We start from the raw sequence: 57,323 nt of genomic DNA, 5'->3' as shown, positions 1-57,323 counted from the left end.
CGGGGAGGTGATGGCCGATCAGGCCGCGAGGCTCGCCACCGGCCAGGGCCTGACCTCCGTGGAGGACGCGGCCCGTGCGGCGGCGTCCGGCGCCCGTGGTTCCGCCACCGCACAGGCCGACGCCGCGTTGCGGGCACGGCTCGACGGCCAGATGAGCGCCCTGGCCGGAACGTCCTTCACCCCGGCGGACAGCGGTCCCCCCGCACAGCCCTCGATCTCCACTCCAGGATCGACGTCGGGCGCGGAGGCGTCCCGACATGTGCTCTCGACGCCGGACGGTGCGGCACCCCGGTCCGTGCCTGCCGTCGGCATGGAAACGTCAGCAGCGGTGTATTCCCATGCCGGAGCACCTGAATCAGGCGGCCGAATTCCCGAGCTGGGCGGGGCGTCATCCGGTGCCTCGCCGGCAGTGGACGCTGTCTCCGCTGCACACGTGGTCGGCCCGGCGGCTGAGGGTGGGCTCGCGGAGACGCGAAGCGCTCCGCTACCCACAGCGGGAGTCGAAGCCGGGGACCGGCCCATACCAGCGGCGTCGCATGCAGAGGCGTCGAGGGCTCCGCTCAACCCGACGCTATCCTCCGTCGTGCTGGATGCGCCTCCGACGGCGGCTCAGGCCCCGTCGGCACCCCCTGGCCCGGCAGGCGAAACGGTACCGAGTGCGGGGCTGGCCGCGCAGAACACCGGCGTCGCGGCGACAGCTCCGTCGGCGACCGGTGGGCCGACACCAAGCACCTCAGCAGTCGCTTCGCCGCTCGCCGGCATCCCGGCGCAAGCGTCTACCGTTGCCACCACCGGTCCGGCGGCACCAGGCGAGACGGCGGCGAGAACCACTGGCCGGCAGTCGGGACCATTCCACGCCCCGGACCTGCCGCCGGGGACGCCCGAAAAGGCTTCACCGATCGATGGAACGCCTGAGGCAGGACCACACCCGAGATCCGCCGGGCAACAATCTCCGCGTCCACGCACACCCGAGTGGTACGCCGCCAGGTGGGCCGCGGACCAGGACGCGTTCGAGCGTCGCCGCTACCGGGGGCACTTCGAGTTCCAACGCGCGACTCATGAACAGAATCGCCGCCGGGACAGCGCCGCGCGCCTACGTCAGGCCGCGGATGGGACCTACGACGAAGCCCGCTGGCTGGTCATCGAGGGCCGTCGCCTGGCACAGGATGGGCATGATGCCACCGCCGAGCGCTACTTCCTCGGGGCCCGCGATCGGGAGCGCTGGTATCACCAGCAGCGGGACCTGGCAGAGGAAATTCTCGCCGGGGTGACCGCCCCGGGCGTCGTTGCTGTCAGCGGCAAGGACTTCCGGCGGATCAACGACGATGTCGGCGACCTGGCGTACGGTGCGGTGGAGACCGCCGACCGCTCGGCGCTGACGGGCGACGACGACCCGCCGCCGATCGACCGGTCGCGAAACTACGGCCAGCCCGGGGGTCTGCGTCCGCCGCTGGCCCTGCACCAGACCGACGTGGAACGGCAGGTGCCACGCGAGGCGGACGGCAGTGTCCGCCGCAACGCCGACCCGCGGGAGGGCGGCTGGTTCGGGTTGGTCAACGACGGTGGGCCGCAGGCCGACCCCACCCGCGGCATCAACTGCATCGACTGCACCCTGTCGCTGTTCGACACCTGGATGCACGGCCGACCCCGGGTGGCTGCTCCCCGCACCTTCGACGCCTACGTGGCGGGCGACGTCACGCGCCCCATCAACGGTGAACGGGACGGCACGGGGCGGGTGGAGGACATTACCGGGGGGCGCTTCCAGCGTCTCTGCCAACCGACGGAGGACGTCCAGGGCGTCGATCGGCAGCGGGCCATCGACACGGGATACCGCAACCTCCACGCCCAACTGCGGCTGGGGGGCCACGGCAGCTTCGCCTTCATCGTCAACAGTTACGAGCAGGGCGGTTCCCACATCTGGGTCGCTCTCAACCAGAACAACACGATCCTCTATCTCGATCCACAGAGCGGGGCCGTGTCGGACACGCCTCTCTACCAGCACCGGGGCACCCCGTACCCGTACAACGTGGTCGACACCGAGGTTCTGGTGCTTGGCTCGGACGGCAGACCGATGCCGCTGGGAGGACTGCGGCGGGGGCGCTTCAGCCAGCGACCGGACCTGCCGCGGTATCCACCCGCCGAGAACGACCAGGGATACGGCGATCTGCACCTCGACCGCACGTACCTGCTCGACGGGCCGGGGTCGGCTCCATCCGACGGGTCGACGTCAGCAGGGCTCCCGCCACAGCCCGACGAGACGGGTTCGACCCCCGAACGAGGCAACGCCCCGCCCGAGACCCTGCGGGCGGAGCGGGAACGCGCGCAGGCGGAGCGGGCGGGCGGCGGCACTCCCGTCAGTGCGATCCTGGCCGCCGAGCCCGACCTGGACCGGGTGTCCGCTGCCGGCGTGACCCCGGCCGAGGTGGCGGCCGGGCTTGATCCGCCGACACTCCGGCGACTCGTACCCCACCTTGACGAGCCGGCTGACGGAGACGTGGCGCGGCTGTTCACGGATCCACGCGTGCAGCGGATGCTGGACGACACGTGGCGGAGCCCGCCCAAGGACGAGCCGATGTTCGCCGAAAGCCTCGTCCGGCAGTTGGCGCAGCAGCCTGACCTGGCGCGGATGATCCTCGCTACGCCCGAGTTGGCCAACTCGCTGACAGCGCGCCCCGTGACGCTGCACCATCTCGCCAGTCAGCAACAGGCGGTCGACGTACTTGGGTTGGTCCTCGACCGCATCGAGGAGCCCGGTCCCGGTGCGGTGGCCTCTGGCCAGGTGCTGCCGCCTCAGGGTTCTCTCAATGACGTGCTGAGAGCGCTCGGTGACACGGTCAATCCCAGAAAGCGGAAGGTTCACCAGCCAGGTTTTGATCCTTCCCGGAAGGAAGACGAGACTTACCGTTTGGAGTACCTCAGTCATCTGTATTTGGAAGCGTCAGTGGCTCAGTTGGAGCTGAACGAACTGGCGGTGCGGATGGCGAACGGGCGCGGCATAGCGAGTTGGCGTGAAGAGCCCAAAGACCATCAGCGCGTGCTCGACAAGATAAGGGAATACGGAAACGATGCTTCCTCCTTGAAGGATCTTGCTGGGGCTAGGATTCAGTTCGGCAGCCTCGACGAGCTGTATCAAAGCCTGTCGCGGATCGGCCAGGACCCGGCCGTCGAGGTTCTCGCAAAGAAGGATCGCTTCCTTAAGCCCCAGTTGAGCGGGTATCGCGATGTGCTGCTAAGTTTGCGGATGTCGAATGGGCACATTGCGGAGCTTCGCTTGCAACTCCTTGCGTTGGATGAGGTGGCAGAGTGGGAACATGCGCTCTATGAAGTGCGCAGGGACCTCGACGCCATGGCGGAGTCGCAAGGCCGCCCTTTGACCACAAGGGAGCTGGCGATCAGGGATGGCCTTGTGCTCGCGGAACAGGAAGCGTTTCGTTCCGGCCTGGAGCGCTATGTGCGAGGAGAGGGGAAGCGGTGATCTTTCGGCCTCCGGGATCTCTTCCGGCATTCTTCAGCTATTACGATACGCCGGTCAAACTTGTGGCTGACGAAGTGGGTCACGTAATTGGGTGGCAGCTCTCAAGAGAGAATGGCGGCTGGAAGCGAGCTGACGATCTTGCCAGAAAGATCCTTTTTGTGGGTGGGGATGAAGTCGAGGAGTTGTCCCGCGACGAGTTCATCGAATACACCGAGCATGATCGAGCACGGTATCTGCATGGCGCTGGACCGATCTTCGCCCTGTATGAGACGGTGGCTGCGATCGTAGAGCAGGCAGACCTTGAACGGCGACCGCTCACGCCGCATGAGTCGGCCTTGGTGATAGGGATTCGCAGGAAGACGTTCGTGATGTTCGAGGAGCAACTCCAGCAAGCAGGTGACCCCGCAGCTGATCCCTCGCTCGGGGCTGAGGAAGGCAACTCCTGAGCTTTGCCGCATGCCACAGAAATCCGTTGCCGGTCCGGTTCGGCGTCGGCACTGGGGGGCAAGGGCCGGCGCCAGGGCGAGAAACTCTCGCTGCGAGAGTTGATCGTGGACGTGATCGAGGAGTGCGCCCGGCACAACGGCCACGCCGACCTGCTCCGTGAGTTGATCGGTGGCCGGGTCGGCCAGTAGGTGGAGATGACTGAGATGTCGGATGCCCGGATGGGTGCGCCGCCGGGCAGCGTGGCGGAGGCGCTGGCCGTACAGGAGCGGTTGCGGCCCCTGGCGGACCTGGTCGGGCCGGGTCCGGCCGAGCCGGCGACGGTGGCCGGCCTGGATGTCGCGTACGCCGAGAGCGGTGACCGGCTGGCGGCGGCCGTGACCGTGCTGGACGCCCGGACCCTCGCGGTGGTCGACTCGGCGGTGAGCGTGGGCCGGCCCGCGTTCGAGTACGTCCCGGGGCTGTTCGCGTTCCGCGAGCTGCCCGCGCTGCTCGACGCGCTCGACCGGCTGACCGTGCGGCCCGAGCTGCTGGTCTGTGACGGGCACGGGCTGGCCCACCCGCGTCGGTTCGGGCTCGCCTGCCACCTGGGCGTGGTGACGGGCCTGCCGGCGATCGGCGTGGGCAAGACGCCGCTGCTGGGGACGTGGACACCGCCGGCCGACCGGCGGGGCGCGTGGGTGCCGTTGCGCGACGGGGACGAGACCGTGGGTCGGGTGCTGCGCACCCGCGACGGGGTGAAACCGGTCTTCGTCAGCGTCGGCCACCGGATGAGCCTCGACAACGCGACCGCCCGGGTGCTGGCGTTGACGCCGCGCTACCGGCTGCCGGAGACCACCCGCACCGCCGACCGGCTCTGCCGCGACGCCCTGGCCGCCGCCGGAGCGGGCTGACGCGAAATCCGTTCGGCACCCGTCCCCACCAGGCACGTTTCGGACCGCGTGCGGCAGGTGCGCCGACCCGGTCGTGAGGGTAATAAGGCACACATCCGGAGCGCTCAATGACCGAGGCCCGTCGGGGTGCGGTAGTAGCCTGACCGGCGGACCCCCGTCGGGGGAGGAACGGCGAGGTGATCATGGCGGTACGTCGGCACGCGGCGCGGCTCGCGACGGTCTGTGCGTTGCTGGGCGGCCTGGTGGCGCTCGGCGCGACGCCGGCGCTCGCCGATGACGACCTGGTACGGGTGCGTTCGGCCGGCAGCTTCACCGCCGGCGGCTCCGCCGGGGGCGTCGCGATCGAGGTGCGCAAACGCAGCGAGGGTTGCGTGCTGCTGCGTACCGCGTTGGGGCTGCGCCTGGCCGGTCTTCGCGCCGACCAGGTCAGCGCGCAGGTCAGCGTGGGCGGGCGCTGGCTCCCGGTGCGGCTCTCCGGCGGCCAGGGCAGCGCCGCCACCTCGGCCACCTCGCCGCTGAACCCGAAGCTCTGCAAGGGCAAGGGCATCACCATGCGCTACCGGGTGACGTTCGCCGAGGCGGCGCCGAGCGGTCGGCTGACCGTGAGCGGTGCGGCCAGCGACGCGCGCGGCCAGGCGTTGGGCCGGGGTGCGGTGGCGTCCCGGGTGGTCGGTGGCCGTGCCACGGCCTCGCCGACGCCGAAGCCCTCGAAGAAGCCGTCGCCCACTCCCAGCGAGGTGCGGGCCGCCGGGCAGGAGCCGACCCTGGCCGCCGTCGCCGGCCGGGGCGCCGGTGCCGCCAACAACGCCGCCGAGGAGAAGTCCTCCGGCGGGTCGATGATCATGTTCTTCGGTGTCGGCATGGTCGCCGTCGGGATCCTGCTCATCGTCCTGTTGTTCCGTCGCTCGCGGGCGGACAAAAAGCCCGCCGACGACCCGGGCCAGTTCCCGCTGCCCCGCAACCCCGGTGGCACCACCTACCGCTCCGGGCAGGGCCCGGCCGTCGCCGGAAGCCAGCCCGGCCAGGTGTACGGCCAGCAGCCCCCCGCCCCCGGCCTGTACGGCGGCGGCACGCCCGCGCCGCGCCCGGCCGGCGGCGTCTACGGCAACCGCCCTGCGCCGGCCCCGGAGGTCCCCCCGGCGGTGCCCGGCGGGTCCACCTTCCCGCCCGTGTCGGCCCCGCCCGGCAGCCCGACGTCGGCGCCGCCGGTGCCGGGGCAGCACGCTCCGCCGCCGTCCGGGCCGCGCGCCCCGGGCGACCCCGGCGACCCGCCGCCGGACGCCGGCGGCGGCGACCACACGGTGTTCATGCCCCGGCTCCCCGGCTGAGCCGGGGCGCACGGCGCCCCTCCGATACGCTCAGGCCGTTGACGACCTGCGGCCCGAGGAGCGAGACCGGTGTCTGATCTGTCCCAGATCGTGAAGGCCTACGACATCCGTGGGACGGTGCCGGACCAGTGGGACGAACCCGCCGCCGAGGCCCTCGGCGCGGCCTTCACACAGGTGTTGAACGGCCTCGGCGAGCCCGGCGAGGCGGTGCTCGTCGCGCACGACATGCGGGCCACCGGTCCGGGCCTGGCCGCCGCCTTCGCCGCCGGGGTGCGCGCCGAGGGGCGCGCGGTCATCGAGTTGGGCCTCGCCTCGACCGACATGCTCTACTACGCCTCCGGCGCGCTGGGGCTGCCCGGCGCGATGTTCACCGCCAGCCACAACCCGGCGCAGTACAACGGCATCAAGATGTGTCGCTCGGGTGCCCGCCCCATCGGGCAGGACAGCGGGCTGGCCGAGATCCGCGAGCGGGCGCAGGCCCTGCTGGACAAGGGTGAGGCCCGCCCCGCCGGCACGCCGGTCGCACCGGCCGAGCGCCGCGACCTGCTGACCGACTACGCGGCGTACCTGCGCCAACTGGTGGACCTCTCCGGCATCCGGCCGCTGAAGGTGGTCGTCGACGCCGGCAACGGCATGGGCGGCTACACCGTCCCCGCCGTGCTCGGCGACGCCGCCCTGCCGGCCCTGCCGCTGGAGATCGTGCCGCTCTACTTCGAGCTGGACGGCACCTTCCCCAACCACGACGCCAACCCGCTGGACCCGGCCAACCTGGTCGACCTCCAGCGTGCGGTGCGCGAGCACGGCGCCGAGATCGGCCTGGCGTTCGACGGCGACGCCGACCGGTGCTTCGTGGTCGACGAGCGCGGCGAGCCGGTCTCGCCGTCGGCCGTCACCGCCCTGGTGGCGGCCCGCGAGCTGGCCAAGCACCCCGGCTCGACGGTGATCCACGGCCTGATCACCTCCAGGGCGGTGCCGGAGATCATCCGTGAGCACGGCGGCGAGCCGGTCGTCGCCAGGGTCGGGCACTCCTTCATCAAGGCGGAGATGGCCCGGACGAACGCGATCTTCGGCGGCGAGCACTCCGCCCACTACTACTTCCGGGACTTCTGGTTCGCCGACACCGGCATGCTCGCCGCGCTGCACACCCTGGCGGCCCTCGGCGAGCAGTCGCTGCCGCTGTCCGTGCTGGCCGGCGAGTACGAGCGGTACGTGTCCTCCGGCGAGATCAACTCGACGGTCGCCGACCAGGCCGCCAAGGTGGCCGAGGTGCGGGCCGCGTACCCGCAGGCCGAGGTCGACGAGATGGACGGGCTCACCCTGCGCTTCCCGGACGGCGCGTGGTTCAATCTGCGCGCCTCCAACACCGAGCCGCTGCTGCGGCTCAACGTCGAGGCCCCGACGAGGGAGCGGATGGCCGCCCTCCGCGACGAGGTGCTCGACCGGGTTCGCCGATAAGATCGCCTGCGCCGGTCGGCACCGTCGATCGGTGAAACCGCATACGTGGAAGGAGCCGCACCGTGGCCCTGGACCCGCAGTTGCTGGAAATCCTCGCCTGCCCGGACACGCATCACGCCCCGCTCGACTACGACGCGCAGGCGCAGACGTTGACCTGCACCGAGTGCGGCCGGATCTTCGAGGTCCGCGACGACGTGCCGGTGCTGCTGCTGGACGAGGCACGCGGCGGTCCCGCGGAGCAGTCATGATCGACGGTGCGGCCGGAGTCAGCGGCCGTCGCGAGGCCGACGAGTCCCTGCTCGACGACCCGGCCGCGCTCGCCGAGCAGGACCCGGGCGGCATGCTGCGGCACACCGCCTCCGCGGGGGCGCAGGTCCGCGAGACGGCCGCCCTGGCCGCCGAGGCCAACCTCCAGGTGCTCGCCGACGAGGGCCGCCCCCGGGCGGTCGTCATCGCCGGCATCGGCACCGCCGGGCGTACGGGCGACGTGCTGGCCACCGTCGCCGGGCCGCGCTGCCCGGTGCCGGTCATCCCGCACCGCAGCGCCGGGGTCCCCGGCTGGGTGGGCGCCGCCGACGTGGTCATCGCCGTCAGCGCCTCCGGTCGCAGCCCCGAGGCGCTGGGCGCCGCCGAGGCCGCGCACCGGCGGGGCGCCCGGCTGGTCGCCGTCGGCGCACCCGACTCGCAGTTGCAGTCCGTGGCCGAGCGGGCCCGGGCGCCGTTCATCCCGGTGCCCCGGCGCGCCCCGGCCCGGGCCAGCCTCTGGGCGCTCACCGTGCCGGTCCTGCTCGCCGCCCGTACGCTCGGCCTCGTGAAGGTCAACGAGGCGGACCTGGCGGAGACCGCGGCCCGGCTGGACGCGGACGCCGACCGCTGCCGCCCGACGGCCGAGTCCTTCGTCAACCCGGCGAAGTCGCTGGCGCTGGGCCTGGCCGGCTCGGTGCCGATCGTCTGGGGCTCGTCGCCGCTGGCCACCGTCGCGGCCCGCCGGTTCGGCGACACCCTGTCCGCCAACGCCCGCTACCCCGTGGTCAGCGGGGCCCTCGGTGAGGCGGGGCGCGGGCGCGTCGGCCTGCTCGACGGTGTCTTCGGCGGTCTGGCCGAGGGGGAGCGGGACATCTTCGCCGACCCCGGCGACGAGGCGCCGACGGGCACCCGGCTGCGGTTGGTGCTGCTGCGCGACGGCGGGCTGAACCAGGAGGACGACGCCGACGAGCCGCTGGACGTCGAGGAGCGTCGCGCGGACGCCGTGCAGACCCTCGCCGAGCGTCGGGGCGTGCGTTGCGACGTGGTGACCGCCGAGGGCGGCTCCGCGCTGGAGCGGCTCGCCTCGCTGGTCGCCGTGCCGGACTTCGCCTCGATCTATCTCGCCCTGGCGCACGGACTGGATCCGATGGCCGTGCCGGCCATCACCGAGATGAAGGAGCTGGCAAACCAGTGAGCGAGAGCAGGGTACGGGTCGACCGGCGCGACGCGCCGGTGCCCGGCGGTGCCGCGCGACGGAACGGAGCGACGGCGTGAGCGCCAACGGTGGTACGAAGGCGATCGTCGCCGCCCTGCTGGCCAACGCCGGCATCGCCGTCACCAAGTTCGTCGCGTTCCTGCTGACCGGCTCGTCGTCGATGCTGGCCGAGTCGATCCACTCGGTCGCCGACTCCGGCAACCAGGGCCTGCTGCTGCTCGGCGGGCGGCGGGCCAGGCGCGCGGCCACCCCGCAGCACCCCTTCGGCTACGGCCGGGAGCGCTACATCTACGCGTTCATCGTGTCCATCGTGCTGTTCAGCATCGGTGGCCTGTTCGCCCTCTACGAGGCGTACCACAAGTGGTCGCACGAGGAGGGCATCACCTCGTGGCACTGGGTGCCGGTCGTCGTGCTGGTGTCGGCGATCATCATGGAGACGTTCTCCTTCCGTACCGCCATCAAGGAGTCCAACCTCGTCCGGGGCAACCAGTCCTGGGTGAAGTTCGTCCGGCGGGCCAAGGCGCCCGAGCTGCCGGTGGTGCTGCTGGAGGACCTGGGCGCGCTGGTCGGTCTGATCTTCGCCCTCTTCGGCGTCGGCATGACGCTGATCACCGGCAACGGCCGGTGGGACGCCGTCGGCACGGCGATGATCGGTGTGCTGCTGGTGGTCATCGCGATCATCCTCGCCATCGAGACCAAGAGCCTGCTGCTGGGTGAGGGAGCCGAGTCGCACGAGGTCGCCGCGATCGAGAAGGCGGTCGCCGACGGCCCCGAGTTCGAGCGGATCATCCACATGAAGACGCTCTACCTCGGTCCCGAGGAGCTGCTGGTGGCCGCGAAGGTCGGCGTGCCGGCCTGCGAGAGCGCCGAGGACCTGGCCCGGGGCATCAACGCCGTCGAGGCCCGGATCCGCGCCGCCGTCCCGACCGCGCGGGTGATCTACCTGGAGCCGGACATCTACAGCGTCGCCGCCGAGCGGGCCGGCGCCGGGAGCGCGGCGCCCGCCGTGTCGGGACCCGAGCCGGGTGAGGCCGCCGGGCGGCCCGGGAGCTGACCGTGGAACTGCTGCACGGACCGATCAGGGACTACGCCTGGGGGTCCCGCTCGGCCATCGCCGAGTTGCAGGGACGGCCGGTGCCCAGCGACGGCCCGGAGGCCGAACTGTGGCTGGGTGCCCACCCGGGCGCCCCGGCCTCGGTGGACCGCGACGGTGACCGGGTCAGCCTGACCGACCTGCTGCTCGCCGAGCCGGACCACTGGCTCGGCGAGCACCTGGTCGGCCGGTTCGGCACCCGGCTGCCGTTCCTGCTCAAGGTGCTCGCGGCGGACGCCCCGCTGAGCCTCCAGGCGCACCCGGACGCCGAGCAGGCCCGCGCCGGGCACGCGGCCGACGCCGCCCGCCCCGACGGGCAGCGCAACTACGTCGACCCGTTCCACAAGCCGGAACTGCTGGTCGCGCTCTCGCCGATGGAGGCGCTCTGCGGGTTCCGGGACCCGGCCGTCTCGGCGGCGGTGCTGGCCGGCTTCGGCGTACCCGCGCTGGAGCCGGTGCTGGCGGCACTGCGGGGCGGGCCGGCGGGGCTGCGCGACGCCGTACGGCTGCTGCTGACCTGGCCCGCCGACAGGCGCGACGCGCTGGTGGCGGCCGTGGCGTCGGCTCCGGCCGCGGGGCCGGGCGCGGAGTTGGCGCGGGACCTGGCCGCCGCCTACCCGGGTGACCCGGGGGTGCTGGTGGCGATGCTGCTCAACCGGGTGCGGCTGGCACCGGGTGAGGCGATCTGGATGCCGGCCGGCAACCTGCACGCCTACCTGCATGGCACCGGCGTGGAGATCATGGCGGCCAGCGACAACGTGCTGCGCGGCGGGCTGACGCCGAAGCGGGTGGACGTCGAGGAACTGCTGCGGGTGCTGCGCTTCGAGGTGCTCCGCGATCCGGTGATGCCGCCGCTGGCGGTGGCGCCGGGCGTGGACACCTGGCCGGTGCCGGTGGAGGATTTCGCGCTGCACCGGGTGACGGTGGGCGCGGCGCTGCCGGCGGTGACGGTCCCGGTGCCCGGCCCCCGGGTGGTGCTGTGCTGCTCCGGTGAGGTCTCGGTCGACGACGGGGCCGGCGCGGTGACGTTGGGGCCGGGGCGGGCCGCCGTCGGGAGCGCCGCCGCCGGGCCGCTGCGCCTGGCCGGCACGGGTGAGGTGTACGTCGCGAGCTGCGGCCTGCGCTGACCGGGCGCAAGTCCGACTTTCCCGGAATAGCTTGACGCCGCGCTGGCTTAGTGTGACTCTATGAGTACGCAGCGTTAACGCGACGACGGTCCGGAAACGCGCGGGGGAACCAAACCGGGGGGATGCACGGGGCGGGCGGCTGCTGGACGGGACTCCGTCCACGACCGACCGCCCCGTGCGCTGTCCGTTGATGTCTTCGTGCCCTCTTCGCCCGGCCGGTCCTCGCAGGGGCGGCCCACGAGCGTAAGGTGAATGGTCGCGCAGCACATCGTCCGACAGGAGATTTCATGACCAGCACCCTCCCGGCGTCCGCCAGCGGCACGCCGTCCGAGGCCCGGCCGAGCACTCTCGCCGAGGGCGACTACAAGGTGGCGGATCTGTCGCTCGCCGAGTTCGGGCGCAAGGAGATCCAGCTCGCCGAGCACGAGATGCCCGGCCTGATGGCGATCCGTCGTGAGTTCGCCGACGCCCAGCCGCTCGCCGGTGCCCGGATCACCGGGTCGCTGCACATGACCATCCAGACCGCCGTCCTGATCGAGACCCTCGTCGCGCTCGGCGCGCAGGTCCGCTGGGCGTCCTGCAACATCTTCTCCACCCAGGACCACGCCGCCGCCGCGATCGTGGTCGGCCCGGCCGGCACCCCCGAGGCCCCGGCCGGCGTCCCGGTCTACGCCTGGAAGGGCGAGAGCCTGGAGGAATACTGGTGGTGCACCGAGAAGGTGCTCAACTGGCCCGACGGACAGGGCCCGAACATGATCCTCGACGACGGCGGTGACGCGACCCTGCTGGTGCACAAGGGTGCCGAGTTCGAGAAGGCCGGTGCGGTGCCGCCGGTCGAGTCCGCCGACTCCGAGGAGTTCGCGGTCATCCTCGGCCTGCTGCACCGCTCGCTCGCCGAGGACGGCCAGCGGTGGACCCGGATCGCCGCCAGCATCAAGGGCGTGACCGAGGAGACCACCACCGGCGTGCACCGGCTCTACGAGATGCACCGCGCCGGCACCCTGCTCTTCCCCGCCATCAACGTCAACGACTCGGTGACGAAGAGCAAGTTCGACAACAAGTACGGCTGCCGCCACTCGCTGATCGACGGCATCAACCGGGCCACCGATGTGCTGATCGGCGGCAAGATGGCGGTCGTGCTCGGCTACGGCGACGTGGGCAAGGGCTGCGCCGAGTCGCTTCGCGGCCAGGGCGCCCGGGTCGTGGTGACCGAGGTCGACCCGATCTGTGCGCTCCAGGCGGCGATGGACGGCTACCAGGTCGCCACCCTGGACGACGTGGTCGAGCAGGCGGACATCTTCATCACCGCCACCGGCTGCTTCGACGTCATCACCAACGAGCACATGGCCCGGATGAAGCACCAGGCCATCGTCGGCAACATCGGCCACTTCGACAACGAGATCGACATGGCCGGCCTGGCGAAGCGTTCCGACGTCGAGCGGGTCAACATCAAGCCGCAGGTCGACCTCTGGAAGTTCGCCGACGGGCACGCCATCATCGTGCTGTCGGAGGGCCGCCTGCTGAACCTGGGCAACGCCACCGGCCACCCGAGCTTCGTGATGTCGAACTCGTTCGCCAACCAGACGATCGCCCAGATCGAGCTGTTCACCAAGACCGAGGAATACCCGACCGGCGTCTACGTGCTGCCCAAGCACCTCGACGAGAAGGTCGCCCGGCTGCACCTGGGTGCCCTCGGCGCCAAGCTGAGCACCCTGACCAAGGAGCAGGCGTCCTACCTCGGCATCCCGGTGGAGGGCCCGTTCAAGCCGGAGCACTACCGGTACTGACGTCGACCGCACCGACCGGGCCGGCCCCTTTTCCGCAAAAGGCCGGCCCGGTCGGCGTTTCCGGCGGCGGACGCGGATCGCCGTGCGGTCAGTCCCGGTGGGAGCGGCGGCGGGCGGGGCGGATCCAGGTCCACACGCACCAGACGAGCCAGGCCACCGAGACCACGGCCGCCAGCGTGCCCAGGCGCAGCGCGTCGAGCAGCAGCACCACGGCGAGGACGGCCAGCCACGGCGCGAAGGCCCTCACGACCGCCACCCGGCCATCGGATCACCGAAGGCGGTAGGGGGAGCGCCACCCACCGGAGTCGGCGGGGCCGCCCCCTGAGTCGGAGAGCCATCCACCGGAGCCGGAGGGGTGCCCAACGAAGCCGGCGGAGTGACCGCAGGAGCCGGCGTATCGTCCGGCGGCGGTGGGGCGACCGCCGGGCGTATCGCCGGACCGGGCTGCCGCGGCACGGCGGGCCCTGGCAGCAGCCCCGGCGCCGCCGGGCGGATCAGGTTGGGTGAACTGTCGGCCTCGGGCGGGCCGAGCACCAGTTCGGGCCAGAGCGTCGCGGCGGCCGTCCGGCCGCGCCCCAGCCGGTACCTCGCCCGCCGGTGCCGCTCGCCGAGGACCGCGGCCAGGTAGACCGACTCGGGCATGCCCGTAGGCGCGGGTGGCGTGATCACCGCGGAGATCTCGGCCCACAGCCCGCGCCCCAGCCGCCCGCGCGCCGGTTCCGCCAGCTGGTGTACCCGGGCCAGGTACTGCCGGGCGGCCAGCGCCAGGCTGTCGTCCAACCGGCTCAGGTCCACGGTGGAGGCCCAGCCGGTGAGCGCGGGCACCGCCGTGGGGACCGGCCGCCAGGCGGTCGCCGTCCTGGTGTGCACGACCAGCGTGCCCGCCACCAGGTCGCCCAGCCGGCGCCCGCGCCGGTCGGTCACCATCACGGTCACCCCGGCCACCCAGCTCAACAGCGGCAGCACCAGCCCGGGCCACTCCACCGCCACGCCGACCAGCGCCCGGATCAGTGACTGCCGCGCCGCGACCGGAGCGCCGTCGGCGCTGACCACCCGCAACCCGACGGCCATCTTGCCCAGCGTGCGGCCGTGGTTGAAACGCTCGCACAGCACCGGGTAGCCGACCAGCACCAGGATCAGGCCCACCGTCGCGAGCCCGCCGGCAAGAGCGCCGTCGACCAGCCCGCCCGGCACGTTGAGCAGCGCGAGGCCGACGCTCATGGACAACACCACCATGAGGAACACCTGGGCCAGGACGTCGAGCAGCAGCGCGAGCACCCGGGAACCGATCCGGGCGGCCCGCACGTCCAGCTCCACGGCCTCCCCGCTGACCAGCCCGGCGTCACCCCACGGGGCAGGTCGGCCCGGCGGTCGCGGTTGTGCTCTCACCCCGACAGTGAACACTATGATCGCCGGACGGGGGTGACGGTGGATCTCGACGCGTACGTCGCGGAGCACGGCGGGGAGTGGCGGCGGCTGGAGGAGCTCTCCGGGCGCGGCCGGCTCGACGCCGACGAGGTCGACGAGTTGGTGGCCCTCTACCAGCGGGCGACCACCCAGCTGTCGGTGCTGCGCAGCCGCTCACCCGACCCGGCGCTGGTCAGCCAGCTCTCCCAGGTGGTGCTGCGCGCCCGGGCCCGCCTCACCGGTCGTCCGCGTCCGTCGTGGGCGGCGGTCGGGCGGTTCTTCGTGGCCGGGTTCCCCGGCGCGGTCTACCGCGCCTGGCCCTGGTGGTGTGGGGTGGCGACCGGGTTCAGCCTGCTCAGCTTCTTCCTGATCTGGTTCGTCGCCGGCAACCCGGACACGGCGGGAGCCTTCATCGGCGACGACGCCGCCGCCGAGCTGGTCGAGTCCGGCTTCGCCGGCTACTACACCGAGTTCGCCGCGCCGACGTTCGCCTTCCACCTGTGGACGCACAACGCCTGGCTCGCCGCCCAGTGCCTCGCCGCCGGGGTGCTGATCGTCCCGGTGCTCTACCTGCTCTGGCAGAACGCGCTCAACATCGGCGTGGTCGGCGGGGTGATGGTCGCCTACGGCCGGGCGGACGTCTTCTTCGGCCTGATCACCCCGCACGGGCTGCTGGAACTCACCGGGGTCTTCGTGGCCGCCGGGGTGGGTCTGCGCATCGGGTGGGCGTGGATCGCGCCGCCGACGCAGCTCACCCGGGGACAGTCGGTGGCTCGGGCGGGACGCGAGGGCGTCCTGGTCGCCGTCGGTCTGGTGGGGCTCTTCGCGGTCTCCGCCCTGATCGAGGCGTTCGTGACCCCCGCGCCCGTGCCGGTGCCGCTCCGCGTCGCCGCGGGCGCCGCCGTCTGGCTGGCCTTCCTGTCGTACGTGGTGATCCTGGGCCGCCGCGCAAGCCGTTCAGATCCGGTTCGACCATGAGGTCGTCGCCCCGACCCGCAGGGCGGACGGGCGACAACTTCATGATCAACGGAGCGGCGTGGGGTCAGAGCTGGGCCAGGGCCTTCAGCCGGAGGTAGGTGTCGGCCAGGGCGGGAGCCAGGCGGCCTGCTTCGGCGTCCACCACCGTCACGCCGTGCCTGGCCAGCGCGGTGCGGACGCGGTCGCGTTCGGCGAGGGCCCGCCAGGCCGCCGCCGCGGCGTAGGCATCCGCCGGGCGCTCCGGAACGGTGGTGGTGAGGGCGGTCAGCACCGGGTCGTGCGTGGCCGCGATCACCACCCGGTGCCGGGCGGCCAGCCGGGGAAGCACCGGCAGCAGCCCCTCGCCGAGGGCGCCGGCCTCCAGCGCGGTGAAGAGCACCACCAGGCTGCGCTGACGCTGCCGGCGCAGCAGTTCGCCGGCGATCAGGTCGAAGTCCGTCTCCGCCAGCGTCGGCTGGAGCGGGGCGAGGGCGTGCACCACCCGGGAGAGCAGGGTCGGGCCGCCGGTGCCGGTGACCCTGGCCCGGACCGCCGTGTCCGCGGCGAGCAGGTCGACCCGGTCGCCGGCGCGGGCGGCGAGGGCGGTGAGCAGCAGCGCGGCGTCGATCGCCGTGTCCAGTCGGGGCTCGTCGCCGACCCGCACCGCCGAGGTCCGCCCGGTGTCCAGCACGCACAGCAGCCGGCGGTCCCGCTCCGGCCGCCAGGTACGCACCAGCACGTCGGCCCGGCGCGCGCTCGCCCGCCAGTCGATCGACCGCACGTCGTCGCCGATGACGTACTCGCGGAGGGTGTCGAACTCGGTGCCCTGGCCGCGCCCCCGGCTGACCTGGGTGCCGTCGATGACCCGGAGCCGGGACAGCTTCTCCGGCAGGTGCCGGCGGGAGTCGAAGCGGGGCAGTACGCGCACCGTCCACGGCGGGGTGGCCGGCCGGCCGGAACGCTGCCGGAACCCGAGCCCCAGCGGCCCGAACGACCGCACGGTCAGCGCCACCGCCGGCCGGTCGCCCCTTCGTAGCGGGGTGAGCCGGCTGGGCAGCGCCACCGTCCCGCCCGGCTCGACGCGTACCAGCTGTGACGGGGGCACGTCGGGGCGGGCGCCGGCGGAGGGCACCCAGGCGTCGCGGACCTTGGCCCGCAGCGTACGGCCGGAGGGGTTGTGCAGCAGCAGCGCGACGGTGGCGGTGCCGCCGAGCCGGACCGCGCGGTCCCCCTCCCGGGCGGCCGTGAGCGCGCCCGGCGGTGCGGCCAGCGCCCGGTCGAGCAGCACCAGCAGCAGCACCGCCCCGGTCATCACCAGCAGCCCGGCGAACGGCGACGGCCAGGCCGGCAGGGTCAGCGCGCCGACCGCCAGCAGGAGCGCCGCCCGCCAGGTCATCGCGGCGTCGGCACGGTGGCCAGCACCGTGTCCAGCACCGCGTCGACGCCGATGCCCTCCAGTTCCACCTCGGGGCGCAGCCGGAGCCGGTGCCGCAGCGTCGGCCGGGCGACCGCCTTCACGTCGTCCGGTACGACGTGGTCGCGGCCGGCCAGCCAGGCCCACGCCTTGGCAGTGCTGAGCAGGGCGGTGGCGCCCCGGGGCGAGGCGCCCAGCTCCAGCGCCGGGGTGTTGCGGGTGGCCCGGCACAGGTCGACGATGTAGCCGAAGAGCGGCTCGGCCACGTGCACCCGGCCGACCGCCGCCCGGGCCGCCGCCAGGTCGGCCGCGTTGGCCACCGGCCGTACGCCCGCGGCGCTCAGGTCGCGCGGGTCGAATCCGGCGTGGTGCGCGCGGAGCACGCCCAGCTCCTCGTCCCGGTTGGGCAGCGGCACGGTGAGCTTCAGCAGGAACCGGTCGAGCTGTGCCTCCGGCAGCGGATAGGTGCCCTCGTGCTCGATCGGGTTCTGGGTGGCGGCCACGATGAACGGGTCGGGCAGCGCCCGCCGGTCGCCCTCCACCGAGACCTGCCGCTCCTCCATCACCTCGAGCAGCGCCGACTGGGTCTTCGGCGGCGTCCGGTTGATCTCGTCGGCGAGCAGCAGGTTGGTGAAGACCGGCCCCTCGCGGAAGGTGAAGGCGGCGGTGTGCGGGTCGAAGATCAGCGAGCCGGTGACGTCGCCCGGCATCAGGTCGGGGGTGAACTGCACCCGCTTCGATCCCAGGTCGAGGGCGGTGGCCACGGTGCGGATCAGCAGGGTCTTGGCCACGCCCGGCACGCCCTCCAGCAGCACGTGTCCGCGGCAGAGCAGGGCGATCACGAGGCCGGTGACGACGGCGTCCTGCCCGACGACGGCCTTGGCGACCTCGGTGCGCAGCCGGTGCAGGGCGGCGCGCGGATCGGCGGGGTCGACGGTCGGCGGCTCGGCGGTTCCGGCGGGTCGGGTCACCGGGGGTCTCCTTCGGCTCGGTGCGGCTGCGTGGCGGCGGGTGGCGGCCCGTCCGCGGGGTGCGGTGCGGCGGAGGGCGGCGCCCCGTCGGCGGCGTGCGGTGCGACGGCGCGGGTCAGCCGGTCCAGTGCGCGGGCCAGGTCCAGCAGGTCCTGGTCGGTCTCGGGCTCGGCGCCGTGCAGCACCTCGTCGGTCCACCGGGGGTCGTCGCCGGTGCGGGCGGCGACCGCGGCGGCCACGTCGGCCGGCGGCGCGGTCGGCGGCAGATGCAGCCGGGGCACCAGACGGTCCAGGGCGGCGGTCCGCAGCGTCCGTGCGGCCGAGTCCCGGGCACCGGCCTTCTCGTAGAGCCGGGCCCGGCCGAGCACCGTCTCCGCCGAGCGGACCGTGACGGGCAGGGGCTCCGGCGTCGGCGGGCCGAGCCGGCGGGCCCGCCAGAGCGCGGCCAGCAGGGCGGCCACGGCGAGCTGGGCCAGCAACGCCCACAGCCAGCTGGGAAAGGCCGACCAGAGCGGGTTCGACGGGTCGGACCGGTCGGCCTGGGAGCTGCCGTCGCCGGCACCGTCGCTCCCGCCGTCGGAGTTCCCGCCCGGGCGGCCGGGGCCCCCGTCGCCGCTGCCGGTTCCGGTGCCGCTGCCCGGGCCGCCGTTCCCGGTGGAACCTCCCGGCGTGGACGGCCGGGCCGAGCTGCCGCTGTTGCCGTTGCCGAAGACAGGCGGGGGCTCGGGGCCGTCCAGGTCGAGCCACACCACCCGGCCGGACCCGCCGAGCAGCGTGGTGGCGAAGGCCCGGTTGTCCCACTCGCCGATCCGGTCGTTGCGGAACGGGTCGCTGGCGCCCACCACCACCGTGCTCCCGGGGACCCGGGGGAGCAGGGCGAGCCCGTCGGCGAAGCAGAACCGGACGCGCGCCGTACCGCCCGGGGTGGCCGCGTAGCGTTGCAGCCCGACCGCCACCCGTCCGAGTTGGCGCAGCTCGGGCACCGGGCAGGGCAGGCCCCGCGCGTCCGGCTCCACCGCCTGCGCGGCCCACCGCCGGCCGGCTGGCCGCATCGGCAGCCCCATCGCCTCCGACACCCGGCGCGGCGGGTCCACCAGCACCAGCCGGGTGGTCGAGGGCAGCGAGCCCAACGCGTCGACCGTCTCCGGGTGCAGCAGTGCCGGGGCCGGCACGAAGAGCGTCGTGCCCCCGCTGCGGGCGGCCAGCAGCGCGCGCAGCGTCTCCGTCTCCCGCTGCACGGTGACGCCCTGCTCGCGCAGTGCGTCGGCGAGCCGGCTGCCGCCGTCGTCCCCGGTCGCGACCGGGGAGAGGAACCCCCGGTCGTCGGGGTCGGGCTGGTCGACCGCGTGGGTGACCAGGGTGGTGGTCAGCAGCAGCGCGGCCAGGCCCAGCGGGATCAGCAGCCGGTGCCGGCGGTGGCGTCGCCGGGGGGCGGCGTCCGCCCGCGGAGCCGGTGGGACGGCGGTGGCCTGTGCGCTCATGGTCGTGGCCCGTCCTCGGCTCGGCCGGTCAGCACCCGGTCCAGCTCGGCGGCGTGTTCCCGCATCCGGCGGTCGTGCTCGACGGAGGCGGGGCGCTGGCCGTACCAGAGCTCGGAGAAGATCGCCCCGGCGGCGTCCAGCGGCGGGCCGACGTGCGGCCGGGCGTCCGTCGCGGCCCGCACCAGCTCGACGACGGTCGTGCCGGGCTGCGGCTGCACCACCCGGTGGGTGGCCAGCTCCCGGACCATCGCGCGCAGCCGCTCCCGGACGGCTTCGGCGTACCGGCCCTCGGCGGCGAGCCGGTCCGCGAGGGAGACGTACGCGGCGGCCGGCAGCTCCGGCTCCAGCTCCGGCGCGCGGGGAGCGGGTACGGCCGGCGGCGTGCCGTCCGGCGTCGGGCGCTTCCGGCGTCGGCGCAGCCGGGGCAGCCGCCTGGGAACCCAGGCCGGGAACGTGTACCAGCCGGCCGCGACCAGCACCGCGGCGAGCACCAGCAGCAGCGCGACCAGGGGCAGCGGCACCCGGTCGCCGAGTGTCGCCGTGGTCTCGGTCCACCACCGGCTGAAACTCATCGCCCGGCCGCCAGGAGGACGGTCTCCGGCGTGCCCGCCCGGGCCCGGGAGAGCCGGATGTCCAGTCCCTCGGTACGAATCCGGGTCTCCAGGTGCAGTACCGCGTCCAGGCAGGCCAGGGCCGGGTAGGCGACGCTGTTCACGCCCGCCCACACCGCCAGCGACAGCCAGCCGGCCCAGGCCCGGTCGACCAGGTCGAACGAGTCCAGTCCGAGGTAGACGCCGATGCCGAGGCCGAGGCGGACGATCCACCAGACCAGGTAGCCGAGCAGCCGGATCCAGCCGGCGCGGCCGGCGCCACGGACGGCCAGGGCGGCGGCGCGCAGTGGGGCGCGCAGCGGGTGCACCCGGTCGACGACCAGTGCCGGCGCCACGGCGCCGAGCAGGACGAAGCCGACGAGCCACGCCGGCCCGAACAGCGCGAACCCGCACATCACCATGCCGACGAGGGCGGCGAGCAGCGCGGTGGCGCCCCAGCGCGCGCCGGCCGGGCGGAGCAACTCCCGGGGGCCGGCCGAGCGGCCGAACAGTGCAGCTCCGGCGGCCCGGGCGGCCGGGTTGCCGAGCAGCAGGATGATCCCCGCCTCGGTCGCCGCGCCGGCCGCCAGCAGCAGCCAGTACGCCCCGAACCGGTCGAAGTCCAGGAACCAGACGGGCGGCGTCGTGCCGGCGGCGAGTCGCAGCGGGTACAGCAGGAGTTGCTCGGCCACGGCCAGCGCGAGGGCGACCGGCAGCAGCACCCGGGCCTGGCCGCGCAGCAGCAGGACCGCGGAGTCCAGCAGCTCGCCGACCGTGAGGGGGCGGCGCGGGAGCACGGCGATCGGGCCGGCGTCGGGCACGCGGACTCCTGGGGACGGGCGGTGGTGGCGCGTGACGGCGCACCCGGGGATCATGGTGACACGCCCGCTCCGATCGGGTGGACCCGCACGTCGGGGCGGCGGCGCCGGGCACCGGTTGCTGGTGCGACGCCGTCCCGCGGCAGTACGGTGCCGGGTGACGCGGATCCCACAGAACTGAAGGGGATGGAAACATTAACCCCATGAGAGCCCGGGTACTGGTGGTCGACGACGACCCTGCGCTCGCCGAGATGCTCGGCATCGTCCTGCGCAGTGAGGGGTTCCTGCCCTCCTTCGTCGCCGACGGGGAGCGGGCGCTTGCCGCGTTCCGCGAGAACCGCCCCGACATCGTTCTGCTCGACCTCATGCTCCCCGGAATGAGCGGCATCGACGTGGCCCGGTCGATCCGGGCCGAGTCGGGCGTGCCGATCGTCATGCTGACGGCCAAGAGCGACACCGTCGACGTGGTGCTCGGCCTGGAGTCCGGGGCCGACGACTACGTGGTCAAGCCGTTCAAGCCGAAGGAGCTGGTCGCCCGGATGCGGGCACGGCTGCGTCGCGGCGAGGACGTCGCCCCCGAGATGCTGACCATCGGGCCGCCCGGCAACCAGATCACCATCGACGTGCCGGCGCACACCGTCAGCCGCAACGGCGAGGAGGTGAAGCTGACGCCCCTGGAGTTCGACCTGCTGGTCGCGCTCGCCCGCAAGCCGCGCCAGGTCTTCACCCGCGAGGTGCTGCTGGAGCAGGTCTGGGGCTACCGGCACGCGGCGGACACCCGGCTGGTCAACGTGCACGTGCAGCGGCTGCGGGCCAAGATCGAGCCGGATCCGGAGCGGCCGGAAATCATCCTCACCGTGCGGGGCGTGGGCTACAAGGCTGGCACCGGATAGCCTGGTCACACTGTGGCCACCTCCCCGATTCCGGATCCTCCACCGGCAGGCGCGCGCTGGCGGGCCGCCGCCGTGCGGGAGCTGTGGCGTGGCGTGAGCGGGCGGGCCGCGGGCCTGCTCGCCGGGCTGCGCCAGGCCTGGCGGCGGTCGCTCCAGCTGCGGGTGGTGACCATCACACTGGTCGTGTCCAGCCTGCTGGTGGGCGGCTTCGCCTACCTGATCGCTGACAAGATCACCGGCATCCTGGTGGAGAACGCCGAGACCGACGTGCGGCTGCGGCTGAAGAGCGGCGTGGCGTACGCGGCGAAGCAGTTCGGCCTCTACAACCAGCCGCAGGAGGGGCAGTTCCAGGAGACCGTCGACGGCACGGTCAACTACCTCGCCGGCGGTGACCCGCAGCAGACCACCGGCGTGATCGTGGCGCTCAACGCCGACAGCCACACCGGCGTCATCCAGCCCCGGTCCTCGCCCGCGGTCAACGTCCGGCCGCTGATCAGCCCCGAGCTGCGCGCCACGGTCGCCGGGGGCAAGGTCGCCAGCCAGATCCGCACCGGCCGGCTGGGCGGGGAGCGCACGAAGTACCTGGTCTACGGCTCACCCGTGCCTACCAAGTTCGGTCAGGTGGAGCTCTACTACCTCGTGCCGTTGACCCGGCAGGACACCACGGCCGCCGACGTCCGCGCGGCGGTGGTCGCCACCGGGGCGGCCCTGGTGCTCCTGCTCGCCCTGCTCGCCGGACTGGTCACCCGGCTGGTGGTGACCCCGGTACGGGTGGCGGCCCGCACCGCCCAGCGGCTCTCCGCCGGCCTGCTCGACCAGCGGATGGTGGTCAACGGCGAGGACGACCTCGCGCTGCTCGCCGCGTCGTTCAACCAGATGGCGACCAACCTGCAACGGCAGATCCTGCGGCTGGAGGAGATGTCCCGGCTGCAACGCCGCTTCACCTCCGACGTGTCGCACGAGCTACGGACCCCGCTGACCACGGTCCGGATGGCCGCCGACCTGATCTTCGCCGAGCGGGACGAGTTCGACCCGGCGGTGGCGCGCAGCGCGGAGCTGCTCCAGGCCGAGCTGGACCGCTTCGAGGAACTGCTGACCGACCTGCTGGAGATCAGCCGCTTCGACGCGGGCTTCGCCATGCTGGATTCCGAGCCGACCGACCTGGTGCCGGTCGTGCACCGGGTGGCCGACCGGCTGTCCTGCCTCGCCGAGCGCGTCGGCGTGACCATCGAACTGGACGTCCCGACCACCCCGGTGATCGCCGAGGTGGACCCCCGGCGGGTGGAGCGGGTGCTGCGCAACCTGGTCGGCAACGCCGTCGAGCACGGCGAGGCCAAGCCGGTGCTGATCACCCTGGGGATGGACGACACGGCGGTGGCGATGACCGTCCGCGACCACGGGGTGGGGCTCAAGCCGGGCGAGGAGAAGCTGGTGTTCAACCGCTTCTGGCGGGCCGATCCGTCCAGGGCACGGCAGACCGGCGGCACCGGCCTCGGGCTGTCGATCAGCCTGGAGGACGCCCGGCTGCACGGCGGCTGGCTGGAGGCCTGGGGCGCGCCCGGGCAGGGCGCCCAGTTCCGGCTCACCCTGCCGTCCCGGGCCGGTGACCGGTTGACCACCTCGCCGCTGCGGCTGGTCCCGGCCGATGCCGTGCTGCCCTTCGGCGGTCCCCGGGCGGGCGGGCTGTTGGCCATCGCCCCGGGCAGCGGGGGCGCGCTCGCGATCGGCCCGGGCACCGACGGCGCGCTGGTGGTCGGCCCGGCGCGGCCGGGCGACACGGGACACGCGGAGGTGGGGTCGTGAGGTGTCGGCTGCTCGCCGGCCTGCTGGGTGGCGCGCTGCTGCTGGGTGGCGCGGTCGGCTGCGGCATCCCGGAGAACACCGGGGTCCAGGTGGACGGGCCGGGGCCGGCGGCGGAGGTCGGCTCGACCAGCGGCAGCCGGGGCGAGCCCCCCAGCCGGAGTGCGGCCGGCACCGACGCGGAGCAGTTCGTCAAGAACTTCCTCTCCGCCGCGGCGGGCGAGCCGGACCGGTCCTACCAGCGCGTCCGGCAGTTCATCGCGCCGACTGACCGTGACCGCCTCCAGGTGAAGCAGGGCAGCGAGGTGGCGCTGGCCGTCGTCCGGCTCACCGAGGAGCCGGAGATCGTCTACGCCCCGGACCGGACCGAGGTCACCCTCCGGGTGCAGCAGGTCGGGCAGTTGCGTACCGACGGCACGCTGGCCCCGCCGGAGACGAGCACCACGACGTACACGTTCGAGCTGCGCAGCCAGCCCGGGCAGGAGGGCCGGCCGGACGGGGGCCTGTACGTGGCCAACCCGCCGACCGCGCTGCTACTCAGCGTCGAGGCGCTGGAGACGTACTACCGGAGCCGGACCATCTACTTCTGGAACAACGACCGCACCCGACTCGTCCCCGACCAGCGCTACCTGCCCCTCGCCGTGCCCGACGAGCGGCGGGTGAGCGAGGTGGTCAAGTGGCTGACCGCCGGCCCCTCGGCCTGGCTGCGTAGCGGGGTCAGGGTGCTGCCGGACGGCACCCGCCTGATCAACAACGCCACCCGGACGGACGGCCGCTGGGAGGTCGACCTGGAGATGCCGGAGGACAAGGCCCGGCTGGGGGAGTTCGGCACGCAGCTCGCCTGGTCGCTCTCCGACTTCGACGGGCCGCTCGACATCAAGATCCGCAACCAGTCCCAGGAGCTGATCCCGGACCTGGAGCAGCGCCGCCGTGACATCCCGGTGCACAAGCTCACGGAGAGCCCCCAGCGGTTCTGCGTCTACGAGGGCGCCGTCCACCCGCTGGCCTACGCCGGCGAGCCGACCGGCCCGGTGCCCGTGGATGCCAGGGCGAACAAGAACGTGGTGTCCGCCGGGCTCAGCCGCACCGACGAACAGATCCTGGCGGCGCTGGTGGTCACCGACGCCGACCGCCACCGACTCTCCGTCGGCACCGGCACCGGCACCGATCCGGTGACCGTGTTCACCCGCAGCGCCAAGAGCTACGCCACGATGGGCCGGCCGGTCTGGCTGCGTTCGACGTACCGGGGGCAGCAGCCGGCCGGGCTGGTGGTCGCCGACGGAAGCCTGCACCGCTTCGACGCGCAGGCCCAGCTCACTCCGGTGCCGCTGGGCCTCACGGGTGTGACAGCGGTGGCGGCCTCGCTGGACGGCCACCGGATCGCCGTCATCGCCGGGGGCACGCTCTATGTCGCCGCCCTCAGCCCCGACGGCGCGGGGGTCAACTTCGGCCAGCCCCGCCGGCTGCACACCCGGTTGACGAACCTGTCGGCCGTCGACTGGTACGGCGAGAACACCCTGGTCCTCGCGGGCGCGGTCGGTCGCCCTGCGGTGTACGAGGTCAGCGTGGACGGCGCCCGGGAGAGCCCGCTGGAGGACAAGATCGGTGCCCAGGTGACCCACCTCGCCGCGTACCCGGCGAACGCGGTGGGGCGTCTCGGCGCCGTCATGTACGAGGCGAACGGGGTGGCGTACCGCAGCGGCCCGTTCGAGCGGATCCAGCCCGAGCAGGTGCAGGAGGTTCCGCCGTCGAACGGGGAACGCGTCGGCAACCCGACCGCCCCCTTCTTCCTCTACTGATCTCCGTGCGGGATCTCGGCGGGCTCTGGGCGGACCTCACCGACCTGGTGCTGCCCGTGGAGTGCGCCGGCTGCCGGGAACGCCGGCCGGGGCTGCGACACGGCGTCTGCCCGGAGTGCGTGGCGGCGCTGGGCGCGCTGCGGCCCAGGGTGGTACGCCCCACCCCGGCCCCGCCCGACCTGCCGGCCTGCGTCGCCCTCGGCCCGTACGCCGGCCCGCTGCGGGAGGCACTGCTGGCGTACAAGGAGCACGGCCGGCACGGGCTGGCCCGGCCACTGGGGGCACTGCTCGCCGAGGTCGTGGCGACGGCGGTGGGGGAGGCGCGCCCGGTGACGCTGGTGCCGGTACCGGACACCGCGGCGGCGGCTCGTGCCCGGTACGGCGACCACCTCGGGCGGCTGACCCGGCACTGCGCGGACCGGCTGCGCCGGGCGGGCTGGCCGGTGCGGGTACGGCGACCGCTGCGGGCCCTGCCCCGCCCGGACTCGGTGACGCTGGACAGCGCCGGTCGGGCGGCGGCGGCCGAGTCCGCCTTCCGGGTCCGCCCGCGGCTTCCGCCCGCGCCGGACGGGGCGGCCGTGGTGGTGCTCGACGACATCCTGACCACCGGGGCCACCCTCGCCGCGGTGGGGCGGGCGTTGACCGCGAGCGGGCTGCCACCGACGGTCGCCGCGGTGCTCGCCGCGACCGAGAAACGGCATCAGCCGTAACTGTCCGTGTTTCCGTTTCACCCGTTGGTGTATGAGCTGCGAAAAATTGTTGGTCGTCACGGCGACTGGGGGTGACTGTCGGGCGAAAGCGAGTTAGCGTTTTCTTGTCGGGGGTAGAAGGTCCTTCCATCCGCTCCCGGCGGTGAAAGGAGGCGTAGCCGCAGTGACCGGTCGACGCCGAGTGGGAACTGCCCCAGGAGCGCGCGACCGGGTGCCGGAACGAACGACCGTCCGAACAAGGGAGGTCACATGGACATCGTGGTCAAGGGCCGTAACGTCGAAGTGCCGGATCACTACCGGGTGCACGTGGCGGAGAAACTCGCGAAGGTCGAACGCTACGACCATAAACTCATTCGCATCGATGTAGAGCTGTTTCACGAGCGCAATCCGCGCCAGGCGGACCACTGCCAGCGCGTCGAAATCACCTGCGTTTCCCGTGGCCCGGTGATCCGGGCGGAGGCCTGCACGAACGACTTCTACAGCGCGCTCGACGCGGCCATCGCCAAACTGGACACCCGGTTGCGCCGGGCGGCCGACCGCCGCCGCGTGCACCGGGGCCGACACGCGCCGCTCTCCGTCGCCGCCGCCACCGCCGGCCTGCCGGTCGCCGGCCTCGACGCGCCGCTGGGCGCATCCGGCGACGGCGTCTCCTCCGGCACGGCCACCGCCGTCGCCGAGCGGGTCGAGGAGGAGGAACGCGACCAGCCCTGGCACATCGCGCGGGAGAAGGTGCACCCCGCCGAGCCGATGACCGTCGACGACGCCCTGTTCCAGATGGAGCTCGTCGGCCACGACTTCTACCTGTTCCAGGACAAGGAGTCCGGCCGCCCGAGCGTCGTCTACCGCCGGCACGCCTACGACTACGGAATCATCTCCCTCGACGCCTGATCCTGCGAGCGGCCGTGGTGGTGGCCCTCGCCGCCACCACGGCCGGCCGGAACTCGACCCGTGACCCGTCGCGCCCGAGGCGGGTGCCGCACGGGGCGTGTCCCACGCCGGTTCCGCGCGGGCTGTCAGCGGAGTTCGCCGGGGAGCAGCCCGAAGACCAGGTCGTCGAGCCGGCTGCCGGCCAGCCCCGGCAGCCGGCCGCGCAGCAGACCCTCCCGGCGGAATCCCACCCGTTCCAGCACCCCGTGCGAGGCGGTGTTGTCGGGCACGGTGCCGGCCACCAGCCGGGCGATCCCGGCCGCCCCGAACGCCCAACCGGCCAGGAGGCGTACCGCCCTGGTGGCCAGGCCACGCCCCCGCCGGTCGGGCAGGAGCGCGTAGCCGACCGACCCCTCGCCGGCCTCCGGGTCGGAGAGGCTGAGCCCGCAACTGCCCGCCGCCTCGCCGGTGACCGCGTCGAGGATCAGCAGGCGGGCGATGGCGCCGGTGAGCCACGCGCTCTCGGCCAGCAGGCAACGCCGCTCGACGGCCGCCCGGGTCGGTGGCACCGGCGGGGCCTGGTTCGCCACGACCTCCGGCCGGGTGTGCAGGCCGTACATCACGTCGACGTCGTCGGGGCCGAGCCGGCGCAGGGTCACCACGCCGTCGGTGAGCCGGCCGTCGGGCAGGTCCGGCAGGAGCCGGGGGGCGGGACCGGGCGGGTCGTCGGCGAGGCGTACCCAGGCGAGCAGGTCCGTCCGGCCACCGCCGCGCAGCTGGCCGGCCGCGCGGCGTACCCCCTCGTGGCGGAAGCCGGCAGCGAGCGCCACCCGCTGGCTGGCCGGGTTCTCGGCGTGGGTCAGCAGTTCCAGCCGGTCGAATCCGTGCCGCAGCGCGGAGGCGGCCAGGGCCCTCGTCGCGGCGGTGGCGACCCCGCGCCGCCGCGCCCACGGCGCTACCCAGTACCCCACCTCCACCTGGCGGCGCGGCGTCACGAGCTGGCCGAGGCCCGCGCCGCCGACCAGCCGGTCGGTGGCCCGGTCGGCGATGGCGTACGCGGCCCCGCCGGCGGCCCAGGCTGCCGGGGCGCCCTCGGCGATCCACCAGTTGGCGTCGGCCTCGGTGTACGGCTGCGGCATGCCGGGGTTGAACCGCAGGTTGACCGGGTCTCCGCAGCCGGCGGCCAGGTCGGCGGCGTCGGCGGGGCGGAACTGCCGCAGCCGCACCCCGGCGGCCTCGATCACCTCGGGCGTCACACCAGATCCCCGGCGAGCAGGGCGCCGATCCAGGCGTCCACCCGCTCGCCCCGGTGGGTGAGCCCTGCGCGGGCGGTGCCCTCGATCGTGAAGCCGGCCTTCTCGGCGACGCGGCGGGAGGCGGTGTTGCCGACGTTGGCCTTCCACTCGATCCGGGCCAGGCCCAACGTGGTGAAGCCCCAGGCGCTGAGCGCGGCCAGCGCGGCCGACAGGTGGCCCCGGCCCCGGGCCTCGGGAGCGGCCAGGAAGCCGACGTCGGCGAGCAGCGGGTCGGCGGGGGAGAGCCGCAGGTCGATCGTGCCGACGTACCGGTCGTGGGCGTCGGCGACCACGAAACAGGCGCTGGTGCCGCCGGCCCAGGTGCTGCTGGTGTAGCCCAGGTACGACTCGGCGTCGGTCCGCTCGTACGGGTCGGGCACGGTGGTCCACCGGATGGTCTCCGGGTCCTGGCAGGTGTCGACGACTGCGTCCAGGTCGCGTTCCTCCATCGGACGCAGCCGCAACTCGGTGCCGCCGGCCGTGGCGAAGATGACGGGTTGGGGCCGGCCGAAGACGGCGGCGCGACGGGTCTCCAGGGTGCCCGGCCCGGCCGGCCCGGTCTCCCCGGGGGCGGGCACCTCGCCGGGGAGCAGCGAGCCGATCCAGCCGTCCGCGCTGCCGCCGGGGGCGGGGTCGGCGAGCCGCAGCCGCCCCTCGACGCGGAAGCCCGCCCGGAGCGCGACCAGGCGGGAGGCGTGGTTGCCCACCTCGGCCTGCCAGATCAGCCGGCGCAGTTCCAGCGAGTCGAAGGCCCAGCGGGCGACGGCCCGGGCGGCCCGGACGCTCACCCCCGTGCCCCGGGCTCCGGGCGCGGTCCAGTAGCCGATCTCGCCGGAGCGCAGGCCGGTGTCGATCGAGACGAGCCCGCAGGAGCCGACCAGCTCGCCGGTGGCGGCGTCGCAGACCGCGAACGGCGCCCCGGTGCCCGCCGCCCAGTCCGCCGGGGCCACCTCGGTCACGAACCTGTGCGCGTGTTCGGGCAGGTACGGGCGCGGTACGGTGGTCCAGCGCTGGATGTCCGGGTCCTGGCAGGCCCGGTGCACCGCGTCGGCGTCGGTCGCCCGCCAGGGTCGCAGCAACAGGCCGTCCTCGGTGATCTCCACAGGCTCCACCCGAGCCATCGTGCCGGACCGTTCGCGGACGGCGTAACCGGATTTCGGTGGGGCGGCGCGAGTCGAGCGTGTTATGTCGGTTTCGCCGCCTCGGAGGGCCGCCACCAGTGACCATCGCGCCGATGGAGCGCCTACGATGGGTCGAGACTGTCTAGGGGAGCGTTGATCCGTGTCGATTCTGGAAAAGGTCCTCCGCGCGGGCGAGGGCCGTATGGTGCGCCGGCTGAAGGCCATCGCCGCCGCCGTCAACTCGATCGAGGACGACTACGTCAACCTCACCGATGACGAGCTGCGCGGCATGACCGACCAGTTCAAGGAACGGCTCGCTGACGGCGAGACGCTCGACGACCTGCTGCCGGAGGCCTTCGCGGTGTGCCGGGAAGCGGCGGCTCGGGTGCTCGGCCAGCGTCCGTACGACGTCCAGGTGATGGGCGGCGCGGCGTTGCACTTCGGCAACATCGCCGAGATGAAGACCGGTGAGGGCAAGACCCTGACCTCGGTCATGCCGGTCTACCTCAACGCGCTCTCCGGCAAGGGCGTGCACGTCATCACCGTCAACGACTACCTGGCCCAGCGTGACGCCGCCTGGATGGGCCAGGTGCACGAGTTCCTCGGCCTCACCGTCGGCGTGGTGCTGCCCAACCGGCCGGCCACCGAGCACCGGGCCGCCTACGAGTGCGACGTCACCTACGGCACCAACAACGAGTTCGGCTTCGACTACCTGCGCGACAACATGGCGTGGTCGAAGGACGAGCTGGTCCAGCGGGGCCACAACTTCGCCGTGGTCGACGAGGTCGACTCGATCCTGATCGACGAGGCCCGCACCCCGCTGATCATCTCCGGCCCCGCCGAGCACTCCGCCCGCTGGTACGGCGAGTTCGCGGGCGTGGTGGCCCGGCTCCAGAGCGGCAAGGACGGCGAGGGCGACTACGAGGTCGACTACGCCAAGCGGACGATCGCGGTCACCGAGCGCGGCGTGGCCAAGGTCGAGGACCGGCTGGGCATCGACAACCTCTACGAGTCGGTCAACACCCCGCTGGTGGGCTACCTCAACAACGCCATCAAGGCCAAGGAGCTCTACAAGCGCGACAAGGACTACATCGTCAGCGACGGCGAGGTCCTGATCGTCGACGAGTTCACCGGCCGCATCCTGCACGGCCGTCGCTACAACGAGGGCATGCACCAGGCGATCGAGGCCAAGGAGGGGGTGGAGATCAAGCAGGAGAACCAGACCCTGGCCACCATCACCCTCCAGAACTACTTCCGCCTCTACGAGAAGCTCTCCGGCATGACCGGTACCGCCCAGACCGAGGCGGGCGAGTTCAACAAGGTCTACAAGGTCGGCGTGGTGACCATCCCGACCCACCGGCCGATGGTCCGGCAGGACCGGCCGGACGTCATCTACAAGACCGAGAAGGCCAAGTTCAACGCCGTGGTGGAAGACATCGCCGAGCGGCACGCGCTGGGCCAGCCGGTGCTCGTCGGCACCGTCTCGGTCGAGAATTCCGAGATCATCTCCCAGCTGCTGCGCCGACGCGGCATCCCGCACTCCGTGCTGAACGCCAAGTTCCACGCCCGCGAGGCCGAGATCGTCGCCCAGGCCGGGCGGAAGGGCGCCGTCACCGTCGCCACCAACATGGCCGGTCGTGGCACCGACATCCTGCTCGGCGGCAACGCCGAGTTCCTCGCCGCCAGCGACCTGCGCCAGCGGGGTCTCGACCCGGTCGAGCAGGAGGAGGAGTACGCCAAGGCGATGGAGGAGGTCCTGCCCCAGTGGAAGCAGGCCTGCGACGCCGAGGCGGAGGAGGTCGCCGACGCCGGTGGCCTCTACGTGCTGGGCACCGAGCGGCACGAGTCCCGCCGCATCGACAACCAGCTGCGCGGTCGGTCCGGCCGGCAGGGTGACCCGGGCGAGTCCCGCTTCTACCTCTCGCTCCAGGACGAGCTGATGAAGCGCTTCCGCTCCGGTGCGGTCGAGGCGGTCATGGAGCGCTTCAACATCCCGGAGGACGTGCCCATCGAGTCCAAGATGGTCACCCGGCAGATCAAGAGCGCCCAGGCCCAGATCGAGGGCCAGAACGCCGAGATCCGCAAGAACGTCCTGAAGTACGACGAGGTGCTCAACAAGCAGCGCCAGGTGATCTACGCCGAGCGCCTGCGGGTGCTCAACGGCGAGGACCTCTCCGACCAGGTCCGCAACATGATCGACGACGTCGTCGACGCGTACGTGCGGGGGGCCACCGCCGACGGCTACGCCGAGGACTGGGACCTGGAGCAGCTCTGGGCCAGCCTCAAGCAGCTCTACCCGGTGGGCGTGACGATCGAGGCGCTGGAGGAGGAGGCCGGCGGCTCACGCGCCGGCATCGACGCGGACTTCCTGCTCTCCCGCCTCAAGGAGGACGCGAACGCCGCGTACGACCGGCGCGAGGAGCAGCTCGGCGAGGAGGGCGTCCGCCAGCTCGAGCGGATGGTCCTGCTCCAGGTCATCGACCGTAAGTGGCGCGAGCACCTCTACGAGATGGACTACCTCCAGGAGGGCATCAGCCTGCGGGCGTACGCCCAGCGCGACCCGGTGGTGGAATACCAGCGCGAGGGCTTCGACATGTTCGCCACCATGATGGACGGCATCAAGGAGGAGACGGTCGGCTTCCTCTACAACCTCGAGGTCCAGGTCAACGAGCCGGAGCCCGAGGAGGTCCAGCTGCTCGACAAGCCGGTCGAGATCCGGGCCAAGGGCCTGGGCCGGGCGCCGCAGCAGCAGGGCCTGCAATACTCCGCGCCGACCATCGACGGTGAGGCGGGCGCCGGTGCGGTGGCCGTCGAGCGGGCCGAGGAGCAGGCGCCGGCACTGGGTGTCGGTCGTCCGGCCCCGGCCGCCCCGGCCGCGCCGGGGACGACCGCCCCGGCCGCCCCGCAGCGCCCGGCGACCGGCCTGCGTGGCCCGGGCGTTCCGGCCGCCACCGCCCGGCGGTCCGCCTCGGGGCAGGCGGAGGCCGGTAACGGCCCGTCCCGTAACGCGCCGTGCCCGTGCGGGTCCGGCCGGAAGTACAAGCGGTGCCACGGCTCGCCCAACGGCGGTGCGTGACCGGTAGTCGAGCGGGCGTGGGCCCGCCGGAGCAGTCGAGCCGTGGTCCTTCGGGGCCGCGGCTCGATTCCGTCTCAGAGGACCTGGAGGGCCGTACAGAGCCAGCTGCCCCGGCGGTGCTCCAGGCGCAGCGCCATCGCCCAGGTGCGCCCGCCCGCGCCGGCGAGCACCGCGGCCACCTCGACGACGGCGGCGCGCGGCTCGCAGACCCGCAGCCGACGCAGCCGTACGGCCGGGCGGGTCGACCGGCGGCGGACCGGACCGGAGCGGGCGTTGGCGCGGGCCAGCTCGGGCAGCAGCCCGGCCGCCCGGGCCGGGTCGAGCAGTGGCCTGAGCTGCCCGGGCGGGCGGTAGCCGTTGAGCACCTCCAGGCAGGTGCAGACGAAGCGGTGCGCGGCCCGGGTCGCCTCGGGGGTGGCGGTCACGAGCGCGTCCGGGGGCAGCGGGGCGGCGGGACGGCGACCGGGGCCGGTGGGCACCGGGCCCTGCCGTCGGCCGGGTGGCCGGTCTGCCTCGCGCCGGGCCGGCTCGAACAGGTCGAGGACGAGCTGGGCGTGGCCCGGTGCCGGCCAGTGGGCGGCGTCGTCGTCGGTGAACGGCGGCTCGAACGAGGGTGCGGGACGCAGCCGGACGGGAGGCCGCGCCGGCCCGGGACGGCGGGGGTCGGTCATCCGAGAACCTCCCAGAAGCTTGCGTTTGCTTTCGTTTGCCTTCGACGGGCTCCATTCTCGGGCACGGCAGAGCCTGCGGTCAATGCCTGTCCGGATCGGCGCGGCTACTCCGGGTCGCGGTCGGCCAGCGGGTTGCTCCGCACCCACTCGGCCGTCTCGGCGTACTTGCGCTCGATGTATTCCTCCAGCCGGCCGCGTTCCACGCGCCACTGGCCGCGCCCGCCGATCTTGATCGCGGGCAGTTCGCCGCTGCGCACCATGTGGTAGACCTGCGAGTCCGACACGTTCAGCTCGGTGGCCACGTCGGAGAGCAGCAGGAATCTCGGCTCCACGAAAACCCCCGGGGTTGGCGTCGTTTGGCTCAGTTTGCCACCGACCGCCGACGTCCGCCCAGTCGCCGGGCCGTGACCTGCGGCGACACGCCCCCGGGACGCTTCCGCCGGGAAGGTGCGCGGTGTATGACGGTCTCGGCGTAGGGCATGATCTGCCAGGACCGGCGGAGGCCGGCGCACAATCTGAGCGGGGGAGACGACCGGTGACCGAGGAACTTGTCCGGGTGTACGTGCCGGCGACCGTCCCGATGCTGACCCTGCTGCGCGGCCCCGGGCTGCCGGTGGCCGCCGCGCACGCGGTGACCCCCACGCTGCGCGAGTGGTACGCCGAGGGCGATGAGGAGGAGCTGGAGTACGTCGCCTTCACCCGGGCCGCCCAGGACGCGTTGCAGCTGCTCCGGGCCGACCCCGACGCGCCCCGCCGCCGGGTCGTCGTCTCGGTGGACCTGCCGGCTTCGGCGGTGGGCCGGGGTGACGGGGAGCTGGGCTCCAGCGCGGTCGAGCTGGGCGCCCCCGTGCCGGTCGGTGCCGTCGCGGCGGTTCACGTGGACGGCACCGACGCGGTCGAGGACGTCGCCGTCGCGGCGGAGGTGGTAACCGAGGCCCTGGCCGGCGACCCGGACGCACAGTTCACGGTCGACGGCGCCGAGGACCACGAGCTGGAGTGGTACGACGTCACCGAGCTGGACCTGCTGCTCCGCGCCACCACCTGATCTCCCGCCGCCGGGCTGCGACGCCCGTGCCGGGCGGCCCGCCGCTTCGCTGTCGGCGGCGGGCGGTGCCGGGTCAGCGGGTGGAGACGGCCTCGGCCGGCTCGTCGTCGGAGGGGGCCGGCCCCAGGGTGCGGCCGAAGGCGATCATGGCGGTCAGCGCGCCGACGAAGAGCACCCAGATGGCGTTGTCGATCCGGGAGGTGCCCAGCGAGGTCTGGGCCACCGCGTCCGCCTCGCTCAACGCCCCGGCCAGGTCGAGCAGGGACCGCCCGCCGACCCGGATGATCACCTCGGCGAGGAGCAGCAGCAGGCCCGGTCCCGCCCCGGCCAGCAGGTAGACGGGCCAGCGCGGCGCCGGCGTCGCGGCGTCGTGCCGGGCGGCCTGACGGCGGGCCAGGGTCAGGAACCCGAAGGCCAGCAGCCCGGCCACCAGGCCGGCGAGCAGCGACTCGGTGCGGGACACCCACTTTGCCGCGCTGAGCAGCGACTCCTGGCTGTCGCCGCTACCGAACAGGTCGAAGAGCGGGTCGCGGGCCTGGCTGAAGGCCACCACGAAGATCAGCGTGCCGAGGGCGGCGGTCACCACGGCCCCGACCACGGGCCCGCTCCGGGCCCCGGCGATGGCCCCGCCGATGGTCGCCGCGGCGGCGGTGGTGCCGGCGATCACGTTGGTGGTCGCGTTGTCGGCGTACGTCAGGTTGATCGCGAACGCGGCGGCGAGCCCGACGAGCAGCCCGGTGCCGATCGCCGCCACGAAGCGCAGGGTGACCCGCTCGCTGCCCCGGCGGGCGAGCAGGTCGACGCCGAAGAGTGCGAAGGCGGTGCCGGCGACCAGCGCGGCCGAGATCACCCCGGGCAGGGCGAACGCGGAGAGGCTGATGGCGGTGAGCCCGGCCGCCGCCGAGCTGATCACCTCGCGGGTCGACCAGAGCATCGCGGCCAGCCACCCGAGCGCCAGGACCGCGAGGACCGGCGCCCCGGGGGCGAGCGCCGGCGCCGTGCCGCCGTCCGCGTCGGTCGAGGTCCCGGCGTCGGTCTCCGCGGGCGCGCCCGCCGACTCGGCAGCGGTGCCGTCCGTGGTGTCCGGCGTCCCGGTGGCGGTGTCGACGTTCGTGTCCTCCCGCCGGGAGACGGTCACGTCGGCGGCCGGCGTCGACTTCTCCGACTTCGCGGCTGCGGAGCTGCCGGGCTGCTTGGTCATCGTTTCCCTCCGACGGACGCCCGACCCCGGTGGGCCGGCAGTTCACCGGCCACCCAGGGTACGCGTCCGCCACCCTCACCTCCCGGACCCCGCCCCCGCCCGCTGCCGATCAAGAGCTTCGCGCCGACCATCGCCGCCACCTCCCGGATGTAGGTCTCCTGACCGACGAACCCGGGGTGGAAAGGGGCGGGACGGAGGGCACGCGTGGGCGGGCGGGGGTGGGGGTGGGGCGTGAAAGAATCGAGGGAGGTCCCGCCGCCGCGGCCGGTCAACCCGGCGTGGTGTCCGGCACCGGTCGTCCGGCCGGCGTCCGCGGGTCCGGTTTCGCCACCGCTGTCGAGATCGCCAGGAGCCTTGATGGACGCTGTGTTCTCCGTACCTGAGCCGCGCAACGAGCCGGTGCGCAACTACGAGCCGGGCAGTGCCGACCGGGAACGACTCCAGCGGCGGCTGACCGACCTGGCCGCCGAGCGGATCGACCTGCCGATGACCATCGCCGGTGAGCAGCGGATGGCTGGCGGCGAGTCGATCGACGTGGTGCAGCCGCACCGGCACGCGCACGTGCTCGGCGTCACCGCGCACGCCACCCACGACGACGCCCGCGCCGCCGTGAAGGCCGCCAAGGACGCGGCCCCGATGTGGCGGGCCCTGCCGTTCGAGGAGCGCGCGGCGATCTTCCTGCGCGCCGCGGAGCTGCTCGCCGGCCCCTGGCGGGACACGCTGAACGCGGCCACCATGCTCGGCCAGTCGAAGACCGCGATCCAGGCCGAGATCGACGCGGCCTGCGAGTTCATCGACTTCCTCCGGTTCAACGTGCACTTCGCGCGGAATCTGCTGGAGGAGCAGCCGATGTCGTCGCCGGGGGTGTGGAACCGCTTCGACCACCGCCCGCTGGAGGGCTTCGTCTACGCGGTCACCCCGTTCAACTTCACCGCCATCGCCGGCAACCTGCCCTCGGCGCCGGCCCTGCTGGGCAACACCGTGGTCTGGAAGCCGGGCCCGACCCAGCAGTTCGCCGCGCACTTCACCATGCGGCTGTTCGAGGCGGCCGGCCTGCCCCCGGGCGTGATCAACATGGTCACCGGGCGCGGCGAGGAGGTCTCCGACGTGGTGCTCGCCGACCCGGACCTGGCGGGCATCCACTTCACCGGCTCCACCAAGGTCTTCCAGCACCTGTGGCGGACGGTGGGCGAGAACATCTCCCGCTACCGGGGCTACCCCCGACTGGTCGGCGAGACCGGCGGCAAGGACTTCGTCGTCGCGCACACCAGCGCCGACGTCGACGCCCTGCACACCGCCCTCATCCGCGGCGCCTACGAGTACCAGGGCCAGAAGTGCTCGGCGGCGTCCCGGGCGTACGTCCCGCGCTCGCTGTGGGAGGGCGGGCTGCGCGACCGGCTGGCCGCCACCGCGGAGTCCCTCACCTACGGCGACGTCACCGACTTCGGCAACTTCGGCGGCGCGGTGATCGACGCCAGGGCGTTCGACCGGCACACGGCGGCGCTGGAGCTGATCGCCGGCGACGACGCCTGCCGGGTCCTCGCCGGCGGCACCGCCGACGACTCGGTGGGATACTTCGTCCGGCCGACGCTCTTCGAGTGCACCGACGCGGCACACGAGACGTTCACCACCGAGTACTTCGGGCCGATCCTCGGCGTGCACGTCTTCGACGACGGCCGCTTCGACGACGTGATCGCCCAGGCCGAGTCGATCGCGCCGTACGCCCTGACCGGGTCGATCTTCGCGACGGACCGCCGGGTGGTCGACGCGGTGGCCGAGAAGATGCGGTACGCCGCCGGCAACTTCTACATCAACGACAAGCCGACCGGCGCGGTGGTCGGGCAGCAGCCCTTCGGCGGCGCCCGGGCCAGCGGCACCAACGACAAGGCCGGCTCCTGGCACAACCTCATCCGGTGGACGTCGCCCCGGACGATCAAGGAGACCTTCGTGCCGCCGACCGACCACACCTACCCCCACATGGGCTGAGGTGTCAGGAAGGGCCCCCTCCTATCGTTTTTTGATGGGGAAGGGGCCCTTCCTTGCGCCCGTAGCGGGAGAGGCGACGGTAGGCGGGCGGCGGTACCGTGGCTGCTGTGACCCACCTCACCCCTGCGCGTGACCCCCATTTCGGTGAGCAGGGTGGCCTGCTCACCTACACCGACTATCTGCGGCTGGCCGACCTGCTGGCCGCACAGGTGCCCGAGTCCGACCCGGCCTCCCACGACGAGCTGCTCTTCATCACGATCCACCAGGTCTACGAGCTGTGGTTCAAACTGCTGCTCGCGGAGCTGACCGATGCCCGGGACCGGTTGCTGGCCGGCGAGACCTACCTGCCCCGGGTGCGCCTGGAGCGCTGCCACGTGGTGGAACGGGTCCTGATCGGCCAGGTCGACGTGATCGACACGATGACCCCGCAGGACTTTCTGGCCTTCCGCACCAAGCTCGCCCCGGCCTCGGGCTTCCAGTCCGCGCAGTTCCGGGAGATCGAGTTCCTCTCCGGCCTGAAGGACCCGGACTACCTGCGCCGCTTCAGGGGGCTGCCCGACGCCGAGCGGGAGCGGTTGGAGCGGCGGCTGGCCGAGCCGAGCCTCTGGGACGGCTTCCTCGCCGTGCTGGCCCGGGCCGGCTTCGACGTCGCCGAGGAGGAAGCGCGCTTCGCGGCGTACGCCACGATCGCCGCCGACCGGGAGCGGTTTGGGCCGCTGTGGGACCTCGCGGAGGCGCTGGTCGCCCATGACCAGGCCTTTTCGCTGTGGCGGGCCCGGCACGTGCTGATGGCCGAGCGGCAGATCGGCACGAAGCCCGGCACCGGGGGCTCGGCCGGCGGGGCATACCTGCGCTCCCGGGTGGAGACCCGGTTCTACCCGGAACTGTGGGAGCTGCGTAGCCGGCTGTGACCACCCCGGCGGCCGTCCCCGGTCTCCCCGACGGACCGTTCCCGGGCGGACTGTCTCGCGCCGACAGTGCACATAGGAACCCGACCGGGTGGCGAAAATGGCAAATCCTGGACGCCGCGTCGGCAAAGTGGCAGCGTGAGGGGCATGGCGGATTCCGGAGTCAACCCAACGGCGGCGGCCCTGCTCGGGCTGCTCCACGAGGGCCCCATGACAGGTGGCCAGTTGATGGCCGCCGCCGAGCGCCGGCTGGCGCCGTACTGGTCGATGACCCGCAGTCAGGTCTACCGGGAGCTACCGGTGCTGGCCGAGCGCGGTTTCGTCCGGATGGGCAAGCCCGGCCCGCGTTCCAGTCAGCCGTACGCGATCACCGCAGCGGGAAAACGGACATTTTCCCGCTGGCTGACGGAGGAGCCGGGGCGGGACACCATCCGCAACCCGATCGCCCTGCGGATCGCCTTCGGCCAGCTGCACTCGGCCAGCCAGCTCAAGAACCTCCAGGCCGCAGCCAACGAATACCACACCGAGGCGCTGGCCAAGGTCCGTGAGCAGGTCAAGAACGCGAAGAAGGAAGGCGACACGTACGACGCCAGCGCGTTGGAGTTCGCCGTCGCCTACCACAAGGCCGCCCTGTCCTGGCTGAAGAGCGCCCCGGTCGGCTGATCGTCAGCGCCAACTCCTCGCCCGAGCGGGATCTTTTTGGCCCGTGACTGCGGGGCTCGCAAGCTCACTCCTCGCCCGAGCAGTACCCTTGTCTGTCGTGACCGCTGCCGATTACGCCGAACAGCTCAAGGACCTCGACGCCACCCTGCGCAACATCGAGGCGGTGCTCGACATCGACCGGCTGCGCGAGGAGAAGGACCGCCTGGAGCAGGAGGCCTCCGCGCCCGACCTGTGGGACGACCAGGCGAAGGCGCAGCAGGTGACCTCCCAGTTGTCGTACGTCAACGGCGAGATCAGCAAGCTCGGCAGCCTCCGCTCCGGGCTCGACGACGCCAAGGTGCTGCTGGAGCTGGCCGAGGCGGAGTCCGACCCGGGGGTGCTCGCCGAGGTCGAGACGGAGATCGCCGGGCTGGGCAAGGCCATCGAGGAGATGGAGGTCCGCACCCTGCTCTCCGGCGAGTACGACTCCCGGGAGGCGCTGGTCGCCATCCGGGCCGGCGCCGGCGGCGTGGACGCGGCGGACTTCGCCGAGATGCTGCTGCGGATGTACCTGCGCTGGGCGGAGCGGCACGGCTACCCGACGGAGGTCTACGAGACCTCCTACGCCGAGGAGGCGGGCCTGAAGTCGGCCACCTTCACGGTGAAGGTGCCCTACGCGTACGGCACGCTCAGCGTCGAGTCGGGCACCCACCGGCTGGTCCGGATCAGCCCCTTCGACAACCAGGGCCGCCGGCAGACCAGCTTCGCCGGGGTCGAGGTGCTGCCGGTGGTGGAGCAGACCGACAGCATCGAGATTCCCGAGAACGAGATGCGGGTCGACGTCTACCGCTCGTCGGGGCCGGGCGGGCAGAGCGTGAACACCACCGACTCGGCCGTGCGGCTCACGCACATCCCGACCGGCATCGTGGTCACCTGCCAGAACGAGAAGTCGCAGTTGCAGAACAAGGCGTCCGCGCTGCGGGTGCTCCAGGCCCGGCTGCTGGAGCGCAAGCGCCAGGAGGAACAGGCCAAGCTCCAGGGCCTCAAGACCGACGCCGCCGGCTCGTGGGGCGACCAGATGCGTTCGTACGTCCTGCACCCGTACCAGATGGTGAAGGATCTCCGGACCGAGCAGGAGACGGGCAACCCGACCGCGGTCTTCGACGGCGATCTGGACAAGTTCCTCGAGGCGGGCATCCGGTGGCGTAAGCAGCAACAGTTGGCCGGCGACGCTGCGTGATCGACCATGGGCGGAGCGCGCCGTCGATCTCTCCGGTACGCCCGAATTGGATGACGCGACTCGCAACGGCGGGGCGTGGGGCTTGGCTCCCCGGTTACACCGCGTAGACTCACCACCCGTGATTCAGCTTGAGCAAGTGACGAAGACGTACCCGAAGGCGTCCCGGCCTTCGCTCGACAACGTGTCCGTCTCGATCGAGAAGGGTGAGTTCGTCTTCTTCATCGGTCCATCCGGCTCCGGCAAGTCCACCATCATCAAGTTGCTGCTGCACGAGGTCTCGCCCAACAAGGGTCGGGTCGTCGTCAACAGCAAGGACGTCACGTCGATGCGTTCCTGGAAGCGACCCCACTTCCGGCGTTCCATCGGCTGCGTGTTCCAGGACTTCCGGCTGCTGCCGAACCGCACCGCGTACGAGAACGTGGCGTTCGCCCTCGAGGTGATCGGCAAGACCAAGGCGGTCGCCCGCCGGGTCGTGCCGGAGGTGCTGGAGCTGGTCGGGCTGGGTGGCAAGGAGCACCGCTACCCGCACGAGCTCTCCGGTGGTGAGCAGCAGCGGGTGGCCGTCGCCCGGGCGTTCGTGAACCGTCCGCTGATCCTGCTCGCGGACGAGCCGACCGGAAACCTGGACCCGGACACGTCGATCGAGATCATGCGCCTGCTGGACCGGATCAACCGCACCGGCACGACTGTCGTGATGGTCACGCACGACTCCAACATCGTGAACCAGATGCGCCGCCGGGTCATCGAGATCGAGAGTGGCCGCATCGTGCGCGACCAGGCCCGCGGCGTCTACGGCTGAGCCGACGCCACCCCTGCGCAGCCTGACGACGAACACCTCATGCCGGAGAGCCGGAGGAAATCCCGATGCGCGTGAAATACGTCATGTCCGAGGTACTGGTCGGACTGTGGCGCAACGTGACCATGACCATCGCGATGATCATCACGATGGCGGTCTCGCTGACCATGCTCGGCGCCAGCGGTCTCATGTACCGCCAGGTCGACGACATGAAGGACCTCTACTACAAGAACATCCAGGTCTCGATCTTCCTCGACCAGGAGGCGACCCCGGAGCAGCGTGACGCCCTGGACGCGAAGCTGAAGAGCGACTCGCTGGTCAAGGAGGTCATCTACGTCAACAAAGATGAGGCGTACAAGCGCTTCCAGGAGATGTTCCAGGACGCTCCGGACCTGCTCAGCGCGGTCAAGGCGGACAGCCTGCCCGAGTCGTTCCGGCTCACGCTGAACAACCCCGAGCAGTACAAGAACATCTACGACCAGTACAAGGACACCGAGGGGGTCGACGAGATCGTCGACCAGAGCCGGCTACTGGACAAGATCTTCGACATCCTCACGGCGATCCAGAACATCGCCCTGGCCGCCGCGATCGTGATGGCCGTCGCCGCGCTGCTCCTGGTCGCGAACACGATCCAGGTGGCCGCGTACAGCAAGCGGCGTGAGGTCGCGGTCATGAAGCTGGTCGGTGCGTCCAACTGGTTCATCCAGGCACCGTTCGTGCTGGAGGCCGTGGTCGCCGGCCTGATCGGCTCGTTGCTCGGCCTGGTGGCTCTCGTCGCGGCCAAGTATCTGCTCTTCGACGGTTCGCTCCAGGCGTTGCAGGGCCTGCTCTCCCCGATCGGCTGGGGCGACATCCTGGTGATGTTCCCGCTGATGGCCGGCGTCGGCGGCCTGGTCAGCGCCGTCACCGCCTGGGTCACGCTCCGCTTCTACCTGCGGGTCTGACGCCGTACGGCAGGACAAGGGCCCTTCCGCGCCAGGAATAAACGGCGCGGAAGGGCCCTTGTCGTTCGGGTAGCATGATCCCCGCCCCGCGGCCGGTCACGTCCGGCGCGGATCACCGGAAAGGGGGTGGCGCCGATGCCACGGGAAAAGGGACGCAAGGTCGTCGCCTCCAACAAGAAGGCCCGGCACGACTACTCGATCCTCGACACGTACGAGGCTGGCATGGCGTTGACCGGCACCGAGGTCAAGTCGCTGCGGGCCGGGCGTGCGTCGCTGGTCGACGCGTTCGCGCAGGAGCGCAACGGCGAGCTCTACCTGCACGGGATGCACATCCCGGAGTACACGCAGGGCACCTGGACCAACCACGAGCCCCGGCGGACCCGCAAGCTGCTCCTTAAGCGGCTGGAGATCGACCGGCTGATCGGCAAGACCCGCGAGGGCGGCCTGACCATGGTGCCGTTGCAGGTCTACTTCTCCGACGGCTGGGCGAAGGTGGAGATCGCCCTGGCCAAGGGCAAGAAGTCGTACGACAAGCGGCAGGACCTCGCCAAGCGGGACGCGGACCGGGAGATCGCCCGGGTTCACGGCCGGCGCGGCAAGGGGATGGATGACTGATCTGCCCGCTATGTCCGGGTCGGCGCGTCGCCCCGGGCCTCGGGATGAAACCCGTTGCGGTAGGCGTTAGTCTTGTCAGTGCCGCCACATCGGTGGCCTGTCGAGGGGGTGACTGGTTTCGACTTCGTACGTTGCGGCAGGGGAAGCGAGCCGAGGAAGCCGACGTCGTCTCGAGAATCGTTCGTCGGAAACCAATAAGCGCCAAGAACAATCGCGCTGACTTCGCTCTCGCCGCCTGAGGCGAGTAGTGAGTCTGTCGGCCTGGGAGCGCCTTCGACCCAGTTAGCCGGCATCAGTTAGAAGGCTGGCCAACCGGACCCGGTCGCGGGGTCCGTGCGGCGAGATCAATCAGCGACTGGGCCCGTCACACCAACTCGCTCGCGTGAGCGGTGGGGCCGAGTAGAGGCATAGCGAGCTGCGCTCGGAGAAGCCCTGACAAACCGGCGAAGGACCCGGGTTCGATTCCCGGCACCTCCACCACCAGACGATGCGCCCCGGTCCACCGGACCGGGGCGCATCGTCGTGTCCGGGGCCGGTTGTCCGTCCTGCGGGCCGCGCCGGCCCGGGACACCGCCCCGGACACGCGGCCCACCTGTCCGGGGGGCCCGCCCCCGGACAGCCGGCGTCTTTCGCTGGCGGAGCTGGGATCCTCTGGGGCCGCTGGGTCGCACGGGGCCGGCGGGGCAGCTGGGACGGATGAGGCGGTAGCGCCTCTGGACAGGGCAGAGGCGGCGGGTCCACCATCGCTGTACGCGGTCAGACACGACGCGGGAGGTGCCCATGGTCACCGGTCGGATCCAGCAGCCGTCCACGCTTCCCGAAGGGCGCCGGCCGCCCGCCGCGCACCGGCTCCCCGCCACCCCGCTCGGGGAGCTGCACCCGCTCACCCGGGCCCTGGCCGTCGCGCCGGCCGAACCGCGCTGGCGGGAACGCGTCCTCGTCGGGTTGGGCCCCGTCCGGCAGGGCTTCGCGGAGCACGTCCGGGCCACCGAAGGGCCGGCCGGGCTGTACGCCGAACTGCTCGGCCAGGCGCCACGGTTGGCACGCGGGGTGCGGCTGCTGGCCCGGGAGCACGTCGCCATCACCGCCGCGCTGGCTGATCTCCACCAGACGGCGGAGCAGCCGGACGCCCCGGTCGACGACCTTTTCGACCGGGCCGCGTGCCTGCTGCGGGCCCTCGCCCGGCACCGGCAGCGCGGCGCGGACCTGCTCTGGGAGGCGTACGAGACGGATCTGGGCGGGGAGACCTGATCCCCGGGAACCGGCGTGGGTGTGCCGGCGTCCAACCGACATGCGCCGTACCGCCGCCCTGCTGGGCCTTCCACTGTTGATGATCGTCGCCGGGTGCGCGCCGGCCGGCTCCGACCCGGCCGGCGACCTGGTCGACTCCGACCCGCGCCGGAACGCCTTCGCCCAACGGGCCAGCGAGGTGGCCGGGGCGTGGCGACCGATGCCCGCCTGGACGACCGGATACGTGCCGATGCAGGACGCGACGGTGCTGGTCGGTGATCCGGGCTTCACCGAGGAGACGAAGCTCGCCTTCCAGAGCGGCTGGTACCGCGACCAGATCGAACTGCCTGCCGCGAAACCCGCCGACGGCACCATCCGGTTCCCGGACGGCACGCTCACCGTTCCGCTGCTCAGCGCCGCCGCCGCGTACGGGCAGCTCGACCAGGGGGATCCGCCACCCTGCGACGGCCGCCCGAAGGGCCCCGCCGGGCCGAAGTTCCCCGGTGGCGCCAGGCCGGGTGGGCCCACCGTCGAGCCGGGGCCCGACGGTCCGGTGAGCAACGCCGCGCAGGCCGCCTGTGTCCCGTTGACGGTCACGGCCGTGAAGCTGGGCACCGCGCCGGTGCGTACCAGCCGGGGTGAGGCGCAGGTGCCGGCGTGGCTCTTCACCGTCGAGGAACTCGCCGTGCCGGTGGCCCGCGTCGCCGTGGCACCGCAGGCCGTCACCGCCCTGCCCGAGCCGACCCCGCCGGCTGGCCCGGCGCCGGAGGGCGTGGTCGGCGCGCAGGACGTCCAGTCCGTCGACGGTGCCGAGCTGACCTGGCGGCTCGGCGTGGGCAGCTGCGACACCGCCATCACGCCCCTGGTGGAGGAGCGCGACGACGTCGTGGTGGTCGGCGGCAGCGTGATCACCGCCACCGGCGTGTGCAACGCCATGCTGAAGATCGAACCGGTCACCGCCACGCTGAAGGCACCGCTGGGCGACCGTCCGGTCCTCGACGTGCTCACCGGCGCGCCGCTGCGGCTCGCCACGGGCTGACCGGGCCGCGACTCAGGAAAGCGAGCCGGCCGGCATTCTCGTGCCGACCGGCTCGTGGAGTCCGTGCCGGACCGGAGCGGCGGGGAGCCGGGCCGCCCCGGCTTCGGTGGGCGGCGGTTCAGAGGAGACGGGGCACCTCGGTGCTGACCGGCACCGGCAGCACCGTCGGGCCGTCCGCCCGCAGGCCGGCGGTGAGGGCCTCGCCGAGCTGGTCCGCAGTCTCCACGACGGTGGCCGCGCAGCCGTAGCCGCGGGCGATGGCCGTGATGTCCAATCCGGGCAGGTCCAGTCCGGGCACCCCCGGCGTGTCCTTGAAGTCGGCGAAGGACTTCAGGATGGCGTACTGCTGATTGACCGGCACCACGACGACCAGCGGCAGGCGTAGCCGTGCAGCGGTCCAGAGCGCCTGCACCGAGTAGTGGAACGAACCGTCCCCGACGACCGCGACCACCGGCCGGCCCCGGCCGGTGTCGCGCTGCGCCAACGCGATGCCGACCGCCGCCGGCAGGCCGTACCCGAGACCGCCGCTGGCCATCGTGAAGTACGAGCCGGGACGGGTGCTACGCAGCTGGCGGCGCAGTGCCGGCAGGCTGGAAGGCGACTCCTGGACCAGGATCCCGTCGGCGGGCCAGTGCCGGGCCAGCGCCGCGAAGAGCGCGTCGGGGGCCAGCGGCAGCCCGTCGGGCGGCGGGGGAGGGTCGGGGCGTGCCGGTGGCGCCGGCCGGCCCGCCGCCGGAAGCATCTCGGCCAGGGCGGCCAGGGCCAGCCCGGCGTCGCCGAGCAGGCTGTCGCCCACCGGGGCCCGGGCCGCCTCGTCCGGGTCGTCGGTGACGTGCAGCAGGCGGGCCCCGGCGGGCAGGTGGTCACCCGGCACGTGCGGGTAGTAGCGGAACACCGGCGCCCCGACCACCAGCACGGTGTCGTGCCCCTCCAGCGCCTTCGAGAGCGGCCCGATTGCGAACGGCAGCACCCCCCGGAACTGCGGGTGGTCCTCGGGGAAGGCGGCCCGCTCCGAGGCGGGCGCCGACCAGACCGGCGCGGCGAGCCGCTCCGCCAGCGCCACCGCCGCCGGCCAGCCGTCGGCCCGGTCCACGGCCGCGCCGAGCACCAGCGCGGGCGCGCGGCTGGCGGCCAGCACGGCGGCGAACTCGCGCAGCCGCCCCGGGTCGGGCGCGAACCGGGTCGCCACCGTCCGCACCTGCGGCGGCGGGTCGGCGGGCTGCGCCCAGTCGTCGAGGGGCAGCGAGAGGAAGACGGGGCCGGCGGGCGGCTGCACCGCTGTCGCGTACGCCCGCATCAACGCCGCCGGCACGTCCTGCGCGCGGACCGGCTCGTGGCTCCACTTCACGTACGGCTGGGGCAGTTCGGTGGCCCGCCGGCTGGTCAGCCGGGGCTCGATCAGCAGCATCTCCCGGGTCTGCTGGCCGGCGGTGACGATCAGCGGGGTCCGGTTGTGCCACGCGGTGACCAGGTTGCCCATGCCGTTGCCCGTGCCGGGGGCGGTGTGCAGGTTGACGTGCGCCGGCCGGCCGGTGGCCTGGGCGTAGCCGTCCGCCATGCCGACGGCCGACGCCTCGTGCAGGGCGAGGACGTAGTGGAAGTCGTCCGGGAAGTCCCGCAGGAACGGCTCCTCGGTGGAACCCGGGTTGCCGAAGACGGTGGTCAGGCCGAGGGCACGGAGCAGGTCGTACGTGGTGTCGCGGACCGTTGCCATCGCCCCTCAATCTATCGGGGCGGCTCGGGCGGCTCGGGGCTTTTCGCCGCCCGGACCGCCCGCCCTGAGGCGTCAGGAAGGCGCCTTCCTCTACCCAAACCGATTGGAAGGTGCCCTTCCTCACACCTCAGGGCAGGGTGAAGGGCAGGGCGATGCCGTCCAGCGCGTGCCCGCAGGGGCAGTCCCGCTCGGCCGGTAGCGCGGCGACGGCCTCCAGCAGCAGGCCCCGCAGCCGGTCGGTGTTCTCCCCGAAGACCCGGAACACCTCCTCCTGCGTCACCGCGCCGCCGCCCTCCACCCCCGCGTCGAGGTCGGTGACCAGGGCGATCGAGGAGTAGCAGAGGGCCAGTTCGCGGGCGAGCACCGCCTCCGGATGCCCCGTCATGTTGACCACCGTGCCGCCGATCGAGGCGTACCACCGCGACTCGGCCCGGGTGGAGAAGCGCGGGCCCTCGACCACCACCACCGTCCCGCCGTCCACGGCCGGCACGTCCCGGCGGGCTGCGGCGGCGAGCAGCGTACGCCGGCCGGCCGGGCAGTACGGGTCGGCGAAGGAGACGTGCACGGCACCCCGGTCGTAGTAGGTCTGCACCCGCCCGCTCGTACGGTCGACCAGTTGGTCCGGCACGACGAACGTGCCCGGGCCGAGTTCCGGCCGCAGGCCGCCCACGGCGCACGGGGCGAGCACCTGACGTACGCCGAGGGAACGCAGCGCCCACAGGTTGGCCCGGTAGGGGATCAGGTGTGGCGGGTGGCGGTGGTCCCGGCCGTGGCGGGGCAGGAACGCCACCCGCCGGCCGCCCACCTCGGCGATCGTGACGGCGTCGGACGGTGGCCCGTACGGCGTCTCCACCTCGTGTTCGGTCGCGCCGTCGAGCAGCGCGTAGAGCCCCGAACCGCCGATCACCGCGAGTTCCGCCGTGGCACCCACCGGTCCTCCCTCCTGTCGGTGGATCAACCGACCGTCAGACCTTAACCACCGCCCCGGGGGCAGGCTATGGTGCCAGGCATGGCGTTCACAGCGCGGTTGACTCCGGTGCCCCCGGGCGTCCCGGTTCGGTCGGTCTGACGGGGTGTCCGGCATGCAGGGAGAGGGGCAGGCGATCGGCGGACGGGCGACGGGGTCGATGACCGGACGGCTGCTGGTCGCGACGCCGGCGCTGAAGGACCCGAACTTCGACCGTACGGTGGTGCTGCTGGTGGCGCACGAGGCCGGCGGCGCCCTCGGCGTGGTGCTCAACCGGGCCACCGAGGTGCCGGTCGCCGAGGTGCTCGGCGACTGGAGCGACCTGGCCCGCGACCCGGCGGTGCTCTTCGAGGGCGGCCCCGTACAGCCCGACTCGGCGATCTGCCTGGCCCGGATGCGCCACCCGGTGCAGCGGCTCAAAGGGTTCCACCAGGTTTCCGGGGCGGTCGGCACGCTCGACCTCTCCGTCGAGCCGGGGCGGCTGCGGGAGGGCATCACCGGCATCCGGGTCTTCGCCGGCTACTCCGGCTGGGGCTCCGGGCAGTTGGAGCAGGAGATCGAGGACGGCTCCTGGTTCGTGCTGGACGCGCTCCCCGGCGACGCCTTCGTCGACCGACCGGACGACCTGTGGCCGATGGTGCTGCGCCGGCAGGGCGGCATGATGGCGGCCGTCGCGCACTTCCCACCGGACGTGGCGCTCAACTGAGCCGGGGGCGGGTGAGGCCCCCGCGAGATGACCATGCGGCGGGCTCTGTGTATAGTTCTCTCGTGCCCGGGTGACCGGGACGAGGCAAGGGGCCGTGGCGCAGCTGGTAGCGCACCACACTGGCAGTGTGGGGGTCAGGGGTTCGAGTCCCCTCGGCTCCACCCTTGCGAAACGCCCTGGTGAGAGACCAAATTTCCCACCAGGGCGTTTCTCGTTTCTGCCGCTCGCAACCTGCTTTGTGCCAGAACCGTGCCAGATCAGGCGCTGAGCTTGCCTCGCGCCTCTTCGATCAGCGCGTCCAGGGCGGCGGCGATGGTGTGATCCCGGTCACGGGTCGCGTGCTGATAGATCATCGCCGCGCGCGTGCTGGAGTGCCCGATGCGTGCCATCAGTTCTTTGAGCGTCGCGCCGCTCTGCGCTGACCACGTACTGCCGGTGTGCCGCAGGTCGTGCAGGTGCAATCCGAGGCTGTCAGGGATGCCGGCGGCGGTCAGCGCGTTGCGCCATACGCGGTTAAAGTTGCGCCGACGCGGGATGCCGCTCTGAGGGCCGAGAAACAGACGCCCGTTCGGGCCGCCCTCGGCGAACTGAGCTAGGTGCCATTCCACGTCAGCCCGTAGCCCAGCCGGCAGGCTAATCGGCCGCTTTCCCGCCTCGGATTTCGGGTCATCATCAATTTGCGTGCCGTCTTCCATTTCCGCTGTGGCCCGGCGCACCCGCAATTCCATCGTTCGCAGGTCGATATCTCGGCGGCGTAGCGCCACCAGTTCGCCGAACCGAAGTTGCGCGAACGCGGCCAGGAGGACGAACAGGCGGTAGCGCGGCTGGATGGCTTCGGCGATGGCAAACACCTGTTGAAGCGTCGCGGTAGGTCGCTCATCAGCCTTGTCCTGACCGGCCCCCTTAATGCGGCAGGGGTTGCGGCGGATCAAGTCGTCGTCTACGGCGGTAGCGAAGATGGCGTGAAGAATTCGGTACGTCTTCGCTACGGTGGGTTTCCCTATGCCATCGGCTAGTCGGTCCGCCCGCCATTTGCGGATGTGAGGCGCGGTGACCTCGTTAAGCGCGTGGGCACCGAGATGCGGCCGGACGTGTAGCCGGATGTGTCGCTCGTATTCCTCGCGCGTCCGTGCCTTGAGATCTCGCTCCCGCATCCACTGATCGGCGTACTCGACAAGACTGATGTTTCCGGCGTTGGGGTCGAGCCAGTCCCCGCGCAGCATTTCTGCTTCGGTTTCGACTAGCCATTGTTCGGCCGCCCGCTTGGTGTCGAACGTGGCCGGTGCCTTGCGAGGTAACCCGTCCGGTCCGGTATAGCGCGCTTGCCACGCGCCGGACGGCAGCTTGCGAACGCTGCCGAACCGGCGTTTACGCCCGCTGGTGTTGCCTCCCACTAGGCAGCCCGCCTTTCCCGCCCAACCCGGCGCATTGGGGCAACGGTGCAAGAGTCGATGTAGGCGCTGAGGGTGCTCTCAGCGATGCGAACGTGTCGACCAAACCGCTTGAACTCGATTCGCCGTTCTTCAATCAGCCGGCGCGGAAACCGCTCGGTCGTACCGAGGCGTTCAGCGACTTCCGGGATGGATAGGAACTTCTCCGGCACGGTCGACCTCCTTTGCCGTGGGCGAGTGGTGTAGGGGGTGTTGAGTGGCACGCTGAGCGCCTTTCGGTCGTCGCGAGTCACTGACGGAGGATCGGAAGGGGTGCTGCGCAGAATGGCGTAGGGGCGGCCCGTTGAGAGCGCCATAGAGCCAAGATCTCCGCCTAGCCGGTGTTAGGACATGCACCGGAGCGGCTGTGTAGCTCTCAGCGGGCCGGCTACGTGGGTCGGCGGCGGGTGGTCGGTGCGTTGCTGTGCGAGAGGGCTGAACCATCTCCGCATCTCCGCATCTCCGCAAACATGGCTGTGAGCTGCGCAAATGCTTGCGGAGATGCGGAGTGCTGTTGAGGGGTCATCTCCGCAAAGGGGGTGTCATCTCCGCAATGGCTGCGGAGATGCGGAGATCGATGATCCTTGAGGTTCTGATCTCCGCAGAGTGTTTCCCCTGGTAGAGCGCCGTTGCTGCGGCGTTGCGGAGATGCGGAGATGGTTCAGCGGGTTTCACCCCTGGTGGCGTTCGACCCAGAACACGGATCGGTCGCCCCGGTCGTTCTTGCCGGCGCGGATGACGTGATCGCCGCGCCAGCGTCCGGCCTGCCCGGTCAGCAGCCGGCCGAGCTGGAGGGGGTTGGGTAGCCGCCCGTTGTGGGTGGTGATGAACTGCCCGTCCCACGGGTCGTTGACATCGCTGCCGAGGTGCATCGGCTCGGCGTCCTGACGCAGCTCGGCGGCGGTCATCGCACGGCCGCCGTGGCGGTCGTGCCAGCAGGTGAGAAACGCGCGCCAGCGCGTTTCGTCTTCATCGATCTCACGGATGTCGGCGGCGTTGGTGAGGAACCCGTCGATGCCGTGGTGGGCGAGGAACCCGCCGAGGGCTTGCGCCCACGGAGTGAACTGCCGCATCGACAACCCGGTCACCCGTGGCGCACCCTGTCGCGTCCAGTCGAGCACGAGCACCAGGAGGTGCCACAGCACGGTGAGTTGGTTGGCCGGGTCGGTGATCCACTGGTCAAGGTGCGGAATGCCGAACCCGCGTTGGTCGCGCAGCTCCGGGCGGGGCATGTTCGGGTCGAGGTGCACCCGCACCGTGCGAGACGCCATGTCCCCGCCGACTTGCAGGTTGTTGCCGGTGGCCATCCACAGCCGGTCGTTGACGGTGGCGACGTTGCGCGACGCGCCTAGCTGCCGGTCGGACCACACGCCGCTCGTGACGAGCTGGGCGAGCACGGCGGAGTCGATGACGGTGCCTTCGGCGAGGTTGTCCCAGATGACCACCCCGACCTGCTCGGCAAGAACGGCGGTGATGCTCTTACGCAGTTCTTCATCCGAGTAGGCCCAGGTCATGACGCGCTGTCCGTAGAGCATTCCCGGCCCGGCGGTGAGGATCGTCTTGCCGGATGAGGGCATGGTGGCGTCGATGAGGGCGAACGGCGTGAGGCTGCGGGTGAAGTGCCGCAGGATCGGCGTGGCCAGCAGCGCTACGTAGTTGGCCCGATCAGCGGCGCTGGCCCACGGGAAGTCGCGCAGGAATCGGCCGAGCAGGAACGTACGTGCCTCGTCTACCTGCTCGGGGGTGGGTTCGTCGGGCACGGGCGGCAGCGCCACTTTGGAGGCGAGGTAGAGGCCGGTGGCTGGGTCGTAGCCGGGTCGCTGTAACAGGGTGCCGTCGCGGCGCAGCACCGGGGCGCCGATGATTCCGCGCAGTGGCGGCACGCCTGGCCACGTTTTGCCGGCCAGCACCGATGACAGGATGTCGCGGGGCGGGGTGACTTCGTCTTCGAACATTTCCGGGTCGCCGGTGTCGCTCTTGCGGGTCTTGAGCCGGTACACGTAGGCGTGTTCGGCGAGCAGCCCGGCCAGACCGGCGGGGTTGACCATGCTCGCCGACACTGGCAGCGGCGAGTCTTCGTCGGCGGCGGTGGCGAGGCCACCGGAGACGGCTTCCATGTGCACCAGCGACCCGGCCGACACGTAGGTGTCGGGCAACAGCCCGTCGACGAGCGCGGCCTTGAGTACACGGATGGTTTCCGGCCCGGAGCCGATCTGTAGGCGGGTGGTCATGCCGCTGCCCTTCCGAGGTTGGTGAGGTGACGTGGGTTACGTGCTCCGGTGCGCAGGCCGGACGCGATCGTGCGGGCGACCTCGGCGGGCCGCAGGCCGATCGACAGCGCGGCCGGTTCCAGAACGGCGGTCACGTCGTCGTCGCCGAGCGCCCCGCCGGCGGCGAGCTGGCCAAGGGCGACGGCGGAGGCGAACAGCGCGTGGTTGCGCTGCCCGTCGGGGGCGGCGGTGAGGTGGGCGACCTGGCGGCGAATTGCCGCCGCCACGTAGGGGCCGTGCCGGTCGGCCGGAAGCGCCACCGGGGCAGGCCGGTAGGCCGGTCGCGGGGCCGGGGTGAGTAGCCCTGCCAGCCACGCGGGCAGCGGCGCCGGGTCGCAGTCCAGCGCCACGGTGTAGGGGCGGCCGACGACCGTCGACCCGGCGGCGACGACGTAGCCGCCGTGCGCGCGGGTGTCGACCTTCCACCCCAACCCGCCCCGCTCCCCCGTCGTGTTGCGCAACTCCCGCCCGGCGGCGGGGTGGCGGTAGTAGAGGTGGCTTCCGCCGCGACCGGTGGTCACGGTGTACGTGGTGTCGATGCTGCCGCCGTGCCGGCCGGCCAGTGCGGCGAGCACGTCCAGGCCGTCACGCGCACCGGCCCACGCGGCGGGCGGGGTGTCGTCGGCGGTTTTCGGCACGTCCAGGTCGACCACCAGCAGCCCGGACGGGCCGCACGCGATGCCGACGCCGTAGGGGCGCGTCGACCACGCCCGCCGGATGCGCTGTGGGTCGGTCGTGGCGCGGGGTTCCCAGCCGAGGTGTCGGCCGGCGGCGCGGCAGCGCGGGTCGAGGCCGGTGCAGTTCTCGGCGGTGTGGTCGGGGAACGCGGGCCGCTTGTCGTCGGGACGCAGCGGGAAGACGTGCCATCCGCGCGCGGCGTGGGCAAGGGCAGCGGCCAACAGGCCAGGGTCGGGCATGAGGTCCCTTCCTTCGGTCGATGGCGGATACAGGGGCGTAGACGGTGGCTCTGGCCGTCCGGCGAGCGCTGAGGGCGTGTGAGCGGGGCAGCGGGGGCCTTGCAGGTAGGGGCGGATGCCGTGCGGGCTGTGGCAGTAGCGGGCGGCGGTGCCGATCCAGTGGCCGCACCGCCCTGCGGTCACCGCTCGGCCTGCCTCGGCCGGGGTCGGGCCGCGATGGCGGCGCGGGTCACGGCCTGGCGCACGTCGCCGAGCAGCCCGACCAGTTGCCGGCGGGCCGCAATCTCGCCGGGGGCGAGGGCGACTCTGACGCGCACCTCGGCGTGCTCGCGGCCAGCGGCGGTGCGCACCCTCACCAGCACGGCCCGCCCGTGGCCGGGCAGGTCGACCACGATTTCGTCGGAGCGGTGTTCGCCGAGGTTGCAGCGGTGGTCTCGGCCGCACCACGCGGTGTGGCCGGCGGTGCGGCGGTTCATCGGGTGCCTCGGCGGTGTTCGTCTTGGATGCGGTTGAAGATGTGGACGGCGAGGCGGATGCGGCGGCCGGTGGCGTCGCAGCGGGGGCAGGGCGAGCCACGGCGGCCGGTGATGGTGCGTAGGCGGCCGGTTCCCCGGCAGCGTCGGCAGGGTCCGAAGGGGTCGGCTGCGCACCGGATGAGGTAACCGAGCGTGACGACGGCGAGGATGAGGCAGGGGGCGCTAGCGATGAGGGCGAGGGAGTCCACAGGTGCCTCCACAGGCGTTTTTCGGGTGCAGAGCAGCCAGGGCGCTAGATCGCTAGCGTCCTGATGGGGGTTGATGTGTGGGGCTAGCGGTGCCGCTAGGTCTAGCGGATCTAGGCGCTAGACCTAGCGGCCCGCGATGGGCTATCCGGCCTTCCGCTTGCGGTCACGCTCGGTTACGGCGGTGGTGATGTCGTCGCGGTGGATGCCCTTGCGGTTGGCTCCCTTGCCGGTGGCCGGGTCGGTGCCCCACACCTGCCGGCCCACCGGCACCCGGTAGGGCTTCAGCGCCGCCGCGAGTTGCGCCGGCTCCCACCCGCCGTACGTCTCGGGGCGCAGCTCGGCCAGCCGCGCGACGACGGTCTCTGACCACACCTTCGGCTCGGTGGCCGGGACGACGGTGAGGATGTCGTCGAGCAGGGTGTCGGCCGGGCCGCCGGTCACCTCGGGGGCCTGGCCGATGGCGTGGCCGGTGAGGGTGCCGGCCGCCTCACGTAGCGCGTGAGCGCGGGCGATGACCTGCTCGACGTGCTCGGTCTTGGCGAAGTTGGTGCGGACCGTCACGGCCTCTTCGACCGCGCCGGAGTCGTCCGCGCCGAGCAGGATGCCCACGCCCTTGTGGGCGCGCTGGAACCGCGACGAGTCGTAGCCGGCCGGGTAGGAGCCGGCGCCCAACACCGCCTCCGACGACTGCCACGTCATGGTCTTGAGCGCGAAGCGGGTGCCGATGTTGTCGCGCAGGTCAGTCGGCACGGCCTTACCGTCCGGCTTCTGCGTGGCCAACAGGATGATGATCCCGACCGAGGGGCCGACCTTGCACAGCTCGGTCAGCAACTCCACGATCTCTTTGCCGTACTCGGGGTGCCCGCTGTAGCGCTGGAACTCATCGATCGCGACCAGCACCGGCCACAGCTTCAATGCCCGCTTGTCGGCAATCTCCCGCGTCACCTTCGACTCCGGGCACAGGTCCGGCGGCAGGGTCGCCATGGTGTCGTAGCGGCGGTTCATGTCGACCACCAACGCCCGCAGGTCTTCGACCAGGCCGAGCACCACGTCGTCACGCACACCGAAGCCGACGCGGTGGGCGATGCGTTCGAACGCCCGCCAGTCCTGACCGCCCTTGCCGTCGTAGATGTGCAGCTCAACCGACGCGTCCAGCGCGGCGGCCAGCACCGGCAAGCGGGCGGCGAACGTCTTGCCCATGCGCGGGATCGCGCCCACGAGCAGGGATGTGAACATCAGCAGCAGCGGCACCACCCGCCCGCGCTGGTCCTGACCGAACGGGAACGGCGCGAAGATGTCGACCGTGCCGCGCTCGATCAGCGGCCACAGGCCGGACGGCTTGGCGTAGGGGTCCTCATCGGCGACCCACAACGACAGCCGCCGCGCCGACCCGGTGGTGCCGCGCACCCGCTCCGGCCACACCTGCACCTCGTCCAGGTCCAGACCGGCGGCCAGCTCGGTACGCCGCTTGACGGCCTTGTCAGCGGTCACGCCGAACGGCAGGTCGACCACGGCCCGCCAGCCCGGACCGTCGCGCATGATCGGCATGGGGAAGGCGATCAGGTCATCGGGCTTGCACAGGCCGGCGGCCAGGAACGCGCGGGTCACCACGTCGGCCGACAGCCGCCGCGCCCTGGGCGTCACCGCCGCCACGTCCAACAGCGGCTTGTCCTTCGGCGACCCGGCCAGGCCGAACACCGCCACGGCGGCGGCGAGCATCAGCCAGCGTTGCCACGACCCGGCCAGCACCGCGAGCACGGCGACGGTGGGCAGGCCGAGCAGCAGCACCGCCGACACCACCAGCGACCGCCACCGCACCCGCGCATCACGCTGCCGCGACAGCTTCAGGTACAGCTCGGCATCCTCGCGCCGCACGGCGGCCAGGCGGACGGGAAGGCCCTCGGCATCTGATGCCCACCGCACGGTCGCGCCCAGGACGCGGGCCACGCCGAACGGGGCACGCCACGCGAGGCGACCGGCGTACTTCGGGCTGCGGGTCAGGTGGTAGGCGGAGACGTGGGCGGTGTGCGACAGCGCCCACCGGGCCGCCGTGACCAGCTCGGCGCGCGACCGCAGCCACGCGGGCACGATCGGCCGGCGCATCGCCGACCTGCCGGCCAACACCGCCGCGAAACCCGACGGCTCGGCGACCGCGGGCGGGTCTACCGGCGGCGGGGTGTCGTCGTCCAGGTCGTCTGCCTCGTCGTCCAGGTCGACCGCGAACGCTCGCGCGTCGGGCTTGCGGCGTCGGGCCGCGTCCAGGTCGACCACCTCGGCATCCGGGCCGGTCATCTCGGCTTCGGCGGCCTGCCAGTCGAAACGGTCGTCATCTCGGGGGGAAGTCATGATGGGTGTTCCTCCGTGATCGGTTGTCGGTCGGGGAGGGCCGGCGGCGCGGCCGGGTTGTCGAGGCCGTGAGGCCGCGCCGCCGGGCAGAGCTAGTCGTGGGTGCGGACGAGGTGCGCGAGGGCGGCACCCATGCCGAGCACCGCGACCGGCAGGCACGCCACGGCGGTGGTGATCCACCACGGGGCCGAGGTGACTCCGGCGGCTTCCAAGAGGTGGTAGGCGATCTGGCCGAGCGCGCCGACGGCGAGGGAGCCGAGGGCGGACCACTTGGCGAACCGGCGGGCCGCAGGGGGTACCCGACCGGACAGCCACACGTAGAGGGCGTACGCGCCGTAGGTCTCGACTCCGATTGGCAGGGTGATGGCGGAGTTGATGGAGAAGCTGTCCCAGATGCCCGGCAGCGGGTGCACCACGCCGAACCCGGTGAGTCCGCCGAGCCCGACCCACCCGGACCAGATCGCCACGAACGCGGGCAGGGCCAGCAGCACCACCGGCCACACCACCGCCGACCGGACCGGCTTGGCCGATGCGGGTGGGGTGGGCGTGTCTGGGTGACCGACCACCGTGACCTGCTCGACCTGCTCGCCGGGCGCGATCTTCGCCGGGGTGGCCGGCATGGGGTCGGCCGGTGGGGTGTGCTCGGGTGCGACCGGGGCGGGGGCCGGGTGCGGGCCGATCGGCTCGGCGTAGTCCAGCGGCACCGGGGCCGGCGCGGTGAGGTCGGTCAGGGCGTCGTCGAGCGGCAGGAGCGCGCCCCGGACGATCATCGCGGTGCGGATCTGCTCGGCCCGGGTCTGCTTCTCGTGCTCGGCGGTCAGGCGGGTACGCAGGTCGTCGGCCTTGGGTGCGCCGATGTGGAATTCGCGCATCAGCCGGTTGCGCGACGGCAGGCTGCCGAGTTCGTTGGCGAGCTTGCGGGCGGCAGGCATGAGGGCGTCTACCGGTTGCGGGTAGCGGGTGCCGTTGATCGTGGGGGCGGTCATGCTGCGTCCTCCTGGGGGAAGGCGCACGCGAGGCATTCGCCGAGCGAGCGCGGGATGTAGTACGGGCGGACCGTGCCGCAGACGCGGCAGGTGCGGCGGGCCAACAGCGCTTTGCCGATGGCGGCGCGTTGGGCGGGGGTGGCGGTGCGCTTGGGGCGGGCCAGGTCGACCCGGTACAGGTAGGCGGCGCGGGTACCGTCGACCCCTTGCCAGAGCACCTGAGCGGCGATCGGCTGACCGCCGGGGCGTAGGCCGGCGGCGGTCAGTTGGCGGCGGGTGGCGTAGCCGGCGGGGGCACCGCGCCACCAGTAGGTGGGGATGCCGTACCGGGTGCCGTCCGGGTCGTGGTAGGCGGCGCGGATGCGCGACATCAGGCCGCGCGGTGCGGGCCGGCGAGGGTGCCGGCGGCCAGCTCGGCGGCGGCACGGGTGACGCGGGCCTCGGCCCGGCGCAGCCGCCGCCAGTCCAGCGCGGTCGGGCCGCCGTGGTCCTCGGCGTAGATCAGGGTGATTTCGGCGTCGAGTACGTCTAGCTCGGCCGCGATCAGCGGCCACTCCGTGTCGATCGCGGCCAGGTCGGCGGCGGTCGGCTCGGCGGTGACGGGGGCGAGGTGCTTCCTCACGGGAAACCTCCGGTAGTCGATGTGATGGGGGAGCGCGGTGGCGCGGACCGAAGTCCGCGCC

General features: G+C 72.5%; 51 protein-coding genes, 1 tRNA gene, 1 other RNA gene and 1 pseudogene (1 of these 54 only partly in view). 31 read left to right on the top strand and 23 right to left on the bottom strand.

All coding sequences use genetic code 11. From position 1 onward, the window contains the following. From AB0D32_RS01395 to ahcY, 11 genes and pseudogenes are all read left to right on the top strand, one after another. Window positions 1-3,475: the 3' portion of a toxin glutamine deamidase domain-containing protein gene (locus AB0D32_RS01395; RefSeq protein WP_357083003.1), read on the top strand. The gene continues 857 nt to the left of window position 1, outside the view; the window shows 3,475 of its 4,332 coding nt (coding positions 858-4,332); its start codon lies beyond the left edge, outside the window; it ends in the stop codon at window positions 3,473-3,475. Continuing rightward, window positions 3,472-3,921 (top strand): hypothetical protein, encoded by a 450-nt coding sequence (locus AB0D32_RS01390; protein WP_357083001.1) that lies wholly within the window; start codon window positions 3,472-3,474, stop codon window positions 3,919-3,921. The genes AB0D32_RS01395 and AB0D32_RS01390 overlap by 4 nt, the downstream gene beginning before the upstream one ends. Window positions 3,922-3,996: 75 nt before the next feature. Further along, a pseudogene (locus AB0D32_RS01385) lies at window positions 3,997-4,110 on the top strand (DUF664 domain-containing protein); the annotation flags it as partial. A 6-nt stretch (window positions 4,111-4,116) separates the two neighbouring features. Next, entirely contained in the window at window positions 4,117-4,812 is a 696-nt protein-coding gene (locus AB0D32_RS01380) for an endonuclease V (protein ID WP_357082998.1), read from the top strand. Window positions 4,813-4,994: 182 nt separating this feature from the next. Further along, the gene (locus tag AB0D32_RS01375; protein ID WP_357084155.1) at window positions 4,995-6,140 is read left to right on the top strand and encodes a hypothetical protein; all 1,146 of its coding nucleotides are present in this window, start codon (window positions 4,995-4,997) and stop codon (window positions 6,138-6,140) included. Between the two features lie 69 nt (window positions 6,141-6,209). Continuing rightward, window positions 6,210-7,595, top strand: a complete 1,386-nt coding sequence (locus tag AB0D32_RS01370; RefSeq protein WP_357082995.1) for a phosphomannomutase/phosphoglucomutase — start codon at window positions 6,210-6,212, stop codon at window positions 7,593-7,595. A gap of 62 nt (window positions 7,596-7,657) precedes the next feature. Then, on the top strand, window positions 7,658-7,843 hold the full coding sequence (locus tag AB0D32_RS01365) for a Trm112 family protein (protein WP_357082993.1): 186 nt from the start codon (window positions 7,658-7,660) through the stop codon (window positions 7,841-7,843). Beyond that, entirely contained in the window at window positions 7,840-9,036 is a 1,197-nt protein-coding gene (locus tag AB0D32_RS01360) for an SIS domain-containing protein (protein WP_357082990.1), read from the top strand. The genes AB0D32_RS01365 and AB0D32_RS01360 overlap by 4 nt, the downstream gene beginning before the upstream one ends. Window positions 9,037-9,112: 76 nt before the next feature. Then, window positions 9,113-10,111, top strand: coding sequence for a cation diffusion facilitator family transporter (locus AB0D32_RS01355; RefSeq protein WP_357082987.1), 999 nt, complete (start codon window positions 9,113-9,115; stop codon window positions 10,109-10,111). 2 nt (window positions 10,112-10,113) lie between these two features. Then, window positions 10,114-11,277: a mannose-6-phosphate isomerase, class I gene (gene manA, locus AB0D32_RS01350; protein ID WP_357082984.1), complete on the top strand. Its 1,164-nt coding sequence runs from the start codon at window positions 10,114-10,116 to the stop codon at window positions 11,275-11,277. Window positions 11,278-11,564: 287 nt separating this feature from the next. Further along, a complete protein-coding gene (gene ahcY / locus AB0D32_RS01345) occupies window positions 11,565-13,064 on the top strand; it encodes an adenosylhomocysteinase (protein ID WP_357082981.1) in 1,500 nt (499 codons plus the stop codon). 88 nt (window positions 13,065-13,152) lie between these two features. Here the strand turns inward: ahcY and AB0D32_RS01340 are convergent, their stop codons facing one another. Further along, the gene (locus AB0D32_RS01340) at window positions 13,153-13,320 is read right to left on the bottom strand and encodes a hypothetical protein (protein WP_357082978.1); all 168 of its coding nucleotides are present in this window, start codon (window positions 13,318-13,320) and stop codon (window positions 13,153-13,155) included. Continuing rightward, a complete protein-coding gene (locus AB0D32_RS01335) occupies window positions 13,308-14,453 on the bottom strand; it encodes an RDD family protein (RefSeq protein ID WP_357082975.1) in 1,146 nt (381 codons plus the stop codon). Before AB0D32_RS01335 ends, AB0D32_RS01340 begins: the two co-directional genes overlap by 13 nt. A gap of 33 nt (window positions 14,454-14,486) precedes the next feature. Here AB0D32_RS01335 and AB0D32_RS01330 point away from each other — a divergent pair, with 33 nt between their 5' ends. Continuing rightward, window positions 14,487-15,449 (top strand): stage II sporulation protein M, encoded by a 963-nt coding sequence (locus tag AB0D32_RS01330; RefSeq protein ID WP_357082972.1) that lies wholly within the window; start codon window positions 14,487-14,489, stop codon window positions 15,447-15,449. A gap of 64 nt (window positions 15,450-15,513) precedes the next feature. Here the strand turns inward: AB0D32_RS01330 and AB0D32_RS01325 are convergent, their stop codons facing one another. Genes AB0D32_RS01325 through AB0D32_RS01305 form a run of 5 tightly spaced genes read right to left on the bottom strand, consistent with a single transcriptional unit; the run spans window position 15,514 to window position 20,705 of the window. After that, on the bottom strand, window positions 15,514-16,824 hold the full coding sequence (locus tag AB0D32_RS01325; protein WP_357082969.1) for a DUF58 domain-containing protein: 1,311 nt from the start codon (window positions 16,822-16,824) through the stop codon (window positions 15,514-15,516). Beyond that, window positions 16,821-17,813 carry a MoxR family ATPase gene (locus tag AB0D32_RS01320; protein ID WP_357082966.1) on the bottom strand — a complete coding sequence of 331 codons (993 nt, stop codon included), beginning with the start codon at window positions 17,811-17,813 and terminating at the stop codon, window positions 16,821-16,823. Before AB0D32_RS01320 ends, AB0D32_RS01325 begins: the two co-directional genes overlap by 4 nt. Beyond that, window positions 17,810-19,294, bottom strand: coding sequence for a DUF4350 domain-containing protein (locus AB0D32_RS01315; protein WP_357082964.1), 1,485 nt, complete (start codon window positions 19,292-19,294; stop codon window positions 17,810-17,812). Before AB0D32_RS01315 ends, AB0D32_RS01320 begins: the two co-directional genes overlap by 4 nt. Continuing rightward, complete coding sequence (locus AB0D32_RS01310) at window positions 19,291-19,866, bottom strand: DUF4129 domain-containing protein (RefSeq protein WP_357082961.1); 576 nt, start codon at window positions 19,864-19,866, stop codon at window positions 19,291-19,293. The genes AB0D32_RS01315 and AB0D32_RS01310 overlap by 4 nt, the downstream gene beginning before the upstream one ends. Next, window positions 19,863-20,705: a hypothetical protein gene (locus AB0D32_RS01305; RefSeq protein WP_357082958.1), complete on the bottom strand. Its 843-nt coding sequence runs from the start codon at window positions 20,703-20,705 to the stop codon at window positions 19,863-19,865. The genes AB0D32_RS01310 and AB0D32_RS01305 overlap by 4 nt, the downstream gene beginning before the upstream one ends. Window positions 20,706-20,905: 200 nt before the next feature. Between AB0D32_RS01305 and mtrA the strand changes: the two genes are divergently transcribed. The 5 genes from mtrA (at window position 20,906) to raiA (ending at window position 26,792) form a co-directional block, all read left to right on the top strand. Beyond that, a complete protein-coding gene (gene mtrA / locus AB0D32_RS01300; protein ID WP_089001893.1) occupies window positions 20,906-21,595 on the top strand; it encodes an MtrAB system response regulator MtrA in 690 nt (229 codons plus the stop codon). A gap of 12 nt (window positions 21,596-21,607) precedes the next feature. Beyond that, on the top strand, window positions 21,608-23,398 hold the full coding sequence (gene mtrB / locus AB0D32_RS01295) for an MtrAB system histidine kinase MtrB (RefSeq protein WP_357082954.1): 1,791 nt from the start codon (window positions 21,608-21,610) through the stop codon (window positions 23,396-23,398). Continuing rightward, window positions 23,395-25,194 (top strand): LpqB family beta-propeller domain-containing protein, encoded by a 1,800-nt coding sequence (locus AB0D32_RS01290; protein ID WP_357082951.1) that lies wholly within the window; start codon window positions 23,395-23,397, stop codon window positions 25,192-25,194. Before mtrB ends, AB0D32_RS01290 begins: the two co-directional genes overlap by 4 nt. 5 nt (window positions 25,195-25,199) lie before the next feature. Beyond that, window positions 25,200-25,904, top strand: a complete 705-nt coding sequence (locus AB0D32_RS01285; protein ID WP_357082948.1) for a ComF family protein — start codon at window positions 25,200-25,202, stop codon at window positions 25,902-25,904. 249 nt (window positions 25,905-26,153) lie between these two features. Beyond that, entirely contained in the window at window positions 26,154-26,792 is a 639-nt protein-coding gene (raiA, locus tag AB0D32_RS01280) for a ribosome-associated translation inhibitor RaiA (protein WP_357082945.1), read from the top strand. 125 nt (window positions 26,793-26,917) lie between these two features. Here raiA and AB0D32_RS01275 read toward each other — a convergent pair whose 3' ends face one another. Both AB0D32_RS01275 and AB0D32_RS01270 read right to left on the bottom strand, forming a co-directional pair. Beyond that, entirely contained in the window at window positions 26,918-28,027 is a 1,110-nt protein-coding gene (locus tag AB0D32_RS01275; RefSeq protein ID WP_357082942.1) for a GNAT family N-acetyltransferase, read from the bottom strand. Next, complete coding sequence (locus AB0D32_RS01270; protein WP_357082939.1) at window positions 28,024-29,187, bottom strand: GNAT family N-acetyltransferase; 1,164 nt, start codon at window positions 29,185-29,187, stop codon at window positions 28,024-28,026. The genes AB0D32_RS01275 and AB0D32_RS01270 overlap by 4 nt, the downstream gene beginning before the upstream one ends. A 160-nt stretch (window positions 29,188-29,347) precedes the next feature. On the opposite strand from AB0D32_RS01270, the gene secA reads away from it, so the two are divergent. Beyond that, entirely contained in the window at window positions 29,348-32,263 is a 2,916-nt protein-coding gene (secA, locus tag AB0D32_RS01265; protein ID WP_357082936.1) for a preprotein translocase subunit SecA, read from the top strand. 74 nt (window positions 32,264-32,337) lie between these two features. Here the strand turns inward: secA and AB0D32_RS01260 are convergent, their stop codons facing one another. After that, window positions 32,338-32,934: an Rv3235 family protein gene (locus AB0D32_RS01260; RefSeq protein WP_357082933.1), complete on the bottom strand. Its 597-nt coding sequence runs from the start codon at window positions 32,932-32,934 to the stop codon at window positions 32,338-32,340. Window positions 32,935-33,038: 104 nt separating this feature from the next. Beyond that, window positions 33,039-33,266: a helix-turn-helix domain-containing protein gene (locus AB0D32_RS01255; RefSeq protein WP_357082930.1), complete on the bottom strand. Its 228-nt coding sequence runs from the start codon at window positions 33,264-33,266 to the stop codon at window positions 33,039-33,041. A gap of 203 nt (window positions 33,267-33,469) precedes the next feature. Between AB0D32_RS01255 and AB0D32_RS01250 the strand changes: the two genes are divergently transcribed. Continuing rightward, the gene (locus AB0D32_RS01250; protein WP_357082927.1) at window positions 33,470-33,979 is read left to right on the top strand and encodes a hypothetical protein; all 510 of its coding nucleotides are present in this window, start codon (window positions 33,470-33,472) and stop codon (window positions 33,977-33,979) included. A 73-nt stretch (window positions 33,980-34,052) separates the two neighbouring features. On the opposite strand, the gene AB0D32_RS01245 is transcribed toward AB0D32_RS01250, so the two are convergent. After that, a complete protein-coding gene (locus tag AB0D32_RS01245; protein WP_357082924.1) occupies window positions 34,053-35,180 on the bottom strand; it encodes a hypothetical protein in 1,128 nt (375 codons plus the stop codon). 357 nt (window positions 35,181-35,537) lie between these two features. On the opposite strand from AB0D32_RS01245, the gene pruA reads away from it, so the two are divergent. From pruA to AB0D32_RS01195, 10 genes are all read left to right on the top strand, one after another. Then, the gene (gene pruA / locus AB0D32_RS01240) at window positions 35,538-37,166 is read left to right on the top strand and encodes an L-glutamate gamma-semialdehyde dehydrogenase (protein WP_357082921.1); all 1,629 of its coding nucleotides are present in this window, start codon (window positions 35,538-35,540) and stop codon (window positions 37,164-37,166) included. 107 nt (window positions 37,167-37,273) lie between these two features. Then, window positions 37,274-38,077 carry a tryptophan 2,3-dioxygenase family protein gene (locus tag AB0D32_RS01235; protein WP_357082919.1) on the top strand — a complete coding sequence of 268 codons (804 nt, stop codon included), beginning with the start codon at window positions 37,274-37,276 and terminating at the stop codon, window positions 38,075-38,077. A 144-nt stretch (window positions 38,078-38,221) separates the two neighbouring features. Then, window positions 38,222-38,737 carry a PadR family transcriptional regulator gene (locus tag AB0D32_RS01230; protein WP_357082916.1) on the top strand — a complete coding sequence of 172 codons (516 nt, stop codon included), beginning with the start codon at window positions 38,222-38,224 and terminating at the stop codon, window positions 38,735-38,737. Between the two features lie 97 nt (window positions 38,738-38,834). Beyond that, entirely contained in the window at window positions 38,835-39,956 is a 1,122-nt protein-coding gene (prfB, locus tag AB0D32_RS01225; protein WP_357082913.1) for a peptide chain release factor 2, read from the top strand. Window positions 39,957-40,074: 118 nt separating this feature from the next. After that, entirely contained in the window at window positions 40,075-40,755 is a 681-nt protein-coding gene (gene ftsE, locus AB0D32_RS01220; RefSeq protein ID WP_089001878.1) for a cell division ATP-binding protein FtsE, read from the top strand. Window positions 40,756-40,820: 65 nt separating this feature from the next. Next, the gene (ftsX, locus tag AB0D32_RS01215; RefSeq protein ID WP_357082909.1) at window positions 40,821-41,696 is read left to right on the top strand and encodes a permease-like cell division protein FtsX; all 876 of its coding nucleotides are present in this window, start codon (window positions 40,821-40,823) and stop codon (window positions 41,694-41,696) included. 135 nt (window positions 41,697-41,831) lie between these two features. Beyond that, window positions 41,832-42,311 carry an SsrA-binding protein SmpB gene (gene smpB / locus AB0D32_RS01210; RefSeq protein WP_357082906.1) on the top strand — a complete coding sequence of 160 codons (480 nt, stop codon included), beginning with the start codon at window positions 41,832-41,834 and terminating at the stop codon, window positions 42,309-42,311. A 104-nt stretch (window positions 42,312-42,415) separates the two neighbouring features. Further along, window positions 42,416-42,791, top strand: a transfer-messenger RNA (tmRNA) gene (gene ssrA / locus AB0D32_RS01205). Between the two features lie 300 nt (window positions 42,792-43,091). Continuing rightward, window positions 43,092-43,562: a hypothetical protein gene (locus AB0D32_RS01200; protein ID WP_357082903.1), complete on the top strand. Its 471-nt coding sequence runs from the start codon at window positions 43,092-43,094 to the stop codon at window positions 43,560-43,562. A 40-nt stretch (window positions 43,563-43,602) separates the two neighbouring features. Beyond that, window positions 43,603-44,580: a hypothetical protein gene (locus AB0D32_RS01195; RefSeq protein ID WP_357082900.1), complete on the top strand. Its 978-nt coding sequence runs from the start codon at window positions 43,603-43,605 to the stop codon at window positions 44,578-44,580. Between the two features lie 118 nt (window positions 44,581-44,698). Here AB0D32_RS01195 and mdlC read toward each other — a convergent pair whose 3' ends face one another. Next, window positions 44,699-46,294, bottom strand: coding sequence for a benzoylformate decarboxylase (gene mdlC, locus AB0D32_RS01190; RefSeq protein ID WP_357082896.1), 1,596 nt, complete (start codon window positions 46,292-46,294; stop codon window positions 44,699-44,701). A 127-nt stretch (window positions 46,295-46,421) separates the two neighbouring features. Continuing rightward, on the bottom strand, window positions 46,422-47,225 hold the full coding sequence (locus tag AB0D32_RS01185) for an S-methyl-5'-thioadenosine phosphorylase (RefSeq protein WP_357082893.1): 804 nt from the start codon (window positions 47,223-47,225) through the stop codon (window positions 46,422-46,424). 151 nt (window positions 47,226-47,376) lie between these two features. Here AB0D32_RS01185 and AB0D32_RS01180 point away from each other — a divergent pair, with 151 nt between their 5' ends. Continuing rightward, a complete protein-coding gene (locus AB0D32_RS01180; RefSeq protein ID WP_357082890.1) occupies window positions 47,377-47,967 on the top strand; it encodes a YqgE/AlgH family protein in 591 nt (196 codons plus the stop codon). 88 nt (window positions 47,968-48,055) lie between these two features. Beyond that, a tRNA-Ala gene (locus AB0D32_RS01175) sits at window positions 48,056-48,128 on the top strand. 96 nt (window positions 48,129-48,224) lie between these two features. On the opposite strand, the gene AB0D32_RS01170 is transcribed toward AB0D32_RS01175, so the two are convergent. The 9 genes from AB0D32_RS01170 to AB0D32_RS01130 form a co-directional block, all read right to left on the bottom strand. Beyond that, on the bottom strand, window positions 48,225-49,361 hold the full coding sequence (locus tag AB0D32_RS01170; protein ID WP_357082887.1) for a site-specific integrase: 1,137 nt from the start codon (window positions 49,359-49,361) through the stop codon (window positions 48,225-48,227). After that, entirely contained in the window at window positions 49,361-49,714 is a 354-nt protein-coding gene (locus AB0D32_RS01165) for an excisionase family DNA-binding protein (RefSeq protein ID WP_357082884.1), read from the bottom strand. The genes AB0D32_RS01170 and AB0D32_RS01165 overlap by 1 nt, the downstream gene beginning before the upstream one ends. Before the next feature lie 354 nt (window positions 49,715-50,068). Beyond that, window positions 50,069-51,628, bottom strand: coding sequence for a hypothetical protein (locus AB0D32_RS01160; protein WP_357082881.1), 1,560 nt, complete (start codon window positions 51,626-51,628; stop codon window positions 50,069-50,071). After that, window positions 51,625-52,584, bottom strand: a complete 960-nt coding sequence (locus AB0D32_RS01155; RefSeq protein WP_357082878.1) for a bifunctional DNA primase/polymerase — start codon at window positions 52,582-52,584, stop codon at window positions 51,625-51,627. Before AB0D32_RS01155 ends, AB0D32_RS01160 begins: the two co-directional genes overlap by 4 nt. Window positions 52,585-52,763: 179 nt before the next feature. Further along, the gene (locus AB0D32_RS01150; protein WP_357082876.1) at window positions 52,764-53,060 is read right to left on the bottom strand and encodes a hypothetical protein; all 297 of its coding nucleotides are present in this window, start codon (window positions 53,058-53,060) and stop codon (window positions 52,764-52,766) included. A gap of 389 nt (window positions 53,061-53,449) precedes the next feature. Further along, a complete protein-coding gene (locus AB0D32_RS01145; protein ID WP_357082874.1) occupies window positions 53,450-55,654 on the bottom strand; it encodes a cell division protein FtsK in 2,205 nt (734 codons plus the stop codon). Between the two features lie 92 nt (window positions 55,655-55,746). Further along, complete coding sequence (locus AB0D32_RS01140) at window positions 55,747-56,640, bottom strand: ABC transporter permease (RefSeq protein ID WP_357082872.1); 894 nt, start codon at window positions 56,638-56,640, stop codon at window positions 55,747-55,749. Beyond that, window positions 56,637-57,011: an RRQRL motif-containing zinc-binding protein gene (locus tag AB0D32_RS01135; protein WP_357082869.1), complete on the bottom strand. Its 375-nt coding sequence runs from the start codon at window positions 57,009-57,011 to the stop codon at window positions 56,637-56,639. Before AB0D32_RS01135 ends, AB0D32_RS01140 begins: the two co-directional genes overlap by 4 nt. Then, window positions 57,011-57,262 carry a DUF6284 family protein gene (locus AB0D32_RS01130; protein ID WP_357084152.1) on the bottom strand — a complete coding sequence of 84 codons (252 nt, stop codon included), beginning with the start codon at window positions 57,260-57,262 and terminating at the stop codon, window positions 57,011-57,013. The genes AB0D32_RS01135 and AB0D32_RS01130 overlap by 1 nt, the downstream gene beginning before the upstream one ends. Between the last annotated feature and the right edge of the window lie 61 nt (window positions 57,263-57,323).

The sequence above is a fragment of the Micromonospora sp. NPDC048170 genome (assembly GCF_040652795.1).
In the GTDB taxonomy this organism is placed as follows: Bacteria; Actinomycetota; Actinomycetes; order Mycobacteriales; family Micromonosporaceae; genus Micromonospora.
Note: the sequence above shows the minus strand (reverse complement) of the source record. Positions and strands in the feature narration are given on the sequence as shown.

Coding starts and splice junctions, on each gene's coding strand:
- AB0D32_RS01380 (WP_357082998.1), top strand. CDS start 4,117: ATGACTGAGATGTCGGATGCCCGGATGGGTGCGCCGCCGGGCAGCGTG.
- AB0D32_RS01375 (WP_357084155.1), top strand. CDS start 4,995: ATGGCGGTACGTCGGCACGCGGCGCGGCTCGCGACGGTCTGTGCGTTG.
- AB0D32_RS01360 (WP_357082990.1), top strand. CDS start 7,840: ATGATCGACGGTGCGGCCGGAGTCAGCGGCCGTCGCGAGGCCGACGAG.
- ahcY (WP_357082981.1), top strand. CDS start 11,565: ATGACCAGCACCCTCCCGGCGTCCGCCAGCGGCACGCCGTCCGAGGCC.
- AB0D32_RS01325 (WP_357082969.1), bottom strand. CDS start 16,824: ATGACCTGGCGGGCGGCGCTCCTGCTGGCGGTCGGCGCGCTGACCCTG.
- AB0D32_RS01315 (WP_357082964.1), bottom strand. CDS start 19,294: ATGAGCGCACAGGCCACCGCCGTCCCACCGGCTCCGCGGGCGGACGCC.
- AB0D32_RS01310 (WP_357082961.1), bottom strand. CDS start 19,866: ATGAGTTTCAGCCGGTGGTGGACCGAGACCACGGCGACACTCGGCGAC.
- mtrA (WP_089001893.1), top strand. CDS start 20,906: ATGAGAGCCCGGGTACTGGTGGTCGACGACGACCCTGCGCTCGCCGAG.
- raiA (WP_357082945.1), top strand. CDS start 26,154: ATGGACATCGTGGTCAAGGGCCGTAACGTCGAAGTGCCGGATCACTAC.
- AB0D32_RS01270 (WP_357082939.1), bottom strand. CDS start 29,187: ATGGCTCGGGTGGAGCCTGTGGAGATCACCGAGGACGGCCTGTTGCTG.
- AB0D32_RS01260 (WP_357082933.1), bottom strand. CDS start 32,934: ATGACCGACCCCCGCCGTCCCGGGCCGGCGCGGCCTCCCGTCCGGCTG.
- AB0D32_RS01245 (WP_357082924.1), bottom strand. CDS start 35,180: ATGACCAAGCAGCCCGGCAGCTCCGCAGCCGCGAAGTCGGAGAAGTCG.
- pruA (WP_357082921.1), top strand. CDS start 35,538: ATGGACGCTGTGTTCTCCGTACCTGAGCCGCGCAACGAGCCGGTGCGC.
- AB0D32_RS01230 (WP_357082916.1), top strand. CDS start 38,222: ATGGCGGATTCCGGAGTCAACCCAACGGCGGCGGCCCTGCTCGGGCTG.
- ftsX (WP_357082909.1), top strand. CDS start 40,821: ATGCGCGTGAAATACGTCATGTCCGAGGTACTGGTCGGACTGTGGCGC.
- smpB (WP_357082906.1), top strand. CDS start 41,832: ATGCCACGGGAAAAGGGACGCAAGGTCGTCGCCTCCAACAAGAAGGCC.
- AB0D32_RS01200 (WP_357082903.1), top strand. CDS start 43,092: ATGGTCACCGGTCGGATCCAGCAGCCGTCCACGCTTCCCGAAGGGCGC.
- AB0D32_RS01195 (WP_357082900.1), top strand. CDS start 43,603: ATGCGCCGTACCGCCGCCCTGCTGGGCCTTCCACTGTTGATGATCGTC.
- mdlC (WP_357082896.1), bottom strand. CDS start 46,294: ATGGCAACGGTCCGCGACACCACGTACGACCTGCTCCGTGCCCTCGGC.
- AB0D32_RS01180 (WP_357082890.1), top strand. CDS start 47,377: ATGCAGGGAGAGGGGCAGGCGATCGGCGGACGGGCGACGGGGTCGATG.
- AB0D32_RS01165 (WP_357082884.1), bottom strand. CDS start 49,714: ATGGCGCTCTCAACGGGCCGCCCCTACGCCATTCTGCGCAGCACCCCT.
- AB0D32_RS01160 (WP_357082881.1), bottom strand. CDS start 51,628: ATGACCACCCGCCTACAGATCGGCTCCGGGCCGGAAACCATCCGTGTA.
- AB0D32_RS01155 (WP_357082878.1), bottom strand. CDS start 52,584: ATGCCCGACCCTGGCCTGTTGGCCGCTGCCCTTGCCCACGCCGCGCGC.
- AB0D32_RS01150 (WP_357082876.1), bottom strand. CDS start 53,060: ATGAACCGCCGCACCGCCGGCCACACCGCGTGGTGCGGCCGAGACCAC.
- AB0D32_RS01145 (WP_357082874.1), bottom strand. CDS start 55,654: ATGACTTCCCCCCGAGATGACGACCGTTTCGACTGGCAGGCCGCCGAA.
- AB0D32_RS01140 (WP_357082872.1), bottom strand. CDS start 56,640: ATGACCGCCCCCACGATCAACGGCACCCGCTACCCGCAACCGGTAGAC.
- AB0D32_RS01135 (WP_357082869.1), bottom strand. CDS start 57,011: ATGTCGCGCATCCGCGCCGCCTACCACGACCCGGACGGCACCCGGTAC.